Origin of the sequence: Methylobacterium sp. Leaf111 (assembly GCF_001423285.1) — a bacterium.
Taxonomy (GTDB): domain Bacteria; phylum Pseudomonadota; class Alphaproteobacteria; order Rhizobiales; family Beijerinckiaceae; genus Methylobacterium.
On sequence record NZ_LMNE01000005.1, the window covers coordinates 1 to 55,575 of the forward strand.

49 protein-coding genes, 2 tRNA genes, 1 other RNA gene and 5 pseudogenes (1 of these 57 only partly in view) are annotated in these 55,575 nt (G+C 67.6%); 33 read left to right on the plus strand and 24 right to left on the minus strand.

Features of this window, described 5'->3' with window-relative positions; translation table 11 throughout:
- Positions 1-57: 57 nt before the first annotated feature.
- From ASF41_RS06090 to ASF41_RS24655, 4 genes are all read right to left on the minus strand, one after another.
- Positions 58-1,199, minus strand: a protein-coding gene (locus ASF41_RS06090; protein ID WP_156653218.1) for an IS3 family transposase whose coding sequence is annotated in 2 segments (ribosomal slippage) — positions 58-932 and positions 932-1,199 — 1,143 coding nt in all. Because the reading frame shifts where the segments join, the coding sequence is not laid out codon by codon here.
- A 512-nt stretch (positions 1,200-1,711) separates the two neighbouring features.
- Complete coding sequence (locus ASF41_RS23560) at positions 1,712-2,728, minus strand: site-specific integrase (protein ID WP_082504100.1); 1,017 nt, start codon at positions 2,726-2,728, stop codon at positions 1,712-1,714.
- Positions 2,729-2,837: 109 nt separating this feature from the next.
- A tRNA-Arg gene (locus ASF41_RS06100) sits at positions 2,838-2,914 on the minus strand.
- 403 nt (positions 2,915-3,317) lie between these two features.
- Complete coding sequence (locus ASF41_RS24655; RefSeq protein ID WP_156653219.1) at positions 3,318-3,677, minus strand: hypothetical protein; 360 nt, start codon at positions 3,675-3,677, stop codon at positions 3,318-3,320.
- Between the two features lie 568 nt (positions 3,678-4,245).
- Between ASF41_RS24655 and ASF41_RS23565 the strand changes: the two are divergent.
- Together ASF41_RS23565 and ASF41_RS25950 are read left to right on the plus strand one after the other, a co-directional pair.
- Positions 4,246-5,226: pseudogene (locus ASF41_RS23565) on the plus strand (M10 family metallopeptidase); the annotation flags it as partial.
- Between the two features lie 284 nt (positions 5,227-5,510).
- Positions 5,511-6,602 carry a calcium-binding protein gene (locus ASF41_RS25950; protein WP_056491694.1) on the plus strand — a complete coding sequence of 364 codons (1,092 nt, stop codon included), beginning with the start codon at positions 5,511-5,513 and terminating at the stop codon, positions 6,600-6,602.
- Between the two features lie 359 nt (positions 6,603-6,961).
- Here the strand turns inward: ASF41_RS25950 and ASF41_RS06110 are convergent.
- Positions 6,962-7,046, minus strand: a tRNA-Leu gene (locus ASF41_RS06110).
- A 139-nt stretch (positions 7,047-7,185) separates the two neighbouring features.
- On the opposite strand from ASF41_RS06110, the gene ASF41_RS06115 reads away from it, so the two are divergent.
- Complete coding sequence (locus tag ASF41_RS06115; protein ID WP_056215313.1) at positions 7,186-7,767, plus strand: YqaA family protein; 582 nt, start codon at positions 7,186-7,188, stop codon at positions 7,765-7,767.
- A 20-nt stretch (positions 7,768-7,787) separates the two neighbouring features.
- Positions 7,788-8,276 (plus strand): disulfide bond formation protein B, encoded by a 489-nt coding sequence (locus ASF41_RS06120; protein ID WP_056352735.1) that lies wholly within the window; start codon positions 7,788-7,790, stop codon positions 8,274-8,276.
- Between the two features lie 3 nt (positions 8,277-8,279).
- Here the strand turns inward: ASF41_RS06120 and ASF41_RS06125 are convergent, their stop codons facing one another.
- The 4 genes from ASF41_RS06125 to cpdR form a co-directional block, all read right to left on the minus strand.
- The gene (locus ASF41_RS06125) at positions 8,280-8,771 is read right to left on the minus strand and encodes a DUF1178 family protein (RefSeq protein WP_056491697.1); all 492 of its coding nucleotides are present in this window, start codon (positions 8,769-8,771) and stop codon (positions 8,280-8,282) included.
- A gap of 36 nt (positions 8,772-8,807) precedes the next feature.
- Positions 8,808-9,656 carry a carbon-nitrogen hydrolase family protein gene (locus ASF41_RS06130; protein WP_056215303.1) on the minus strand — a complete coding sequence of 283 codons (849 nt, stop codon included), beginning with the start codon at positions 9,654-9,656 and terminating at the stop codon, positions 8,808-8,810.
- A complete protein-coding gene (gene grxC, locus ASF41_RS06135) occupies positions 9,653-9,910 on the minus strand; it encodes a glutaredoxin 3 (protein WP_056215299.1) in 258 nt (85 codons plus the stop codon). Before grxC ends, ASF41_RS06130 begins: the two co-directional genes overlap by 4 nt.
- 94 nt (positions 9,911-10,004) lie before the next feature.
- A complete protein-coding gene (gene cpdR, locus ASF41_RS06140; RefSeq protein WP_003603128.1) occupies positions 10,005-10,361 on the minus strand; it encodes a cell cycle two-component system response regulator CpdR in 357 nt (118 codons plus the stop codon).
- 208 nt (positions 10,362-10,569) lie between these two features.
- On the opposite strand from cpdR, the gene ASF41_RS06145 reads away from it, so the two are divergent.
- Positions 10,570-11,478 carry an N-formylglutamate amidohydrolase gene (locus ASF41_RS06145; RefSeq protein WP_056275644.1) on the plus strand — a complete coding sequence of 303 codons (909 nt, stop codon included), beginning with the start codon at positions 10,570-10,572 and terminating at the stop codon, positions 11,476-11,478.
- Between the two features lie 167 nt (positions 11,479-11,645).
- Positions 11,646-13,811, plus strand: coding sequence for a methylmalonyl-CoA mutase (gene scpA / locus ASF41_RS06150; RefSeq protein WP_056491700.1), 2,166 nt, complete (start codon positions 11,646-11,648; stop codon positions 13,809-13,811).
- A gap of 90 nt (positions 13,812-13,901) precedes the next feature.
- On the opposite strand, the pseudogene ASF41_RS23570 reads toward scpA, so the two are convergent.
- Positions 13,902-14,084 (minus strand): annotated as a pseudogene (locus ASF41_RS23570) (ATP-binding protein); the annotation flags it as partial.
- A gap of 24 nt (positions 14,085-14,108) precedes the next feature.
- Here ASF41_RS23570 and ASF41_RS06155 point away from each other — a divergent pair.
- The 3 genes from ASF41_RS06155 (at position 14,109) to ASF41_RS06165 (ending at position 21,092) form a co-directional block, all read left to right on the plus strand.
- The gene (locus ASF41_RS06155; protein WP_156653221.1) at positions 14,109-16,334 is read left to right on the plus strand and encodes an ATP-binding protein; all 2,226 of its coding nucleotides are present in this window, start codon (positions 14,109-14,111) and stop codon (positions 16,332-16,334) included.
- A gap of 70 nt (positions 16,335-16,404) precedes the next feature.
- Positions 16,405-18,120 (plus strand): sensor histidine kinase, encoded by a 1,716-nt coding sequence (locus ASF41_RS06160; RefSeq protein ID WP_056491703.1) that lies wholly within the window; start codon positions 16,405-16,407, stop codon positions 18,118-18,120.
- 332 nt (positions 18,121-18,452) lie between these two features.
- A complete protein-coding gene (locus ASF41_RS06165; protein ID WP_056491814.1) occupies positions 18,453-21,092 on the plus strand; it encodes a PAS domain S-box protein in 2,640 nt (879 codons plus the stop codon).
- A gap of 69 nt (positions 21,093-21,161) precedes the next feature.
- Here ASF41_RS06165 and ASF41_RS06170 read toward each other — a convergent pair whose 3' ends face one another.
- Positions 21,162-22,091, minus strand: a complete 930-nt coding sequence (locus tag ASF41_RS06170; RefSeq protein ID WP_056491706.1) for a LysR family transcriptional regulator — start codon at positions 22,089-22,091, stop codon at positions 21,162-21,164.
- Between the two features lie 109 nt (positions 22,092-22,200).
- On the opposite strand from ASF41_RS06170, the gene ASF41_RS06175 reads away from it, so the two are divergent.
- From ASF41_RS06175 to ASF41_RS06185, 3 genes are read left to right on the plus strand one after another with little or no spacing between them, the layout of a single operon-like run.
- Positions 22,201-22,959, plus strand: coding sequence for an SDR family oxidoreductase (locus tag ASF41_RS06175; protein WP_056491709.1), 759 nt, complete (start codon positions 22,201-22,203; stop codon positions 22,957-22,959).
- 32 nt (positions 22,960-22,991) lie between these two features.
- On the plus strand, positions 22,992-23,594 hold the full coding sequence (locus ASF41_RS06180; RefSeq protein ID WP_056491712.1) for an NADPH-dependent F420 reductase: 603 nt from the start codon (positions 22,992-22,994) through the stop codon (positions 23,592-23,594).
- Positions 23,595-23,627: 33 nt separating this feature from the next.
- Positions 23,628-24,029, plus strand: a complete 402-nt coding sequence (locus ASF41_RS06185) for a nuclear transport factor 2 family protein (RefSeq protein WP_056491715.1) — start codon at positions 23,628-23,630, stop codon at positions 24,027-24,029.
- Positions 24,030-24,433: 404 nt separating this feature from the next.
- On the opposite strand, the gene ASF41_RS06190 is transcribed toward ASF41_RS06185, so the two are convergent.
- From ASF41_RS06190 to ASF41_RS06200, 3 genes and pseudogenes are all read right to left on the minus strand, one after another.
- A complete protein-coding gene (locus ASF41_RS06190; protein WP_056491817.1) occupies positions 24,434-25,465 on the minus strand; it encodes a linear amide C-N hydrolase in 1,032 nt (343 codons plus the stop codon).
- Positions 25,466-25,603: 138 nt separating this feature from the next.
- Positions 25,604-25,813, minus strand: a complete 210-nt coding sequence (locus ASF41_RS24660) for a hypothetical protein (RefSeq protein ID WP_056491718.1) — start codon at positions 25,811-25,813, stop codon at positions 25,604-25,606.
- Positions 25,814-26,167: 354 nt separating this feature from the next.
- Positions 26,168-26,809 (minus strand): annotated as a pseudogene (locus ASF41_RS06200) (magnesium chelatase domain-containing protein); the annotation flags it as partial.
- 163 nt (positions 26,810-26,972) lie between these two features.
- Here ASF41_RS06200 and ASF41_RS06205 point away from each other — a divergent pair.
- The gene (locus tag ASF41_RS06205) at positions 26,973-27,236 is read left to right on the plus strand and encodes a PepSY domain-containing protein (RefSeq protein ID WP_156389713.1); all 264 of its coding nucleotides are present in this window, start codon (positions 26,973-26,975) and stop codon (positions 27,234-27,236) included.
- 47 nt (positions 27,237-27,283) lie between these two features.
- Here ASF41_RS06205 and ASF41_RS06210 read toward each other — a convergent pair whose 3' ends face one another.
- Complete coding sequence (locus ASF41_RS06210; RefSeq protein WP_156653222.1) at positions 27,284-27,751, minus strand: DUF5991 domain-containing protein; 468 nt, start codon at positions 27,749-27,751, stop codon at positions 27,284-27,286.
- A 235-nt stretch (positions 27,752-27,986) separates the two neighbouring features.
- Here ASF41_RS06210 and ffs point away from each other — a divergent pair.
- The 6 genes and pseudogenes from ffs to ASF41_RS06230 all read left to right on the plus strand — a co-directional run bounded on the left by ffs (position 27,987) and on the right by ASF41_RS06230 (position 32,935).
- Positions 27,987-28,083, plus strand: an RNA gene (gene ffs, locus ASF41_RS23580) — signal recognition particle sRNA small type.
- A gap of 68 nt (positions 28,084-28,151) precedes the next feature.
- A complete protein-coding gene (locus ASF41_RS06215; protein WP_056491724.1) occupies positions 28,152-30,038 on the plus strand; it encodes a DNA polymerase III subunit gamma/tau in 1,887 nt (628 codons plus the stop codon).
- Positions 30,039-30,105: 67 nt separating this feature from the next.
- Positions 30,106-30,426 (plus strand): YbaB/EbfC family nucleoid-associated protein, encoded by a 321-nt coding sequence (locus tag ASF41_RS06220; RefSeq protein WP_056215279.1) that lies wholly within the window; start codon positions 30,106-30,108, stop codon positions 30,424-30,426.
- Between the two features lie 347 nt (positions 30,427-30,773).
- Positions 30,774-31,094: pseudogene (locus ASF41_RS26525) on the plus strand (CHASE3 domain-containing protein); the annotation flags it as partial.
- Positions 31,095-31,316: 222 nt separating this feature from the next.
- Positions 31,317-32,447, plus strand: coding sequence for an ATP-binding protein (locus ASF41_RS26530; RefSeq protein WP_348271624.1), 1,131 nt, complete (start codon positions 31,317-31,319; stop codon positions 32,445-32,447).
- Between the two features lie 155 nt (positions 32,448-32,602).
- Positions 32,603-32,935, plus strand: coding sequence for a hypothetical protein (locus ASF41_RS06230; RefSeq protein ID WP_056215272.1), 333 nt, complete (start codon positions 32,603-32,605; stop codon positions 32,933-32,935).
- A gap of 58 nt (positions 32,936-32,993) precedes the next feature.
- Here ASF41_RS06230 and ASF41_RS06235 read toward each other — a convergent pair whose 3' ends face one another.
- Positions 32,994-34,610, minus strand: a complete 1,617-nt coding sequence (locus ASF41_RS06235; RefSeq protein ID WP_056491820.1) for a phosphoenolpyruvate carboxykinase — start codon at positions 34,608-34,610, stop codon at positions 32,994-32,996.
- Positions 34,611-35,036: 426 nt separating this feature from the next.
- On the opposite strand from ASF41_RS06235, the gene recR reads away from it, so the two are divergent.
- The 4 genes and pseudogenes from recR to truA form a co-directional block, all read left to right on the plus strand.
- Positions 35,037-35,642 carry a recombination mediator RecR gene (gene recR / locus ASF41_RS06240; RefSeq protein ID WP_056215269.1) on the plus strand — a complete coding sequence of 202 codons (606 nt, stop codon included), beginning with the start codon at positions 35,037-35,039 and terminating at the stop codon, positions 35,640-35,642.
- 106 nt (positions 35,643-35,748) lie between these two features.
- Positions 35,749-36,264, plus strand: a complete 516-nt coding sequence (locus tag ASF41_RS06245) for a peptide deformylase (protein WP_056491727.1) — start codon at positions 35,749-35,751, stop codon at positions 36,262-36,264.
- A 22-nt stretch (positions 36,265-36,286) separates the two neighbouring features.
- Entirely contained in the window at positions 36,287-37,216 is a 930-nt protein-coding gene (fmt, locus tag ASF41_RS06250; protein ID WP_056491730.1) for a methionyl-tRNA formyltransferase, read from the plus strand.
- Between the two features lie 19 nt (positions 37,217-37,235).
- Positions 37,236-37,982 (plus strand): annotated as a pseudogene (gene truA, locus ASF41_RS06255) (tRNA pseudouridine(38-40) synthase TruA); the annotation flags it as partial.
- Between the two features lie 32 nt (positions 37,983-38,014).
- Here truA and dapE read toward each other — a convergent pair.
- On the minus strand, positions 38,015-39,226 hold the full coding sequence (dapE, locus tag ASF41_RS06260; protein ID WP_056491733.1) for a succinyl-diaminopimelate desuccinylase: 1,212 nt from the start codon (positions 39,224-39,226) through the stop codon (positions 38,015-38,017).
- 112 nt (positions 39,227-39,338) lie between these two features.
- On the opposite strand from dapE, the gene moeB reads away from it, so the two are divergent.
- Positions 39,339-40,121 (plus strand): molybdopterin-synthase adenylyltransferase MoeB, encoded by a 783-nt coding sequence (moeB, locus tag ASF41_RS06265; RefSeq protein ID WP_056275725.1) that lies wholly within the window; start codon positions 39,339-39,341, stop codon positions 40,119-40,121.
- Between the two features lie 35 nt (positions 40,122-40,156).
- Here the strand turns inward: moeB and ASF41_RS06270 are convergent, their stop codons facing one another.
- Positions 40,157-42,004 carry an ABC transporter transmembrane domain-containing protein gene (locus ASF41_RS06270; RefSeq protein WP_056491735.1) on the minus strand — a complete coding sequence of 616 codons (1,848 nt, stop codon included), beginning with the start codon at positions 42,002-42,004 and terminating at the stop codon, positions 40,157-40,159.
- Positions 42,005-42,182: 178 nt separating this feature from the next.
- Here ASF41_RS06270 and rpmE point away from each other — a divergent pair, with 178 nt between their 5' ends.
- Positions 42,183-42,437, plus strand: a complete 255-nt coding sequence (gene rpmE, locus ASF41_RS06275) for a 50S ribosomal protein L31 (protein WP_055948879.1) — start codon at positions 42,183-42,185, stop codon at positions 42,435-42,437.
- Positions 42,438-42,570: 133 nt separating this feature from the next.
- On the opposite strand, the gene ASF41_RS06280 is transcribed toward rpmE, so the two are convergent.
- Entirely contained in the window at positions 42,571-43,101 is a 531-nt protein-coding gene (locus tag ASF41_RS06280) for a DUF1465 family protein (protein ID WP_056491738.1), read from the minus strand.
- Positions 43,102-43,696: 595 nt separating this feature from the next.
- On the opposite strand from ASF41_RS06280, the gene rpmH reads away from it, so the two are divergent.
- From rpmH to ASF41_RS06305, 5 genes are all read left to right on the plus strand, one after another.
- Positions 43,697-43,831 (plus strand): 50S ribosomal protein L34, encoded by a 135-nt coding sequence (gene rpmH, locus ASF41_RS06285; protein ID WP_055947927.1) that lies wholly within the window; start codon positions 43,697-43,699, stop codon positions 43,829-43,831.
- 85 nt (positions 43,832-43,916) lie between these two features.
- Complete coding sequence (gene rnpA, locus ASF41_RS06290) at positions 43,917-44,501, plus strand: ribonuclease P protein component (protein ID WP_056491741.1); 585 nt, start codon at positions 43,917-43,919, stop codon at positions 44,499-44,501.
- Positions 44,494-46,347, plus strand: a complete 1,854-nt coding sequence (gene yidC, locus ASF41_RS06295) for a membrane protein insertase YidC (protein ID WP_056491744.1) — start codon at positions 44,494-44,496, stop codon at positions 46,345-46,347. The genes rnpA and yidC overlap by 8 nt, the downstream gene beginning before the upstream one ends.
- Before the next feature lie 136 nt (positions 46,348-46,483).
- The gene (gene yihA, locus ASF41_RS06300) at positions 46,484-47,134 is read left to right on the plus strand and encodes a ribosome biogenesis GTP-binding protein YihA/YsxC (protein ID WP_056215233.1); all 651 of its coding nucleotides are present in this window, start codon (positions 46,484-46,486) and stop codon (positions 47,132-47,134) included.
- Positions 47,131-47,505: a DUF423 domain-containing protein gene (locus ASF41_RS06305; protein ID WP_056215230.1), complete on the plus strand. Its 375-nt coding sequence runs from the start codon at positions 47,131-47,133 to the stop codon at positions 47,503-47,505. The genes yihA and ASF41_RS06305 overlap by 4 nt, the downstream gene beginning before the upstream one ends.
- 129 nt (positions 47,506-47,634) lie before the next feature.
- Here the strand turns inward: ASF41_RS06305 and ASF41_RS06310 are convergent, their stop codons facing one another.
- Positions 47,635-48,258, minus strand: a complete 624-nt coding sequence (locus ASF41_RS06310; RefSeq protein ID WP_056352705.1) for a carboxymuconolactone decarboxylase family protein — start codon at positions 48,256-48,258, stop codon at positions 47,635-47,637.
- Positions 48,259-48,293: 35 nt separating this feature from the next.
- Positions 48,294-49,739 (minus strand): short-chain fatty acid transporter, encoded by a 1,446-nt coding sequence (locus ASF41_RS06315; protein WP_056215223.1) that lies wholly within the window; start codon positions 49,737-49,739, stop codon positions 48,294-48,296.
- Between the two features lie 162 nt (positions 49,740-49,901).
- Here ASF41_RS06315 and ASF41_RS06320 point away from each other — a divergent pair, with 162 nt between their 5' ends.
- Positions 49,902-50,285: a hypothetical protein gene (locus ASF41_RS06320; protein WP_056381424.1), complete on the plus strand. Its 384-nt coding sequence runs from the start codon at positions 49,902-49,904 to the stop codon at positions 50,283-50,285.
- A 72-nt stretch (positions 50,286-50,357) separates the two neighbouring features.
- Here ASF41_RS06320 and clpB read toward each other — a convergent pair whose 3' ends face one another.
- On the minus strand, positions 50,358-52,988 hold the full coding sequence (gene clpB / locus ASF41_RS06325) for an ATP-dependent chaperone ClpB (RefSeq protein ID WP_056491748.1): 2,631 nt from the start codon (positions 52,986-52,988) through the stop codon (positions 50,358-50,360).
- A 229-nt stretch (positions 52,989-53,217) separates the two neighbouring features.
- Here clpB and ASF41_RS06330 point away from each other — a divergent pair, with 229 nt between their 5' ends.
- Positions 53,218-53,994, plus strand: a complete 777-nt coding sequence (locus ASF41_RS06330) for an MOSC domain-containing protein (protein WP_056491751.1) — start codon at positions 53,218-53,220, stop codon at positions 53,992-53,994.
- On the opposite strand, the gene ASF41_RS06335 is transcribed toward ASF41_RS06330, so the two are convergent.
- A complete protein-coding gene (locus ASF41_RS06335) occupies positions 53,991-54,266 on the minus strand; it encodes a hypothetical protein (RefSeq protein ID WP_056215210.1) in 276 nt (91 codons plus the stop codon). The two genes, ASF41_RS06330 and ASF41_RS06335, sit on opposite strands and share 4 nt — an antisense overlap.
- A gap of 200 nt (positions 54,267-54,466) precedes the next feature.
- Entirely contained in the window at positions 54,467-54,676 is a 210-nt protein-coding gene (locus ASF41_RS06340) for a hypothetical protein (protein WP_056215206.1), read from the minus strand.
- A 262-nt stretch (positions 54,677-54,938) separates the two neighbouring features.
- Here ASF41_RS06340 and argB point away from each other — a divergent pair, with 262 nt between their 5' ends.
- Positions 54,939-55,575: the 5' portion of an acetylglutamate kinase gene (argB, locus tag ASF41_RS06345; protein WP_056491754.1), read on the plus strand. Its footprint extends 260 nt past the window's final position; the window shows 637 of its 897 coding nt (coding positions 1-637); the start codon lies at positions 54,939-54,941; the stop codon falls past the right edge of the window.

Below are 55,575 nucleotides of genomic sequence, written 5' to 3' on the forward strand. Positions count from 1 at the left end.
GAAGGTCGTTGGCTGGGGTTGACCTGACCGGTATTTTGGACCGAGCCGATTGAGAGGCTACTGCATGGTGGCGGCCATGGGTAGCCGGAAGGCCAGGTCCGGGACGGTGACCGGCGCGGGCGGCCGATAGCCCAAGGACGAATGCGGTCGAACGCGGTTGTAGGTATTCTGCCAGATCCCAATCACGGTCTGTGCCTCCTTGAGCGAGTAGAAGATCTCTTGGCGTAGGCACTCGTCCTTCAACTTGCCATTGAAGCTCTCACAATAGCCATTCTCCCACGGCGATCCTGGTGCAATGTACTGGATCTGCGGGCCGGTTTTGGCGACCCATTTCCGCAAAGCCTTCGCGATCATCTCCGGGCCGTTGTCGCAGCGGATGTTCTCCGGGATGCCATGCAGGCACATCGCGTCGGCCAGCGCCTCGATCACACCCAGACTGTTGATGCGCCTCGCGACCTTCAGCGCCAGGCAGGCGCGACTGTGCTCGTCGATCAGCSTCAGGATGCGCAGGCTTCGCCCGTCATGGGTCTGGCCCTGCACGAAGTCGAAGCTCCAAACGTGATTGCGATGGAGAGGCCGCAGCCGTACGCAGGAGCCATCGTTCAACCACAACCGGCTTCGCGGCCGATGCTTTTGCGGGACCTTGAGCCCCTCACGACGCCAGATCCGCTGAACTCGGTCCTTGCCCACCTGCCAGCCCGCTGCCTGCAGCAGCGCGGTGACACGGCGGTAGCCGTAGCGTCCGTACTCGGACGCCAAGGCGACGATGGCGCGGGTCAGCGCATCCTCGTCAGCCGGTACCGTGGGCACGTAGCGTTGCGTGCCCCGGTGCTGGCCAACGATCCGGCAGGCATGGCGTTCTGAGAGACCATACTTCTCTCTGATGCCGTCGACCGCCTGCCGGCGTCGCTCCGGGGCTATAAGTTTCCCGCGGCGACGTCCGCCAGCACCTGCTTCTCCAGGGACAGGTCCGCCACGAGCCGGCGCAATCGAGTGTTCTCGCGCTCCAGATCCTTCATCTTCCTGGCCTGATCGATCTGCAGGCCGCCGTACTCCTTGCGCCAGCGGTAATAGCTCTGCTCGGAGATCTCCGCCTCCTTGCACGCCAGCGCCAAACTCTTGCCTTGAGCTGTCTGCACCTCAATCTGGCGCAGCTTCAGCACGACCTGCTCCGCGTTTGTCTTCTGACCTCGCCGCATTTCCGACTCCTCCGATCCTGGCTGATCCTCTCAATCAGCCCGGTCCAAAGCCAGCCGGTCAGGTCATCGCGTAGGTCGCCGGGTCGTCGAGGGGCAGCGAGGCGAGATCCACGATGATGNCCGACCAGATCGCCCCGGCCAACGCCGCCTTCCCTCAATCTGGCGCAGCTTCAGCACGACCTGCTCCGCGTTTGTCTTCTGACCTCGCCGCATTTCCGACTCCTCCGATCCTGGCTGATCCTCTCAATCAGCCCGGTCCAAAGCCAGCCGGTCAGGTCAGTCGCGTGAAAACGATTCTTGAGATAGCTGTCAGGGAGAAACGATCAGTGGTCCGCTATCGAGCTTGATGTCGATAATGGTTCCAACGACCCATGCGACCCACGTCAACGCTCCCACGAAAGCCTGTGACGGCCTGCGTAGGAGCGACATTATCAGATAAGGGTTGTGAGGACCGCCTTAGGCGCAACCCGGTCAGTAGTCTCAAAAAACCATTGTTGGGCCGCGGCTGGCGTTCAACGCGATAACGGTTGTGCGGCTTCCTCTGCGATCCGTGCGAGCTTCCTACCGATATCCTCTGGCCGGATGTGCGTGTATCTCATCAGCATTTTCGTATCTCGATGACCACTGATGACGGCGACCTCGGGTATAGTCAGACCCATCTCAAAGAACCGGCTGAGAGCTTCGTGGCGAAGATCGTGAAAGCGTAGCCCTGGTAGATTAGCCTTTAGCCGAACCCGCTCCCACGTAAGCCTTGCGGCATTACCATAAATGGGCAGCACCTTCTTAGACACTCTTTCGATGTCAGAAAGCTCGTCGATTGCGCGGGTTGTCAACGGAACTGTCCGAGGCCGGCCGTTTTTAGTATCTCTTAGTCGTGCAGTCCGCTTCTGAAGGTCGACGTCCTTCCATTCGAGGGAAAGAAGTTCGCCTCTTCGCATTCCGGTTTCAATCGCAAGCACGATTAGGGATTTCGCGTGCTTGTTCCGAAGTGTGCCGATCACGCTGAGAATAGTTCGCGCAGATTCTTCCGTAAGACGTTCCTCGCGAGGAAGTCCGGGGGCTGGAAATCTGATGTCATGGAGAGGATTCTTCGCTATTGGGATATCCCACTCACGTCTTGCAATTTCGAAGCAATGACGAAGGAGTGAAAGCTCACGTCTAACAGTGTCTGGACCCACATCTTTAAGTCGAGCGTTGCGATATACGGCAAACTGTCCTGAAGTTAAATCCCGCAACGCAACTCCCGCAATCGGTCGGCAAACGATATTCCTGATCCGGCAGTTCTCGGAAACATGGCCCTTCTTCAGAGGGGTGATTTCGATTTGATACCGTAGCAGCAACGCCCCAACAGTCAGATCGTCCGTGTCGAAGCGTGTTGAGGGAGGCGCTGATCGTCGGGATTCGCGCTCTTGCGCCTTCGCCCACGATACGGCTTCACTCTTCGAGGGAAACGATTGTGTTGATGCAGGAATGCCCACGCGTCGCACCTGAACTTGCCAGGATCGACCGCGCTTACGGATGGTAGCCATGATTCGAGACCCGTCGCTTGTGACAGAAAGCGTGACAGGCCGATCAAAAACGCTCGTGGAAGCTTTATACGGAGGGCCGAATCAAGAGCCGTTACAATGACTTAATGATTGGCGCACCCGACACGATTCGAACGTGTGACCTTTGCCTTCGGAGGGCAACGCTCTATCCAGCTGAGCTACGGGTGCTGACCGTTCCGCCCTGGTAGCCCATACGAGGGCGCCGCGCAACGGGTTCGTGAAAGCGTTTCGGCCACGTGAAGGGCGGCAGCGCGCGGAGGGCGACGCTCACACGTTCGAAGCGGGACGGCTGTGCCCCGCACGAAAGGTGACAATCGGTTGTTCGCGACAATAGCCCAGCAGAAGCAGCCGGGTCCGGCCCGACGGCGGCCAACTCGGACCCGTTCGTTGATCTGCCGACGGAATTAGGGTGGGACTGCGGAACGGGACTTGGGTCGTGGACAAAAGCCCGGTGTGAGGCCGGTCTCCGTGTCCGCCAACGAAGGGCAATCCTCGTCACCGTAACGCCCGAACCGAACGGCCGGATCGCGTCACGATCGATCCGGGCCACCTCAATCCCGTGATCATACAGCTAGTCGAGCGGTGCTTGGGCCGGGTCGCCGACGATCTCGCCGTCAGTCAGGGCACTCGCTTCGAAGCGTTCGAGGCGCGGCTCGATGCCCCTCCGGGGCGGCGCGCAGCCATTGCAGACCGAAGACATGGCGCGGCGTGCACGCATCGCGATCCTTCGATCGAACGCATCCATCGCCGCCACGGATTTCGCATGCGCCTCCTCGAGATGGCCTCCGATCCTGGCAGGATCGGTATCGTCCGGGATCCCCGTAGCGCTCTGGAGCGGCAGATAGACACGACGAATCGATGGCCGGGCCGCCGCATTTGGAGGCGCGCCACAGAACAGTATGATCAGCAGTGAGACGACAACGCGGAGCAAATCGAGAAATCCTACACCGCTGCCGTATCGATCGACATCTGAGCCGAACCAAGACCGACCTGTGGCGCGGGGCCATGATTGAGCCGACACGTCTTCATCATCCCCCCGGTCGACGAACTCTGGCTTCGGGAGGAGGACAATCGAGAAGGAAAGGTCGTAGATAGAAAGGATCCCTCAACCCTTTTGAGAAAGCGATAATAGAGCACCGCTCGCTGCCCGCATTCGGGCTCCCGATACAGGGGCATCAAAGGCTGCTCTATGCTGCGGTGCCGCCAAGCCAGACCCCGGGCCAAGCCTGCACCCCCGATTGGGTGAAGCAAGGCTGCCACACCCCTTGGAATAAATACTTTAGCATAGTTTCCGTGGATACGATCCGGTGCAAACTTGCTTAGCGAGCCAAAGGACTTGAGCGCATTTTCGATTTAAATTTATGATTTTGATCGAAATTGAGCAGCCATAAAAACACTTGAAAATCTAAATCCGGCTTGGGTTGGAGGGTAAATTGACTAATACTTCCGCGTCTGTCTCCGCGAGCGGCAGTCAAGATGTTGATGGATTGCTGTCAGGCTTGCGCTGGGCGAACGCCCGGATCACGTTCAGTTTTCCGACAGATCCGGCTCAGTACGAATACAGCGGTGAGAAGAACAATACCTTCGATTCATTCAGCGTACGGCAGCAGGAGGCTGCCCGAAGCACCTTGAGCTCGATCGCGTCAATCACAAATATCTCTTTCACCGAGGTGGATGGAGGGGCCGGCGATTTGCGCTTTGCCATGTCGGATATGCCCCCAACCGCGTGGGCTTACTATCCGGGCAATACCCCCAAAGCCGGTGACAGTTGGTATGGAAATACGAATGGGTGGTACGATGATCCGGTCGTCGGCAATTATGCTCTTTATTCGATCTTCCATGAAATTGGGCATGCACTTGGCTTAAAGCACGGTCATGAGACCGATGTCTTCGGTGCCATGACTTACGAACATAATTCAAGCGAATTTTCTCTGATGACCTACAGTTCCTATGTAGGCTCAGATGGAGTGTATGCCTATAATGAGGCGAATGGCTTCCCTCAATCGCTGATGATGTATGATATTGCAGCACTACAATACATGTACGGAGCGAATTATGACATCAACGCAGGTAATAATCGGTACCAGTGGAACCCCGCGACTGGTCAGCTCTCAATCGATGGAAATGGATGCTCCATTCCATCGGAAAATCGCCTGTTCATGACGATCTGGGATGGGGGAGGAATTGATACATATGATTTCTCGAACTATGGGACGGATCTCAGTATCGATCTGTCTCCCGGAGAATGGACGGTGACCTCCCTTGGTCAGCTGGCCATGCTCGGAGAAGGTCGTCGAGCGGCTGGCAATATCGCCAATGCCCTCCTTTATGAAGACAATATCGCGTCGATCATCGAGAACGCCATCGGCGGATCGGGCAACGATACGATTGTCGGAAATACTGTTGACAATGTGCTGGCCGGTGGTTCGGGCAACGACACGCTGAACGGCGGGGCCGGAGCCGACCGGATGTACGGCGGGCTCGGCAACGACACCTTCGTGGTGGACAGCACCGGCGACACCGTCATCGAGTACACCAACCAGGGCACCGACACCGTCCGCGCCGCGATCTCCTACGCGCTCACCGCCAACGTCGAGAACCTGACGCTCACGGGCGCGGGCACCATCGACGCCACCGGCAACACGCTCGCCAACATCCTCACCGGCAACGAGGCCGCCAACACCCTGTCGGGGGGGCCGGCGATGATCGGCTCGTCGGTCTTGGGGGCAACGACATCCTCGACGGCGGCGTCGGCAACGACACCATGGTCGGCGGCAGCGGCGACGACACCTACGTCGTCAACGCGCGCGGTGACGGGGTCATCGAGGCCGCCAGGGAAGGCATCGACACCGTTCTGGCGTCGATCAGCTACGACCTCGGCGCCCATGTCGAGACCCTGACCTTGACCGGCACGGCCGATCTCAAGGGCACCGGCAACGACCTCGACAACATCCTCATCGGCAACACGGGCAACAACCAGCTCTACGGTGGTGCCGGCAACGACCGCCTCGACGGCGGCCTCGGCGCCGACACCATGGCGGGCGGCACCGGCAACGACACCTATGTCGTGGACAATGCCGGCGACTCCGTCATCGAACTGGCCAATCAGGGCACCGACACGGTCGAGGCCTCGATCTCGTACACCCTGGGCAGCGGGGTCGAGACCCTGATCCTGACCGGCTCGTCCGACATCGACGGCACCGGCAATGCTCTGGCCAACGTGCTGACCGGCAACGCGGGGGACAATCATCTCTCCGGCGGCGCCGGCAACGACACCCTCTCCGGCGGGGCCGGCAACGACACGCTCGATGGCGGCACCGGCAACGACACCCTCTCCGGCGGCACGGGCGACGACACCTACATCGTCGACAGCCAGACCGAACGGGTGATCGAACTGGCCGGGGAAGGCACCGACACGGTCCTGGCCTCCGTGACGTTCAAGCTGCAGGGCAACCTGGAGACCCTGACGCTGACGGGCACCGACGCCATCAACGGGACGGGCAACTTCCAGTCCAACATCCTGATCGGCAACAGCGCCGCCAACATCCTCGACGGCAGCGGCGGCAAGGACGTGCTCACCGGCGGCGGCGGCAACGACACCTTCGTGTTCCGCGCCGGCGAGACCCACGGCGACAAGGTCATGGACTTCACCGGCGCGGGTGCGGCGGCCGGCGACCACCTGGCATTCTACGGCTTCGGCACGGGCGCCACGCTGAGCCACATGACGGGCACGGACCTCTACACGATCACGGCGGATGCAGCCCATGGCGGGCTGAGCGAGACGTTCCAGCTCGCCGGCGTGACCGCCCTCGACCTCGTTGCGAGTCTGGGACGCGACGTGTTGCTCGTCGCCTGAAGACGACACCCGAAAGAAAGACAGACCTGCGGTGCACCCGCGCCGGAGGTCTGCTCCGGCCCACCGGCATCGAGATCCGAGCTCTGCGAGGCGCGTGTCGACCGCATTCGGTCGGATCGCCCTCGTATCACGGGTCCGCGAGCAGTCGGAGCCGACCGGACCATCCGTCTAGATTATACCAGGGGCTGGACTGGCTCTCGGCTGTCCTCGCAAGCTCAGGCAGGCCAGAGCAGGTTTCTGCCGAAAGTCGCCAGGGCGAGGTCGTCGATCGCGCGCTTTTCGGGGGCCGTCGGCCGAGGTGAGGCGGATCAAGGCGGCCTGGGCGCTTGGGCCGAATCGAGGCTGCTGAAGGCGCCGGGTGGTGCGGGCGGTCGGAATCGAACCGACACTCCTTGCGGAACCGGATTTTGAGTCCGGCGCGTCTACCAGTTCCACCACGCCCGCAGCGGTCGCGTCATCGCACACCTTCCCGGTTTCGGCCAGTGGTGTTTTCTTCGCAGTGCGGTCTGCGAGCGCTCGCCAGGGACGGCGCCGTATGGTCAAAGGGCGCCGCCCATCCCCTCCAGCCCTCTCGGACCCCTTTATGATCCGTCGCCTCTACGAGTGGATCCTCGCGCTCGCGGGCAAGCCCTCCGCACCCTATGCCCTCGGCGCGGTGGCCTTTGCCGAGAGCTCGTTCTTCCCGGTGCCGCCGGACGTGATGCTGGTGCCGATGGCAGTGAGCCGGCCGGATCGGGTCTGGTTCTACGCCCTCATCACCACCCTGGCTTCGGTGGCGGGCGGCCTCGTCGGGTACGCAATCGGCGCCCTGCTGTTCGATTCCATCGGCCAGTGGGTGTTCCGGGTCTACGGCCTGTCCGACAAGGCCGCCACCTTCCAGGCCTCCTACGCGGAATACGGACACTGGGTGATCCTGCTGAAGGGTCTGACGCCGATCCCCTTCAAGCTCGTAACCATCACCTCGGGCTTCGCCCATTACGACCTGTTCTGGTTCGTGGTGCTGTCGTTGCTGACGCGGGGCGCCCGGTTCTTCATCCTGGCGGGACTTCTGGGCCGCTACGGCGTTCAGATCCGGGGGGTGCTCGACCGCCACCTCAACGTGGTGGCGGCGATCTCCGTCGCCGTGATCATCCTCGGCTTCGTGCTGTTCAAGGTGTTGCTCTAGACCAAGGTGATCTTAGAGAGATGGATTACGCCTCGCTCCTGCGCCTGCGCCGCGCCGCCCTCCTCCTGCTCGTCGGATCCGTGCTGACGCTCGCGGGCGCCTGGTACTTTCAGTGGGGGCTCGGCTACGTGCCGTGCAAACTCTGCCTGCAGGAGCGGATTCCCTACTACGCGGCGATTCCGTTGGCGCTACTGGGCCTTGTCCTGCCCGCTCGGGCCACCCGCCTCGTCCTCGGCCTCGCCGCCCTGGGCCTTCTCTACGGGGCCGGGCTCAGCGTCTATCACGCCGGGGCGGAGTGGAGCCTCTGGGCCGGCCCTACCGATTGCGGGGGCGGCGCGGGCGCCAATCCGTCCGACGTCGGCGATTTCCTGAACGCGCTCCAGAGCACGCGCGTGGCCGACTGTTCCACGGCGGCCTGGCGCCTGGCCGGGATCTCTCTCGCGGGCTGGAACGCGCTCATCGCCTTCGCCCTGGCGTCGGTAGCCGGAACCGCCGCGCTGAAGCGCTGAGACTCAATGCCGGTCTTCGGAGGCCGGCGGCAGGGGCGCCACTGCGATGCCCTCGTCCACGAGGGCGCGCGCCTCGTCCAAACTGGCCTCGCCGTAGATCGCTCGGGTCTCGGTCTCCCCGTAGTGGATCCGCCGGGCCTCCTCCGGGAAGCGCGTTCCGACATCGTCGGCGTTCCGCGTCACCGCCTCGCGCATGGCCCACATCAGGGCGCGCAGGCGCTGCTCGGGTTCGGTGAGCGCCAGTTGCGGCGTCGTGTGCGGTGCCGCGGGGATCGAGCCCGCCTCCGAGGAGAGACCCACCGGGGCCGGCGGGGTGCGGGAACCGCGATCCGTTCGGGCGACCGAGGGCGCCATCATGCTCTTGCCGACCCGGACCGAGCCGCAGACCGGGCAGGAGACGAGTCCGCGCGCCGCCTGCGCATCGAAGGAATCGCTCGAGGGAAACCAGCTCTCGAAGCCGTGCTGGGCCTCGCAGACGAGGGTATAGCGGATCATCGGGTCACGGTTTTCGGAAGACGTGTGCGAGCGGCGTCAGGAAGGGCGCCCCACCCGCTGGATCGTGAAGGGGCGGGCATGCTGCAGGGTCGGAATGCGGGCGCGGGCATCGGCCACGCGGGCGAGGTCGATCTCGGCGAGGATCACCCCCGGCTCGGCCCCGTCGGCGTCGGCCAGGATCCGGCCCCAGGGATCGACGATGAGGGAATGGCCGTAGGTGTCGCGCCCGTCCTCATGGTGCCCCCCCTGGGCCGCCGAGATCATGAACGAACCGGTCTCGATGGCGCGGGCCCGATGCAGCACGTGCCAATGCGCCTCCCCCGTCTGCTTGGTGAAGCAGGCCGGCGCCGTCAGGACGGTGGCGCCCGCCTCCGCCAGGGCCCGGTACAGGGCCGGGAAGCGGATGTCGTAGCAGATGGCGAGGCCGATGGCCGCCCAGGGCGTGTCCGCGACGACGGCGCAGGCGCCCCCCGTATAGGTCGCGGATTCACGCCAGCGCTCGCCGTTGGGCAGGTCGACATCGTAGAGATGGAGCTTGTCGTAGGAGGCGGTGATCGCCCCCTCCGCATCGATCAGGAAGGCGCGGTTGGCGACCTTGTCGCCGTTGCGCACGGCGAGTGACCCGATCTGGATCACGATGCCGCGCGCGCGGGCGACGTCGCGCAGGGCCGCCAGCGTCGGGTCGTCGTCCTGGGCCGTGACCTTCTCGAACAGGCTCGCCTTGCTGCGCTCCACCAGGGAGGTCATCTCGGGGGTCTGGACGTAGTGCGCACCGGCATCCGCGGCCTCGCGGACCAGGGCCACCGCGGCGTCGCGGTTGGCGAGGGGCTCGCGGCCCGAGCGCATCTGCACGCAGGCGGCCGTGAATTTCGGCGCGTCGCTCATGCGGCCACCAGGGCGTCGAGCTTGCCGGCGCCATTCAGGGCATAGAGGTCGTCGCAGCCACCCACATGGGTGTCGCCGACGAAGATCTGCGGCACGCTCGTGCGGCCCCCGGCGCGCTGAACCATGGTGGTGCGCGAGCCGGATGTCCGCTCGACGTCGATCTCGGTGAACGCGATGCCCTTGTCGCGCAGCAGGCTCTTGGCCGCCGAGCAGTACGGGCACCACGCGGTTGTATAGATCGTGACCGGCTTCATCGTCGAAACGCCCCATCCCAATCCGTACAGCATATAGGCGAGCCGGCGGGCTCTTCCTACTGCCTCGATTCGGTGGGGGTGTCGGCGGTTACGCTCAGGCGGCCAGCAGCTTCTCGACCTCGTTGACGAGATCGCGCAGATGGAAGGGCTTCGACAGGACCTTGGCGTCCTTGGGGGCCTTCGAATCCGGGTTCAGAGCCACGGCGGCGAAGCCCGTGATGAACATCACCTTGATGTCCGGGTCCAGTTCGGTGGCGCGGCGCGCCAGCTCGATCCCATCCATCTCGGGCATCACGATGTCGGTGAGGAGCAGCTCGAAGGGCTCCTCGCGCAGGCGATTATAGGCCGACAGCCCATTGTCGAACGACAGCACGTCGTAGCCGGCGTTCTGCAGCGCCTTGGCCAGGAAGCGGCGCATGTCGTTGTCGTCTTCCGCCAGGAGGATCTTCATCGAGCAGCGTCCCGTACCTTTGATTCGATGTGTTCTTTCCACAAAGCACCGGCTTGGTAAACAGAACGTTGCCGGCCCGTCGGGGCGGGGGTGTCCAACGGCACGAGCGGCGGCCTTGCGGCACGCCCGTCCTGCTGGACAGGCGAGTCGGCAACCCGCAAAGTGGGGCGATGCGTTGTCCCGTCCGCACCGAGGCGCCCGCGCCGCGATGACAGAGCCGTTCCAGACCCCCGAAGCGTCCGGGGCGGCAGCCTTCGATCCGCCCTTCACGGTGGACGAGCCGACGGCGCATACCCTCCCCTTCGTCTTCAACACGCCGCATTCCGGCACGGTCTACCCGCCGGCCTTCCTGGCCGCCTCGCGCCTCGACGGGCTCGCGCTGCGGCGCTCGGAAGACGCGCACGTGGACCGGCTGTTCGCCCCGGTGGTCGATCTCGGGGCGCCCCTCATGCGGGCGCATTTCCCGCGGGCCTTCCTCGACGTGAACCGCGAGCCTTACGAACTCGACCCGCGCATGTTCGACGGACGCCTGCCAGCCTTCGCCAACACCCGCTCCATGCGGGTGGCGGGCGGCCTCGGCACCATCCCACGCCTGGTGGCCGACGGTCAGGAGATCTATCGCGGACGTCTGCCGGTGGCGGCCGCGGTCGAGCGGATCGAGGCCCTGTACAAGCCTTATCATCGCGCGCTCCGCAGCCTGATCCAGCGCACGGCGCGCCAGTTCGGGCACGCCATCCTGATCGACTGCCACTCGATGCCGTCGTCGAGCCTCGGGCGCGACGAAGCGGCGCGGGCCGACATCATCCTCGGCGACCGTTTCGGCACCGCCTGCGCGCCGATCCTGATCGACGCCTTCGAGCACCACCTGCGCGCCCGCGGCTACCGCGTTCTGCGCAACAAGCCCTACGCGGGCGGCTTCATCACCGAGCACTACGGCGAGCCGAACGTCGAGCGCCACGCGCTGCAGATCGAGATCAATCGGGGCCTCTACATGAACGAGGCGAGCCTCGCGATCACGCCGGGCTTCTCGGAATTGGTCTGGCACCTGCGCAGCGTCGTGGCGGCCGTCGCCGCCGAGGTTCGGGGTCTTGCCCCCTCACGGATGGCCGCCGAGTAGGGCCGTCCGACAAGAAAGTTTTGGCAGCGGCCCGAAAAGATTTGCCGGCCGCTTGCGCGAAAGTGACGGTTTTGCCGCCCCCATCCGGGCGAAGTCCGGTTAGGAGTAGCCCAGATTGCGCGCGTACCTATAATGCCGGGACGCCGCCGCCGCACGAGCCAGAGCCCATGACGTCTCGCATCCCAGACTTCGCGACCGTTCCCTACGCGGCCGATGCCGTGCCGGCTCCGGTGCCGCCTACGGGCGAGCCCTGGATGACGCCCGAGGGCATTCCGGTGAAGGGCGTCTACGGCCCCGAGGATCGCGAAGGTATCGAGTTCCTCGACACCTATCCGGGCGTGGCGCCCTACCTCCGCGGCCCCTACCCGACGATGTACGTGACCCAGCCCTGGACGATCCGGCAATATGCCGGCTTCTCCACGGCCGAGGATTCGAACGCGTTCTACCGGCGCAACCTTGCCGCCGGGCAGAAGGGCCTGTCGGTGGCCTTCGACCTCGCAACCCACCGGGGCTACGATTCCGACCATCCGCGCGTCTCGGGCGATGTGGGCATGGCCGGTGTGGCGATCGATTCGATCTACGACATGCGGACGCTGTTCTCAGGCATCCCGCTCGACGAGATGACCGTCTCGATGACGATGAACGGCGCGGTGCTGCCGATCCTGGCCCTCTACATCGTCGCGGCCGAGGAGCAGGGCGTCCCGCCGGAAAAGCTCGCCGGCACGATCCAGAACGACATCCTCAAGGAGTTCATGGTCCGCAACACCTACATCTACCCGCCGGCGGGTTCGATGCGGATCATCGGCGACATCTTCGCCTACACCTCGAAGAATATGCCGAAGTTCAACTCCATCTCGATTTCCGGCTATCACATGCAGGAGGCCGGGGCGACGAACGACCTCGAGCTCGCCTACACGCTGGCCGATGGTGTCGAGTACATCAAGGCGGGCCTCGCCGCCGGGCTGACCATCGACCAGTTCGCTCCGCGTCTGTCGTTCTTCTGGGCGATCTCGACGAACTTCTTCATGGAGATCGCCAAGATGCGGGCCGCGCGCCTGATCTGGGCCAAGCTCGTCAAGGAGTTCGAGCCGCAGAGCGACAAGTCGCTGCCCCTGCGCACCCACAGCCAGACCTCGGGCTGGTCGCTGACCGCGCAGGACGTCTTCAACAACGTCACCCGCACCTGCATCGAGGCGATGGCGGCGACGCAGGGCGGCACCCAGTCCCTGCACACCAACGCGCTGGACGAGGCGCTGGCCCTGCCCACCGACTTCTCGGCCCGCATCGCCCGCAACACCCAGCTCTTCCTGCAGCAGGAGAGTGGCACGACACGCATCGTCGATCCGTGGGGCGGCTCCTACTACGTCGAGAAGCTGACCCAGGACATCGTCGCCCGCGCGTGGGAGCACCTGCGCGAGGTCGACGAACTGGGCGGCATGGCCAAGGCCATCGAGGCCGGCATCCCGAAGCTGCGCATCGAGGAGGCGGCCGCCCGGGCCCAGGCCCGGATCGATTCCGGCCGCCAGACCATCGTGGGCGTGAACAAGTTCAAGCCCGACGACGACCGCGCCATCGAGTTGATGCGCGTCGACAACGGCAATGTCCGCACCCTGCAGATCGACAAGCTCAAGCGCCTGCGCGCCGAGCGCAGCCAGTCCGATGTCGACGCCGCCCTGGCGGCGCTGACGGCGGCGGCGCAGGGGACGGGCAACCTCCTGGAACTCGCCGTGAACGCGGCGCGGGCCAAGGCCACTGTGGGCGAGATCTCGGACGCCCTGGAGAAGGCCTGGGGCCGTCACCGGGCCGAGATCCGCTCGATCTCGGGCGTCTACAAGCGGGAGGTGGGTGGCATGTCACCGGTGGTCGAGACCGTTCGCAAGCTCGTGGAGACTTTCGAGGAGAATGACGGGCGCCGCCCGCGCATCCTCGTCGCCAAGATGGGCCAGGACGGGCACGACCGCGGCCAGAAGGTCATCGCCTCCGCCTTCGCCGATCTCGGATTCGACGTGGATATCGGACCGCTCTTCGCGACCCCGGCCGAGGCCGCCCGGCAGGCGGTCGAGAACGACGTCCACATCGTCGGCGTGTCGTCGCTGGCCGCCGGCCACCTGACCCTGGTGCCGGAGTTGAAGGCCGCTCTCACCGAGCAGGGCCGCGGCGACGTGATGATCGTCATCGGCGGCGTGATCCCGCCCGGCGACTACGACGCCCTCTACGCCGCCGGCGCCTCGGCGATCTTTCCGCCCGGCACCGTCATCGCGGAGGCCGCCGTGAAGCTGATCGAGGAATTGAACGGGCGCCTCGGCTACGCCGCGCGCCAAGCCGCCGAATAAGGCATCGGGTCGAGCGCACCACCGCCGCCCGGCGCCTGCGCCCAGGCCTCCGGGGGCTCGACCGCGACCGGACAGGGGCTCCGGGCGCCGTCATGCCGCTGCTGGCTGGTCCGATCGTCCGCGATAGGACAGGGCCTCGGCGAGGTGGATGCGGCGGACCCGGGCCTCACCGTCGAGGTCGGCCAGGGTGCGGGCCACGCGCAGGGTCCTATGGAAGCCGCGCGCTGAGAGCCGCATGGTCTCGGCGGCCGAACGGATCAAAGCGGCCCCCTCCAGGCCGGCCAGCCGGACAAGGAAATGGCCTGCGCCCGCGCCGACGGTCGGTCCCCGGACGTCCGCTGGCATGCGCGCAAGGACGGCGGCCACGTCTACCTCAACGGCTCGCTGCGGGCGCTGCGCGACGCCGACGGACGGGAACTCGGCTTCCTCAAGATCGCCCGCGACGAGACAGAGCGTCGGCGGGTCGAGGAGGCGATGCGGCAGGGCGAGGAGCGCTTCCGGACGATTCTCGACACGGTCCAGGCGGCCTTCGCCATCGTGCAGGTCAAGTTCGACCCCGACGACGTCCCGGTGGACTACCTGTTCGTCGAGGCCAATCCCGCCTTCGAGCGCGAGGCCGGCGTCAACCTGCGCGGCAAGTGGGTGACTGAGTTCGCCCCGGACCTGGAGCGCTTCTGGTTCGAGACCTACGGGCGCGTCGCCAGGACCCGGCAGCCCGAGAACTTCGAGAGCTATGCCAAGGCGTTCGGGCGCTGGTTCGACGTCCGGGCCGTCCCGGTCGGGGATGCGGCCGACCGGCAGATCGCCATCATCTTCAATGACGTCACCGAGCGGCGGGATGCGGAGGAGCGCCTCCGAGCCAGCGAGGCGCTGGCGCGTGAGAACGCGGAGAGGGTGCAACTCGCCCTGGCCGCCGGCGCGATCATCGGCACCTGGCATTGGGACCTGCCTTCCGACCGGTTCACGGTCGACGAGGCGTTCGCTCGTGCCTTCGGGCTCGACCCGGCCCTGGGTCGGGAAGGCATCCCGCTCGCCCGGATCGTCGAGACCGTGCATCCGGACGACCAGGCGGGCCTGTCCGAGGCGATCCGCGAGGTCATCGCCCGGGGTGGCTCCTATGCCCACCAGTACCGCACCCGGCGCGCCGACGGGAACTACTACTGGCTAGAGGCGAACGGCCGTGTCGACCACGCAACGGACGGCACGCCGCTGACCTTCCCCGGCGTCCTCCTGGACGTCAATGAGCGCCGTGCCGTCGAGGCGGAGCGCGACCGAGCGGCGGCCGACTTGCGGGCGCTGAACGAGACGCTGGAACAGCGCGTCTCGGAGCGCACCGCCGAGTTGATGACGGCGGAGGAGGCGCTGCGCCAGAGCCAGAAGATGGAGGCCGTGGGGCAACTCACCGGCGGCGTGGCGCATGACTTCAACAACCTGCTGACCATCATCCGCTCGTCGGTCGACTTCCTGCGTCGACCCGACCTGCCGGACGCACGCAAGCAACGTTACCTAGACGCCGTCTCCGACACGGTCGACCGCGCCGCCAAGCTGACCGGGCAGCTGCTTGCCTTCGCCCGGCGCCAGGCCCTGAAGCCGGAGGTATTCGACGTCGGCGCCAAGGTGCGCGGCGTGAGCGACATGCTCGACACGGTGACGGGCGCGCGCATCCAGGTCGCGACCGTCGTACCGGATTGTCTTTGTTTCATCCGTGCGGACCTCAGCCAGTTCGAGACGGCCCTGGTCAACATGGCGGTGAACGCCCGCGATGCCATGGACGGCGTCGGTAGGCTGACGCTGCGGCTTGCCTGCAACGTCCCCATGCCTCCGATCCGGGGCCACGCCGGGTCGCTGAGCCGCTTCGCGGCGGTGTCGGTCACCGACGAGGGCACCGGAATCGCGCCGGACCAGCTTCCGAAGATCTTCGAGCCGTTCTTCACCACGAAGGAGGTTGGCAAGGGCACCGGCCTCGGTCTGTCCCAGGTGTTCGGCTTCGCCAAACAGTCGGGCGGCGACGTCGACGTCGAGAGCGAGTTTGGCCGAGGGACGACCTTCACGCTCTACCTGCCCGAGGTCGAGGTCGAGCACTCCGGGACGCAGCCGGTCGATCCGGACAGCCTGCTGGCCCCTGTCGGAGCGGGGCAACGCGTGCTGGTGGTCGAGGACAACATCGAGGTCGGCCGGTTCTGCACGCAGATCCTCGATGACCTCGGCTACGTCACGACATTGGCGAGCAACGCCGAGGAGGCGTTGGAGATGATCGGCCCGGACGGGGGCGGGTTCGACGCGGTGTTCTCGGACGTGGTGATGCCGGGCATGGGCGGCGTCGCGCTTGCCGGCATCCTGCGCGACAGGCTTCCGGAGCTGCCGGTGGTGCTGGCGTCGGGCTACAGCCACGTCCTTGCCAGCGCGGACGACCATGGCTTCGAGCTGCTCCACAAGCCGTACTCGGCCGAGCAGCTCGCCCGCGTGCTGCGCCGCGTTACCGTCCAGCCGGGCATGCCGCAAATTCAGGAGGCGGACGCTTGAACTCGTTTCCGGACGTGGGCTCGGCGAACGCGATTATTCGTTCCTGGGTCGGAAGCGGTATGTGCCACCCATGTCGCTGACGACCCGTATCCTTCTTCTAGTGCTGCTCGCGCTTGCGCCCGCCCTCGCCATCCAGGGCTACAACGAGTACGCCCTGCGCACCTCGCGCGATGACGCAGTGCAGGCGGATACGATGGCCACCGCCCGGACCGTCGCCGAGGACCTTTCGCAGGTCGCCGAGACGGTGCGCCAGGCCCTGAACTTCGTCGCGCAGGACCCGAGCGTCCGGGCCATGGAGCCTACCGGCTGCACCGAGTACCTGCGCCGGGCCGTAACCGACAACACGCATCTCGCGATCCTCGGCCTGACCAGGCCGGACGGGACCATCGTCTGCAACAGCGCCGGATCGGCCGCCGGTTCCTACGCGGTGCCCGACCGCGCTTACCACCGCCGGGCGGTAGCCGAGGACACGTTCGTGATGGGCACCTACGCCCGCGGCAATGCCTCACGACGGGATACCCTGCATTTCGCGCGGACGCTCCACGACCCCGAGGGACGAACGGTCGGCGTGCTCTCCGCTGCGGTCGACCTCGATTGGCTGGCCAAGTACCTGAGGCGCAACCTTCGGATGCCCAGCACCTCGGTCACGGTGGCGGACGCGGACAAGACCATCCTAGTGCGCTACCCGGACGGGGACGGCTGGATCGGCAAGCCGATCCCCCCGGAACGGCAGCGCATCCTGACGGACCGCGGCGAGGGCGTCCGCGTCGACTTCGGCATCGATGGACGCGAGCGCGTCCTCGCCAACATCCAGCCCGAAGGTCCCGCCTCCAGTGCCTGGGTGACGGTCGGCCGCGACCGGGACATCGCATTCGCCGACGTCGACGCAGCCACTCGCCGCGGCCTTGTGCTGATCGCGCTCGGGGCCGCGCTTGCCGTCGCGGCGGCCCTGGTTGCAGGGCGCATGTTCATCACCCGCCCGTTCGACCGCCTGCTCCGCACGGCGTCCCGGTGGCAGGCCGGCGACCTTGCCGCACGCAACGGCATGGACGGAGGCGACGAGTTCGGCCGGCTCGGGCGCAAGCTCGACGCCATGGCCGGAACCCTCCAGCGGAACGAGGCGGAACTCAAGGATGAGATCCGCAACGGGCGCGCCATGCAGGACCGTCAGGTCACGATGCTGCACGAGCTCAATCACCGCGTAAAGAACACCCTCGCCACGGTCCAGGCCCTGGCACGGCAATCGACGCGGGGAGGCGACGCCCCTGGCGAGCGGCTTGAGGCGCGCATTCTTGCCCTGTCGAAGACCCATGACCTGCTGACGCGGGACGACTGGTCGGGCGCCCCGTTGCGCGCGGTGCTGGAGAACGAGATCGACCCCTATCGCGACGGCGACGCCCGTTTCGTCCTGGATGGCCCCGACATCGACCTTCCGCCACGTCACGTCCTGTCGCTCGGCATGACCCTGCACGAGCTCGTCACCAACGCCGCCAAGTACGGCGCGCTTTCCGTGCCGGGCGGCGAGGTTCACGTCACCTGGGCGGTCGTTGGGGAAAAAGGCGGCGAGCGTCGATTGCAACTCGATTGGACGGAGGCAAACGGCCCTCCGGCCGTTTCCCCCGAGCGCCGTGGTTTCGGCACGCGCCTGATCACGGTGAGCGTCGAGCGAGAGCTCGATGGGAAGGTGACCCTCGATTTCGCGGCGGCCGGCCTCCGCGTCGGCGTTGATGTTCCGCTGACCAAACCCGGCGCGGCCCACCTAAGCCCGCTGGCCACCGCCCACTGACCGATACGTTCGGTCCAAGGATGTCTTCCATACGCTGAGAGGGCTAGGAACAGGGTGCGCGAAACCAGGATCCATCCAGGCAGTCGCCACCGACGATGCGGGGCACGCCCCGTCGTGGGCGCCAGCGGAGCGGACCCTCGCGTCCTTGCCGGACGACGTGTTTTCGAGGGGCTTGCCGCCGAGGCGCGCGACATTCCGAGAGACCGATTTCAGCCGCCATCCCTCAGGGCTGGACATGGGTCCATGGATGCGATTGGCTCCGATCTTGGAATCCTCGCCCATAGGAACCAATCCGACCGTCCGAGCCTACCCCCTTCATGGATCGCGTCACGATGAGCGACGAGGAGGTCGAACGCCTTCGAGCACTCGACCGCTACCGACTGCTGGATACGCCTCGCGAGCAGGACTTCGACGAGATCGCCGAAGCCGCCGCCGATCTCTGCGAGACGCCCATCGCGGTGGTCAACCTCGTCGGTGACGGACGCCAGTTCTTCAAGGCCGAGGTCGGCCTGGGCGTGCGCGAGACCCCGCTGGAGAGCTCCTTCTGCCGGCAGGCGATCCTTCAGGATGACTTTCTTTGCGTCCCCGACGCGAGCCGCGATCCGCGCTTCGAGGGAAATCCGCTGGTCACCGGCGATCCGGGCCTGCGCTTCTATGCGGGCGCCGTGCTGAAGACGGCCGACGGCCATCCCGTCGGCACCGTCTGCGTGCTCGACACGAAGCCGCATGACCTGACCGAACGGCAGCACAAGGGCCTGATGCGGCTCGCCCGTCAGGCCATGGGCCAGATGGAGCTGCGTCGTTCGCTCCGCGAACAGGCCGGACAGCGCCTTCTCAACGAACGCATCCTCGACGGCGCTACCGACTACGCCATCGTCGCGACCGACCCGGAAGGACGCGTCACCCGCTGGAACGCCGGCGCCGAACGCATCCTGGGTTGGAGCGAGGCGGAGATGCTCGGGCGGCCAGCCGACGTGTTCTTCACGCCGGAGGATCGCGCCTCCGGGATTCCGCGGGAGGAGATGCGGCTCGCCCTAAGGACCGGGACGGGACCCAACGAGCGTTGGCACGTACGCAAGGACGGAAGCCGGTTCTGGGCCTCGGGCGAGGTGAAGCCACTGAGGTCTGAAGACGGTGAGGTCCTCGGTTTCCTCAAGATCCTGCGGGACCGTACCGGGGAGCGCGAGGCCGGCGCCGCCCTGCAGGCCAGCGAGCTACGCTATCGCTCGCTCGTCGAGGTCAGCCCCCAGGTGGTCTGGTTCGCCGACGCGGACGGGGCGGTCTCCTACTGCAACGCCTATTGGTACGAGTACACCGGGCTGCCCGCCGGCGAGACCGGCGAGGCCAGCTGGATGGGCGTGATCCATCCAGACCACCGCGAGGCGACCCGTGCGGCATGGCTCTCGGCGGCGGCGGGTGGCCAGCCCTACGAGGTCGAGTTCCCGCTGCGCCGTGCGGACGGCGAGTACCGCTGGTTCCTGTCCCGGGCCCGCCCCGTGCACGATGTCGACGGAACCCTTCGCAGCTGGATCGGAACCACCCTCGACATCCACGATCGCAGGCAGACCGAGGAGGAACTGAACGGGACGAGGGAACAGCTGCGCCTCGCCGTCGAAGCCACTGAAACCGGCATTTTCGACTACGACCTGATCGCGGATGTGCTCAATTGGGACGTCCGCACCCGCGCCTTCTTCGGCCTCGGGCCGGACGATGCGGTCAACCTGGAGGTCTACCTTTCCCGCCTGCACCCGGACGACCGCGAACGGTGCGACCATGCTGTCGCCGCCGCACTCGATCCGGGCGGCAGCCGCACATACGACATTACGTACCGCACCATCGATCCGGCGAACGGCATCGAGCGCTGGGTGTCTGCCAGGGGCCAGACCCTGTTCGAGGGCGACCGACCGGTGCGCCTCATCGGCACGGCACGCGACGTCACCGAGAACCGGAAGGCAGAGCAGGTCCTGCGGGAGACCGAGGAGCGCTACCGCCTCGCCGCGCGCGCCACCAACGACGCGATCTGGGATTGGGACCTAACCACCAACCATGTCCTTTGGAACGAGGCCCTTCACACCGCCCACGGACACCGGCCCGAGACCGTGGAGCCGACCGGCGATTGGTGGATCGAACATATCCATCCCGACGACCGGACCCGCATCGACGCCTCCATCCACGTGGTCATCGACCGGATCGGCACGACCTGGACCGACGAGTACCGCTTCCGCCGGGCCGACGGCTCCTTCGCCGATATACTCGACCGCGGGTACGTCATCCGGGACGAACAGGGCCGCGCCGTGCGGATGATAGGCGCGATGTTCGACATCAGCGAACGCAAGCGCGCGGAGGAACATCAGCGCCTGCTGACGGGCGAGCTCCATCACCGCGTGAAGAACACCCTCGCCTTGGTCCAGGCCATCGCCAGCCAGACCTTTCGCGACGCCGCCGACCTGGAAGGCGCCCGCGAGGCGTTCTCGGCGCGCCTGATCTCGCTCGGAAGGGCGCATGACATCTTGACCCAATCGAGTTGGACCCAGGCTCCCATCGGGGAGGTCGTGGACGGCGCCCTGGCGGTCCACCGTGGCGAGGTGGCGTCCCGCATCCGTGCGAGCGGTCCTAACGTGCCGCTCGCAGCCAAGGCGGCCCTCGCCCTGGCGCTGGCACTGCACGAGCTTGGGACCAACGCGGCCAAGTACGGCGCGCTCTCCAACGAGGCCGGGACCGTCGACCTCCGCTGGCACGTGGTCCACGAGGGTGACGCCCCCCGCTTCTGTCTGACCTGGTCCGAGCAGGGTGGCCCGCCGATCCTGGCACAGCCGTCGCGGCGCGGCTTTGGATCGCGGTTGATCGAGCGCAGCTTCGCGGCCGAGGTCGGCGGCGAGGTGCGCATGACCTATGCGCCGACCGGCCTAACATGCCGCCTGGAAGCGTCGCTGGCCTCCATGCAGGAAGCGAGCGACGAGGCGGCGGCCTGACCTCAAGGGGCGCGCCTTGCTCCAGCATGTTATGGCCTATTACGCGGGACGCTAATCAAGCAGTTCGGCCTACCCTATGCTGCCGGCAAATCGCTCCGCCAAACGCCCCGCCTTGAACGCTTCGGCCATCCAGTCGACGAACGCTCGGGTCTTCGCGGGCAAATGCGTTCGCGAGGAATAGTAGAGGGAGATCGTACCGGCATCGGCGTACCAGCGCGGCAGCAGGCGCACGAGGTCTCCCCGGTCCAGGTCGGTGCACACGTCGGGCATCGCGACGAGCGTGACGCCCAGGTCAAGAAGCGCGGCCTGGCGCATGGCGCTGGGGTCGTTGACGATCACGCTTTCCTGCAAGGGGGCACCCTCTTCGCGGCCGACGCCGTCGCGCATCGTCCAGTGCCGGATGCGACCAGTTTGGAGAGACCGCATGACGATGCCGTCGAACGCCTGAAGCCCCCCCGGGTCGGAGGGCGGCACCCGGTTACGCATGTAAGCCGGCGACGCCACCGCGATAATGTGGGCAGGTGCGAGGGTGCGGGCCACGATGCCGGGGGACAACTCGAAGCCGCCTCCGATGGCGGCGTCATATCCTTCGGCGACGAGATCGACCTGGCGGTTCTCGAAGTGCCATTCCGGTCGAACGTGCGGATAGCGGGACAGGAAGCCCGGGAGAACCGGCAGGACATAGCCGAGCCCGAAGGTCGGCGGCAGGCTGACCTTGAGCGTGCCAGCCGGCTCGCTGCCGTCCGAAGAGACGTCGGCAATCGCTGCTTGCAGGCCTTCCAAATTACCAGCGACCGCTTGGCGGAAGCCCTCACCCGCTTCGGTCAGGGTGAGCTTGCGCGTCGAGCGGTGGAACAGCCGCACCCCGAGGTTCCGCTCCAGTATGGCCACGTTGCGGCTGACCGCAGCCGGCGTCAGCGACAGTCGTCGAGCAGCCTCGGAGAAGCTGCCGCACTCGGCGCTGCGCACGAAGGCTTCGAGGTTGGCCAAGGTTTCCATACCGCAACTTTCAACAATCCATTGAAAGCGTAACAACCTACTCAGGGCTAAACCAGGGGGAGTTCCAGAGCCATCCTCATTCCCATCGAACACGCGATGGAGCGATGACATGACCCAGGTATCCCACCCCCTCACCGGCAAGGTGTCGCTCGTGACCGGCGGATCGCGCGGCATCGGGGCGGCCATCGTCCGCCGCCTCGCCCGCGACGGCGCCGACGTCGCCTTCAGCTATTCCGCCTCGCAGGAGCGGGCTGAGGACATAGTCCGCGAGGTCGAGGCGCTCGGCCGGCGGGCGGTCGCGATCAAGGCGGACCAAGCCAGCGCCGACGAGGTCGAGTCGCTCGTGCGAAAGGCACATGCCGAGCTCGGACGCCTCGACATCCTGATCAATTCCGCGGGCGTGTTCGTCACCGGTAGGGTCGACGACCCCAACGTCGACCGCGCTGCCTTCGACCGGCAGCTTGACGTCAACGTCAAGGGCGTGGCCGCGGTGGTCCGCGCCGCAGTGCCGGTGATGACGGACGGCGGACGCATCGTGTCCATCGGCACCACCGGCGCGGTCCACATCCCGTTCGCGGGAGCCGCCGACTACGTCGCAACCAAGGCTGCGGTGGCGGCATACACCCGTGGCTGGGCACGCGACCTCGGTCCGCGCAACATAACGGTCAACGTGGTCCAGCCCGGCGCGATCAACACCGACATGAACCCGCAGGACGGTCCCTTCGCCGAGACGCTGAAGGGCCTCGCCGCCCTCGGCCGCTACGGCCAGCCGGAGGACATCGCCGCGGCGGTGGCTTTCCTGGCCGGGCCTGATGCCGGCTACATCACCGGCGCTACGCTGAACGTCGACGGCGGCCAAACCGCCTGACCCCTCGATCCGGGTTGAAGGGAGACAGAACCATGACCTCCATCGGCATCATTGGCGCCGGCCAGATCGGACGCGCCATCGCGACGGCGCTCGCCCGCCATGCCATTCCCGCGACGCTCGCGAACAGCCGCGGGCCTGAGAGCCTTGCGGAGACCGTCGCCACGCTCGGCGAGGACATCACGGCAGGCACCCGCGAGGAAGCCGCCTCGAAGGACATCGTCTTCGTCGCCGTGAACTGGTCGAAGCTGGAGACGGCCCTCGCCGGGCTGCCGGACTTCGCCGGTCGCATCGTCGTCGATGCGAACAACCCCATCGAGGCACCGCTGTTCAAGCCATTTGACCTGGGCGCGCGCTCGTCGAGCGAGGTCCTGGCGGGCTTGGTTCCCGGAGCTCGGGTGGTGAAGGCGTTCAACCATCTGCGGCCGGGCCTCGTCTCCGGCGACCCGGCCGAACGCGGCGGCCGGCGCGTGCTGTTCTACTCCGGCGAAGACGCACGGGCGAAGGCGCAAGTCGGGGCGCTGATCGACCGGCTCGGCTTCTTCGGCATCGACCTGGGGACGCTTGCCGTCGGCAGCCGCCTCGTCCAATTCCCGGGCGGCCCCCTGCCCGCGCTCGATCTCGTCAAGTTTGACTGATCGCCTGACAAGGTCTTCCCGAGGAGACATCCCATGTCCGACACCATATCGACCGCCGTGGAAGCGGCGGATACTGACTACGACACGCTACTTCGCGCCAACCTGGAGCGCGTCTTCAACGAGCGCGACGCAGGACGGCGCGCCGCGGCGCTCGCCGAACTCTTCGTTGAGGAGCCGGTGATGTACGAGCCGGCCAACGTGGTGCGGGGACGCGACGCCATTTCGGCGGTCGCCGGGGCCCTCTTGGACCAGTTCGGCCCGACGTTCCGGTTCATGCCGGCTGGCGTCGCGGTTGGCCATCACGGCCTAGGTTCCCTGCGGTGGCAAGCGGGTCCCGACAATGGTCCAGTCGCGGTCACGGGCTCGGACGTGGCGGAAATCGTAGATGGCAGGATTTCGCGCCTGTGGGTGCTACTCAACCCGCCGGAAGCCTGAGACCGTCTTTGCGGAGGGCGCAGTTGGAGCAAGTTATGGCCCATTAAACCGCCGGCAGAACCCCTTCGAACAGGTCACGGCATTGCATGTCCTCCGGCAGCAGACCGACTTAAGAGAAGCGCGGCCGAAGCATTGGGTAGAACCATAAAGGCCCTAGATGCGGCAGCGGGCATCGGGTTTGAGCGAGCAGCATCTAAGTTAGCCCAACCGGACATGCGGCGCTGGCCAGATCGTGTCCATAGAACCGGTGCGATGCTAGCAGTATAACCGACATGGGTCGGGACCCGTCCGTCCGCTAAACGACCGGGTTGGGTGGATTTGAGCCGGTCTCCCTTCAGCGGCAAAGCCATTGAAGCGGACGTTGTTGTCCCAACCGCTCCCTATTTTAAGGGCGTTGGAGATCGCTACTCGGGCAACCCTAGGAACGGGAAAGGCTTGGTCTCCCTGAACATCGCCGTCGCGTCGCCCGAGAACGTGTGATCCTGGTTAGGGCCGAGATCGAGCTTCTTGGTCGTCCCCGTGACTGCGTCGAAGTCGATGGCCTTCAGATCGACCCAAAAGGTGTTGGGCGTCAGGGCCGACTCGAAGAAGTAAAGCTTCCGCTTGTGGTCCACGACCGTGCGCCAGCGCGTGGAGGAGATGTTGGGTTCGTTCGGTGTGGTGATGCCATAGGGGACCGAGGCGTTCCGGATCACGCTGAAGACACTCGCTACCGCGAGGTTCGGGTTCTCGAACTGTGGGATCGCCTTGATGTAGAACGAAGCGCGCGCGAAGCGGTCGGCCGCCCGATTGGTGCCCGGCAGCATGATGGTCCCTCCGATCTCCTTCCAGTAGCTATCCAGGGCGAGCTGCTGGTCGAACACGGGCGAGTTCGTCATCACTTGATAGGCACGGTCGTGGTGGATCACGAGCCGTCCGCCGATATACTCGAAAATGGCACTGTCACCCGTGGCGTCCGATAGCGACAGGTGCACGGTCGCGAGCCTATCTTCCCCTGGAACCTTGTCGGTGACGATGGTGAAGGGCTCCGTTCGGAGCGCTTCGACCGCTTCGCGGACGGTTGCGAAGCTGTCGAGGACGTACTGTGCCCAGGCCGCGACGCTCAGGCCGGGCTTGTCCTTGTTCAGTTTCGGGTATTCGGACTCGACCAGCCACAGCAGGTTGGCAGCCAGCCCCGCCTCGTTGACGCCGTCCGTGGTCGAGACTTCATAGCCCGAGGCGATGACGCTGCCGTACCGCGACATCCATCGCAGCGAGTTCGCACCGGCCACGCCGGACCGGTCCATACCGCGCGGGAAAATCCAAAGGTTGGTGGCGATGTCGTTACGCCAGTCCATCGTGCGGGCCGTGATCACCTGCCCGTTCGCGCCGAGGTAGACGGCACGGGTACAAGCCTGGGAAGAGCCGTGCAGGCCGCAAAGCGCCACGACGAGCAGGGTCCGACAGGCACCAAGAAACGCTGTCAATCTCAGCACGGCATCACCCCCGGTCGTCGCTGGTTCGTTCCCTGGAGGGCTCGTGCCTTCCCATAAGGCCGGACACGTCCAGCAGGGCAGCGCATCGCTGTCGTCGTGTCAATCGATACGGCTACGCCCTGCCTGGAGGTCGGTACGGATGCGATCAAGTGCGCTGAGAATTTCCCCTACGGCCATGCCTGTCACCCCCAACCAGAGCTGCGGCCCGAAGAATGCGGTCAGGTTGAGAAACCATCCGATGATAACGCCTGCTACGATGACGCTTCCGATGCCTGCCCAGGCGAGCCCATGCCCTTTGTCCAAGGTCATCTGAAAAATCCTTTAGTACCGTTGCCTCTGCAATCATTGCACGAGGAAACGGGGTAGGCGCATCAGCGCCCGTCAGGCGGTCCGCCCGATCGCCCAGAACCAAGATAGCAGACCGCCTGCGTAACACCCCTGGCCCACGTACCCAGACGGCCGTCGATTGGCCGCTTTCGGCAAGCGCCCATGGCGACCCGACCGGCCGGGTTGGGTCGAGTTCTGAAGGTCTGCTTACGGCCGGCCGTGGATAGAAGCCGACGTCACTCTCACGCCTCAGGTGATCCAGTTCAAGCTTGGAGCCTGACCACTTACGGGTGCCCGTATGGTCCGTGGCAGACGCCATACGGGCGACCATCAAGTCAGGAGGTTGTGGCCGCCGGCCGCCGCGATCTCCAAGGCGCGCTTGGCGCCCTCCTGACCCTTGATGTCACGCAGATCCGGCAGGGCGGCGCCCGGCGCGGCCACCGCCGGCTGGGGCCTGGCCATGACCTGGGTACCCTTGAAGTGGTTGGCGAGCTGGATGAGCGAGCGCGGCGCCAGCACGTCGAGGTCGCAGCCGGCCCAGGCGGCCTCCGGCCCCGTCGCGGCCGGGCAGATCAGGCCGAGGCCGAGGGCGCTGGCGGCCATGGCGGCGGGCAGCACACCGGACACCGCCGTGATCGTGCCGTCGAGGGCGAGTTCGCCGAGAACGCAGTAGCCCGCGAGCGCATCCGCCGGCAGGGCGCCGATGGCGCCCATCACCGCCAGGGCAATCGGCAGGTCGTAGTGCGAGCCCTCCTTCGGCAAGTCGGCCGGGGCGAGATTGACGGTGATGCGCTTGGCCGGAAGGGCGAGGCCGGAGGCGATCAGGGCCGACCGCACGCGTTCCCGGGATTCCGCCACCGCCTTGTCGGCGAGGCCCACCACCGTGAAGGCGACGATGCCGGGGGCGATCTGAACCTGGACATCGACGGCCCGCGCCTCGATGCCCTCGAACGCCACGGTGGCGACGCGCGTGACCATGCTGGATCGACCTTAGGGGCGGAAAGATCCGGCGACCCTAGGGGGCGGCGCCCCTGGATACAACCTCTGGGCGCAGCCATCGCGCGACGTCGAGAGGAACCTCATCCGGGCTGAATGGTTCGATGGAGGTCAGAAACATTCCTCGACACAGCAGGGAGACACCATGTCGATCAAGCTCACGGGCCTCGCCGCCCTCGCCCTCGGCCTCGCCTTCACCGGCTCCGCCTTCGCCGACCGGAAGCCGACCCCGGAGGAGCAGACCAAGATCGAGGCCGTTCTGAAGCAGGAAGGCTTCACCAAGTGGAAGAAGATCGAGGTCGAGGACGACGAGATCGAGGTCGACGACGCCATCGACGCCAACGGAAAGCAGTTCGACCTAGAGCTCGACCCCAAGACCTTCGCCATCGTGAAGCGCAAGGCCGAATAGTCCCGCGCACTCCGCAGTGACCTTTCGCCGGAGCATTGCTCCGGCGTTCAGCCCTTGCGGGTGAAGTAGGTGCCGGCCGGCGCGGCCGAGCCGGCACCGCTCGGATTGAGCGCCCGCCACTGCGTCAGGACGGCATCGCCGCCCCGGCGCATCTCGAAAAGGTTCGTTCCGACCTCGTAGAGCCGCGTGCCGTAGGCGTTGACCGTCCGTCCATCGCCGAAGGTGTGGAAGGCGACGGACAAGCGCTCGTCCGTACCGCTCGCCTTGCAGACGATGGTCTCATCGGTCTGGAAGCCCTCGATCCGCAGCAGACAGTCCCGGTTGCCGCGTCCCGGAGCGATGTCGAGGTCGTAGGTGACGACGATCGGCGACCCACCGACGGTGCGCCCGCCATCGTGCTCGTAGAGATAGCGCCCGGCCCAAGCTCCCGGCACCTCGGGCGCGGCGGATGCCGCCATCAGGCCCGCCACGAGGCCGGTGCACACCATCAGTCTCAAGCCGAACCGCCGCGTCATCGGCATCTCCCTCATCATCGATCAGGACAGGACGCGGAAGTTGGCGCAGGGATCGGGCGATTTGCGGGCACACCGCGGCCACCTTCCCCGCCCTGCCCGCACCGGCCTGTCGGGAGTCGCCCTCCGAGGCGCGAAGTCCGCTTGGATACCCAGAGTTCGCTTGGAATACCCGGAGGCCGCTTGGAATACCCGAAGTCCGCTTGCATCCGTCGCGCACGGCGGCCATATAGCCCTCGGGAGGTTGGCGAGGGACGTTTCACTCGCCAACCGGGTCAGGTCCGGAAGGAAGCAGCCCTAACGAGACCGAGCGGGTCTTCGTCCAGCCTCCCACCTCTATCGATGCCTCGGGCTCGCGTGGCGGCACCCTCCGACCGGAGCCGCACCAACCCAGCAAGGCGGCATGGACGCGACCTCCGGTCCTCTGAGCGATGCCGGGCTCCTGCCCGGCCTTCCCGAGCCGACCCCGGCCGCCACGCCTTATCGGGTGCTGGCGCGCAAATACCGGCCCCAGAACTTCGACGACCTGATCGGCCAGGGCGCCATGGTGCGGACTCTGGCCAATGCCTTCGCGGCCAACCGCATCCCCCAGGCCTGGATGCTCACCGGCGTGCGCGGCGTCGGCAAGACCACCACCGCCCGAATCCTCGCCCGCGGCCTGAACTACGTCCGCGACGGCCATCCCGATACCGGCCCCACCATCGCGATGCCGGAGCTCGGCCGGCACTGCCAGGCCATCATGGAATCCCGGCACATGGACGTGCTGGAGATGGATGCCGCCTCGCATACCGGCATCGACGACGTGCGCGGCATCATCGACGGCATTCGCTATTCGCCGGTCTCGGCCCGCTACAAGGTCTACATCGTCGACGAGGTCCACATGCTTTCGGAGAAGGCGTTCAACGCCTTCCTGAAGACCCTGGAGGAGCCACCGCCGCACGCCAAGTTCGTCTTCGCCACCACCGAGATCCGCAAGGTGCCGGTGACCATCCTGTCCCGGTGCCAGCGCTTCGACCTGCGCCGCGTCGAGGCCGAAACCCTGGTCGGGCACCTCGCCCGGATCTGCGCCGCCGAATCCGTCGAGGCCGACGCGGAGGCGCTGGCGGCGATCACCCGGGCGGCCGAGGGCTCCGTGCGCGACGCGCTCTCGCTCCTCGACCAGGCGATCGCCCACGGGGCCGGCCTCGTCAGCGCCCAGAGCGTGCGCGACATGCTGGGGCTGGCCGATCGCGGCCGCATCGTCGACCTGTTCGAGGCGGTGATGCGCGGCGACATTCCGGCCTCCTTCGCGGAGGTGCGCGGGCAGTACGAGGCCGGCGCAGACCCAGCCGTGATCCTGTCCGACCTCGCGAGCTTCACCCACCTCGTCACCCGCCTGAAGCTGGTGCCGGACGAGGCTGCCGCCGATCCGACCCTGAGCGAAGCGGAGCGGTCGCGTGGGAGCGCGTTCGCGAAGACACTCTCGGTCCGCGTGCTGTCGCGGGCCTGGCAGATCCTCCTGAAAGCGATCCCCGAGGTGCAGACGGCGACCCGCCCGCTGGCGGCGGCCGAGATGGCCCTGGTGCGCCTCGCCTACGCGGCCGACCTGCCAACCCCGGACGAGGCCCTGCGCCAGATGAAGGCCCAGGCGCTGACGGGCCCCGCGGCAGCCTCCGGTGCTGCGGCCCAGCCCCTCGCCCAATCCCCGTCGCCGTCGCCGGCCCCCGCGATGGCCGAGAGCCGCCCGGCCCTGCCACCGATCCCGACCTTTTCCGGGGAGGCGCCGCCGCCGCGCCCCGCCCTGACCATGGCGGCCAATGGCGGCGGGTCGCGCCCCGCCCTCGCGAGCCCGGCTCCCGCGCCGCAGCCCGAAGGGCCGCGCCTCCTCCGGTTCACCGACGTCGTCGCCCTGGCCGATGCCAAGCGCGACATCGGCCTGAAGATGGCCCTGGAGCGCGAGGTCCACCTCGTGCGCTTCGAGGAGGGGCGCATCGAGTTCCGCCTCGCCGACGGGGGGCGCCAGAGCATCGCCAACGACCTCGCCCGCGCCCTGGACGCCTGGACCGGCCGGCGCTGGATCGTCGCCCTGTCGAAGGAGGCCGGCGAGCCGACCCTCGACGCCACCGCGCGCGCCGCCACCGAGACCCGCCACCAGAACGCCGCCGCCCATCCCCTGGTCCGCGAGGTCCTGGCCCGGTTTCCCGGAGCGCAGATCGTCGACGTGCGCGACAAGGCGCCCGAGGGATCGCCGGCGATCGAGGCCGCGCCTACCGGCGAGGCCGAGACCGACGAGCCCGACGACGAGACATAGCCTCCGGGGCCGTGGCGCCCCAGATGTGATCCATCCCGGTTCCGGAACGACAGAGAGGGCAGACCCGATGCGCGACCTCATGGGCATCATGAAGCAGGCCCAGGCGATGCAGGAGAAAATGGCCTCCCTGCAGGACGAACTCGACACCGTCGAGGTGTCGGGTGCGTCGGGCGGGGGCGCCGTCCGCGTGACGATGACGGCCAAAGGCCTCGTGAAGGGTGTACAGATCGACCCCGCCATGCTCGTGGCCGACGAGCGCGAGATCCTGGAGGACCTCATCGTTGCGGCGGTCAACGATGCCCGCGGCAAGGCCGAACAGGTTGCAGCCGAGCGGATGGCCGAACTCACCAAGGGCCTGCCGATCCCCCCGGGCATGAAGTTGTTCTGAGACCGTCAACCCGGCAATTCGGCAACATCGATCACAATTTGGTCGCCGAAGCGTTGCCATAGGCTGGTCGGAGTGGAACGTTGGGGCTCCAACGTTCTCCCGCCGGCTGGATCACGAACTTTGATGCGCATCTTCCTCGGGCTACGCCGATACAGCCCAAGGCTGTACCTAGACGCTTCAGGGACATTGCGCCTCTCATCATCGGATTTCTACTTCTGATCGCGACAGCTGCTGCGACAGCCAATCTGGTTGCGGAGCAGGATGCGAACCGAGCCGAACTGCGCCGCAGCGTCCGCATCCGGGACGCCATCTTCACCCTGTATTCCGGCCTCTAGGATGCGGAATCGGGACAGCGCGGGTTTCTCCTCTCGGGCGACGAGACCTACCTCAAGCTCTACGAGGAAGCCGGCGCGAGGACGCCCGGCCGCCTGTCCACCATCGCGGAAGCCGTTGCGCGCAATTCGGGCATGGCGGCGATCATCGCCCGGCTCAGCCGCGCCGCCGAGGCCAAGCTCGGGGAGATGCGCGAGACCGTCGCCCTGCGCCGCACCGGCCAGGTGGAAGCGGCCCTGGCGCGCATGCGCTCCGGCGAGGGCAAGCACCTCATGGACGAGATCCGCTCGCTCTTCGGTGAGGCGCAGGCCGACAATTATCGCCGCCTGATCAGTCGACAGGAACAGGCGGGCGAGGCTGCCCGCCAGGTGCAGCTCGCCGTCGCGGCGGCCGTGGTCCTGATCGTCCTCCTCGGCGCGTACGTGGTGATCGACGCGAGCCGGCGCCATCAGCGGACCCTTCGCGCCCACGCGGCCCTGCAGGAGGCGAACGCGTCCCTGATCGAGGCCGCCGCCACCCGCGACATGCTGGAGGATCGGCTGCGCCAATCCCAGAAGATGGAAGCCCTCGGGCAGCTCACCGGCGGCCTCGCGCACGACTTCAACAACATGCTGGCGATCGTCATCGGCAATCTCAGCCTCCTCAAGCGACGCCTGGAACGCGGAGAGCGGGCGGTGGAGCGCTACGCCGAGCAGGCCCTCAAGGCCGCAGACCGGGCAGCGACCCTCACGCATCGGCTGCTCGCCTTCGCCCGCAAGCAGCCCCTCGCCCCGGAGGCCATCGCCTGCAACCGCCTCATTGCCGCGATGTCCGACCTGCTGCGCCGCAGCCTGGGCGAATCCATCCGGATCGAGACCGTGGCGGCCCCCGACCTCTGGACCACGAAGGCCGATGCCAACCAGTTGGAGAACGCGATTCTCAACCTCGCGGTGAACGCCCGCGACGCGATGCCGAAGGGTGGCCGACTCGTCATCGAGACCGACAACGTCCATCTCGACGAGGTCTATGCCGCCCGGAATCCCGGCGTTCCGGCCGGCCCATACGTCCTTGTCGCCCTCACCGACAGCGGCGGCGGCATGCCGCCCGACGTCGCTGCCAAGGCGTTCGATCCGTTCTTCACGACGAAACCCGTCGGACAGGGCACCGGGCTCGGTCTCAGCCAGGTCTACGGCTTCGTCCGCCAGTCCGGCGGCCACGTGGCGATCTATTCCGAACCCGGGCGGGGAACGACGGTCCGGCTCTACCTGCCGCGCCATCTCGGCGACGCCGCCGAGATGGCGCGGGTCACGCCGACGATGCTCCCGGAGGGCTCGGCCCGGGAGGCGATCCTGGTCGTCGAGGACGAGGACGGGGTGCGCGACCTCGCCGTCGCGGCCCTGCGCGACCTGCGTTACACCGTGATCCATGCGGAGGGTGCCAAGGACGCCCTGCAGAAGCTCGACACGCATCCCGAGATCGCGCTGCTCTTCACCGACGTGGTCATGCCGGAGGTCAACGGCCGCGAGCTCGCCCAGGCCGTCCACGAGCGCCGGCCCGACCTGCCGGTGCTCTTCACGACCGGCTATACCCGCAACGCCATCGTGCATAACGGGCTGGTCGACGCCGACGTACAGTTGCTGGCCAAGCCCTATACCCTGGAGCAGCTGGCCCTCAAGGTGCGCCAGGCGATGGTGCGCGAGGCGGCCTGAGCCATCCCGCGCGGGCCCCGTCCGGCACTCCGGCGCGCCGAATCCGTGGTTCGAGACACGATCTGCTCCGCCATCAACCGGTCTACGGCCGATAGCCCCGCTTTTCACCGATCGGAGTCGGGCTGTCTTAACGGATGCCCGTGTCTGTTGCAGGCATGGATGAGCATCGCAACGCCGTTCGGGCCCTGACGCATCTGTCCGGTCGTGTTGCCCTCGACGGGGCATCGGCCGAGACGACGCCCTGCCTCGTGCGAAACCTGTCGCCCATCGGGGCCCGCGTCGCCTTCTGCACGGAGGTCGAGGTCCCGGACAGCTTCGACCTCTTCCTCGACCCGGGCGACACCGCCTACCGGGCGCAGACGATCTGGTCCAGCGGGAACGAAGTCGGCGTCCTCTTTCGCGAAGCGCGGGAGAATGCCCCCGAGGTCCTGTGCGACGATGTCCTGTGCGACGAGGATCCCGCGCGCGGAGCGACCCCGAAACCGTAGCGCCCCCATCGGACCCCGTGCCGGGACGCGGACGCGCCGCGCCCCAGATGGCCGGCGCTCAGGCGGCCGCGGAGAGCACCGGCTCGGCGGCGCGGACCTCCGCGTCCACGTGGGCGGCGAAGCGCTTGAAGTTCTCCTGGAACATCGTGACGAGGCGCGTCGCGGTCTCGTGGAAGGCCGCCTTGTTGGTCCAGGTCTCGATCGGAGACAGCACCTCCGTCTCGACGCCCGGTACCGCGACGGGAACCCGGAAGCCGAAATAGGGATCGCGCCGGAACTCGACATGCGCCAGGGAGCCGTCCAGGGCGGCCGTGAGCAGGCGGCGGGTGACCCGGATCGGCATGCGGCGCCCGGTGCCGACGCCGCCCCCGGTCCAGCCTGTGTTCACGAGCCAGCAATCGACCTCGTGATGGGCGATGAGGTCCCGCAGCAGGTTGCCGTAGACGCTGGGGTGGCGGGGCATGAACGGCGCGCCGAAGCAGGTCGAGAACGTCGCCTCCGGTGCGGTCAGCCCGCGCTCCGTGCCGGCGACCTTGGCGGTGTAGCCGGAGAGGAAGTGGTACATCGCCTCGGCGCCGGTCAGCCGAGCGATCGGCGGCATCACGCCGAAGGCATCGCAGGTGAGCATAACGATGTTCTTGGGGTGCGCGGCGCGTCCCGTCGCGCTCGCATTGGCGATGAAGTCGAGCGGGTAGGCGCAGCGGGTGTTCTCGGTGAGCGAGGCGTCGTCGAAATCCGGGACCCGGGTCTCCGGGTCGATCACCACGTTCTCCATCACCGTGCCGAAGCGCTCGGTGGTGGCGTAGATCTCCGGCTCGGCGTTGCGCGAGAGACGGATAGTCTTGGCGTAGCAGCCGCCTTCGAAGTTGAAGATGCCGTCCTGGCTCCAGCCGTGCTCGTCGTCGCCCAGGAGCTGGCGGGAGGAATCGTTCGAGAGGGTGGTCTTGCCGGTGCCCGACAGGCCGAAGAACAGGGCCGAGTCGCCGGCTTCGTCGAGGGCCGCGTTGGCCGAGCAGTGCATCGGCATCACGCCAGCGCCGGGGAGCACATAATTGAGATACGTGAAGACCGATTTCTTCATCTCGCCGGCATAGGCCGAGCCGCCGATGAGGACGAGCTTGCGCGCGAAGTTGATGGCGATCACCGTCTTCGAGCGGCAGCCGTGCCGGTGCGGCTCGGCCTGAAAGCTCGGCAGGTCGATGATCGTCAACTCGGGGACGTAGTCCGCAAGGGACGCGCGATCCGGCCGGATCAGCAGGTTGCGGATGAAGAGGGAGTGCCAGGCGAGCTCCGTGTACACCCGCGCATTGACGCCGTGCGACGGGTCGGCCCCGCCGCGCAGGTCCTGCGCGAACAGCTCACGGCCCTCCGCATGGGCGAGGAAATCGGCGTACAGGGTCTCGAACTGCTCGGGCGTGATCGCGCCGTTGTTGTCCCACCAGATCTGGTTCTCCGTGGCGGCGTCGCGCACCACGAACTTGTCCTTGGGCGAGCGGCCGGTGTGGGACCCGGTGGTGGCCACGAAGGCGCCGCCGCGGGCGAGCTGTCCCTCGCCGCGGGCCAGGGCCTCCTCGTAGAGGCGGGGAACCTCAAGGTTCCAGTGGACCGCCTTCAGGTTGCGCAGCCCGATGGCTTCGGAACCCTGCGCTGCATTGAATTCGCCGATATTGGTCACGCTCATCTCTCCTCGGGCACCTGATCGCGTCGCCACCCATTACCGGGAGCCGTCGGCTCTCCGACGTCGTTCGGCTTTCGAGCGTCCGCGTGGTTGGTCAGGTCCACCGCGCGCAGGTTCACCGCTCGAAAGCCGCGCCCTTCCTGCATAGAGACGGACGATTTGCCGTCAATCCGCTTGTTGACCAACAAAAAGACTTACATGAAACGGCGGAACGACGAAGTCTCCTTGGAAGCAGGCCGGTGCGGCAGGTTCTTTCGCCGCGTTTTCGCGACGCCGGGGGGCGAAATTTCGGGCCGGAAACCCTATTTCGGACGAGGCTGAAGAGCCGGTCGCACCCGTTCGGCACCGCCGTACCGTCCCATCCGCCCGCCTGCTCCGTAATCTGCCGCGTGGGTGTCCCAACCGTCACGAGAATTTGCGTCCATGGCACAAGCCGTCGCCGGTCCCGAGATCGAGCGCCTGATCCAGCTTCTGGCCCGTATGCCGGGTCTGGGACCTCGCTCCGCCCGCCGCGCCGCCCTGCAGCTCATCAAGAAGCGCGAGACGCTCCTGGCGCCGCTGGCGGACGCGATGCGGGTGGCCTCGGAGCGGATCGTCGTGTGCCAAGCGTGTGGCAACGTCGATACGCGCGACCCCTGCACGATCTGCTGCGACGAGAGCCGCGACCCGGCCACCCTGGTGGTGGTGGAGGACGTTTCGGACCTCTGGGCCCTGGAGCGCTCGGGGGCGGTGACGGCCCGCTACCACGTCCTCGGCGGCGTGCTCTCGGCCCTCGACGGCGTACGGCCCGAGCATCTCAACCTCGACAGCCTCGTGGCCCGCGCCGCCGACCCGGCCATGCGGGAGATCATCCTGGCCCTCAACGCCACCGTCGACGGGCAGACGACCGCCCATTACGTCACGGAATCCCTGAAGGCGCACGGGCTCAAGGTGACCCGCCTCGCCCATGGCGTCCCGGTCGGGGGCGAACTCGACTACCTCGACGAGGGCACCCTCACCGCCGCGATCCGCAGCCGCACCCCGTTCTGACTCCGGACCACGCGGAGCCGGTATTTGACCGGACTCCGGCGCGCCCGTATCTGCGGGGGCTCAGGGCCGCCGCCCGCCCCGCACCCGTTGCAAGTCCGATCGCCCCATGACCATCCGCCCCCTCGTGATCCTGCCCGACGCGCGCCTGCGCCTTGCCTCCGAGCCAGTCGGCCTGGTGACCGACGAGATCCGCACGCTCGCCGCCGACATGCTGGAGACCATGTACGACGCTCCCGGCGTGGGCCTCGCGGCGATCCAGATCGGCGTACCGAAGCGCATCGTCACCATCGACACCTCGAAGGACGAGAACGACCGCCAGCCGCAGGTCTTCCTCAATCCCGAGATCGTCTGGGCCTCGGAGGAGAAGCGGATCTACGACGAGGGATGCCTGTCGATCCCCGAATTCTACGGGGAGGTCGAGCGGCCCGACCGCGTGCGCGTCCGTTTCCGCAACCTCGACGGCACGGAACAGGAGATCGAGGCCGACGGCCTGCTGGCCACCTGCATCCAGCACGAGATCGACCACCTCGACGGGGTGCTGTTCATCGACCACCTGTCGAAGCTGAAGCGCGACCGGGTAGTGAAGAAGTTCGCCAAGGCGGCCAAGCGCGGCGACGTTTGAGACCGGGTGCGGGGGTAGAGCCATGCGCGTCGTCTTCATGGGCACGCCGGATTTCGCGGTGCCGACCCTGGCGCGCCTCGCCGCCGACGGCCACGCCATCGCGGCGGTCTACACCCGTGCGCCGGCCAAGGCCGGACGCGGCATGGCGCTCAAGCCCTCCCCCGTGCAGGCGATGGCCGAGAGCCTCGGCGCGCCGGTGCTGACACCCGCGAGCCTGAAGGGACCTGAGGCTGCCGCGACCTTCGCCGGCCACGGGGCCGATGTCGCCGTGGTGGTCGCCTACGGCCTGCTTCTCCCCCAGGCGATCCTCGACCTGCCGCGCCACGGCTGCCTCAACCTGCACGGCTCGCTCCTGCCCCGCTGGCGCGGCGCCGCCCCGATCCAGCGTGCCGTGATGGCCGGCGATGCGCAGAGCGGCGTCGGCATCATGCGGATGGAGGCCGGCCTCGATACCGGCCCCGTGGCGCTGGAGGCGCGGATTCCCATCACCCCCGGCATGACGGCGGGGCAACTCCACGACGCGCTGATGCCGCTCGGCGCCGACCTCATGGCCCGCGCGCTCCGGAATCTGGAGCGGGGCACGCTCGCCTTCACGCCCCAGGCCCAGGACGGCGTGGTCTACGCCCACAAGATCACCAACGAGGAGGCCCGCATCGACTGGACCCGCCCGGCCCACGCGGTCGCCGACCACGTCAACGGCCTGTCGCCCTTTCCCGGCGCCTTCTTCGAGGCGGATTTCGGCAAGGGCCCGGAGCGGGTGAAGGTGCTCTCGGCCGAGGCCGTGCCGGGCTCCGGCGCTCCGGGCACGCTCCTCGACACGGACGGCACGGTTGCCTGCGGCGAGGGCGCCGTGCACCTGTGCGCGCTGCGCCGCGCCGGAAAGGGGGGCGTCAGCAGCGGGGCCGAGTTTATGCGCGGCACCCACCGGACGCCGGGCACGCGGCTGGCATGACGGAACCGGGCCGCACCTGATGCCGCGCTACAAGCTCGTGATCGAGTACGACGGGAGCCCGTTCTGCGGCTGGCAGCGCCAGACCGCGCAGCCCTCCGTCCAGGGGGCGATCGAGTCGGCGGTCAAGCGCTTCTCCGGCGAAGTCGCGGGCCTGACCTGCGCCGGCCGCACCGATACCGGCGTCCACGCCACGCACCAGGTAGCGCATCTCGACCTCGCGCGGGACTGGCGCACCGACGTGGTACGCGACGCGCTTAACGCACACCTGCGCCCGAACCCGGTGGCGATCCTCAGCGCCGAGATCGTCGGCGCCGACTTCAACGCGCGCCACTCCGCCACCCGCCGGCACTACCGCTACCGCATCCTCAACCGGCGCAGCCCTCCCGTGCTCAACCGCGCCCATGTCTGGCAGGTGCCCTGGGCCCTCGATGTCGGACTGATGCAGGCCGCAGCCCCTCGCCTCCTCGGGCTGCACGACTTCACCGCCTTCCGGGCCGCCGAGTGCCAGGCGAAAAGCCCGATCCGAACTCTCGATCAACTCGATGTCGCCGTCGTGCCGATGGGCCTGCACGACGAGATCGTGGTGGCGACCTCCGCCCGCGCGTTCCTGCATCATCAGGTCCGCTCGATGGTCGGCACCCTGATGCTGGCCGGCAGCGGTCGCATCAGCGCCGACGACGTGAGCGACATCCTGTCGAGCCGGGACCGCCGCCGTTGCGGACCGTTGGCGCCGGCCTGCGGGCTGACCCTGGTCGGCGTCGACTACGGCGATCGCACACACCCGGGTTCGCGCGAGAGCTATGGGCTGGAGGGTGACGTCGAGCAGTCGGCCTGCCGCCCAGCGAAATACGCCGCCAGCACCCGGGTGTAGATCGCCGTCAGCCGGTTCAGGTCGGCGACCGGCACGCACTCGTCGGTCTGGTGCATGGTCTGGCCGACGAGGCCGAACTCGAGGACCGGGCAGGCGTCCTTGATGAAGCGCGCATCGGAAGTGCCGCCCGTGGTCGAGAGCACCGGGCGGCGGCCGGTCTCGGTGGCGATGGCGCCGGCGACCAGTTCGGTGAAGGCGTCGGGCTCGGTGAGGAAGGCCGGTGAGTTCGAAGGCAGGAGGTCGAGACTGTAGCGCACGCTCCGGCCCGCGGCGGCGTCGAGGCGGCTCCGGATCTCGGCACCCAGGGTCTCGGCAGTCCAGCGGTCGTTGAACCGGACGTTGAAGGTGCCGTGCGCCTCGCCCGGGATGACGTTGGTCGCCGTGTTGCCGACGTCGAGGGTGGTGAATTCGAGATTCGAGGCGCCGAAATGCTGGGTTCCGGCGTCGAGCGGCGCGGCCAGCAGCGCGGAGGCGAGGCGCAGCAGGCCGGGAATCGGATTCTCGGCGAGGTCAGGATAGGCGACGTGGCCCTGGCGCCCGTGCACCGTCAGCCGACCGGTGAGCGAGCCGCGTCGGCCGATCTTGATCATGTCGCCGAGAACGTCCGGGTTGGTCGGCTCGCCCAGGAGGCAGTGGTCGAAGCGCTCGCCCCGGGCCCGGGCCCATTCGAGGAGCTTCACCGTGCCGTTGATCGCCGGCCCCTCCTCGTCACCGGTGATGAGGAAGCCGATCGAGCCCGGAACGTCCGGCCCGGCCACGTCGAGGTAGTCGAGAGCGGCGGCCAGCATGCAGGCGATGCCGCCCTTCATGTCGACGGCCCCGCGCCCGTACAGCACCCCGTTCTCCACGGTCCCGGCGAAGGGGCCGTGGCGCCAGCGGGCGACGTCGCCGGGGGGCACCACGTCGGTGTGGCCGGCGAACAGCAGGAAGGGCGCGCGCGTGCCAATGCGGGCGTAGAGATTGTCGATGTCGGGCGTGCCGGGTTCCGAGAAGCGCGGGCGCTCCACGCTGAACCCCGCCCCTTCGAGAATGCCGGCGAGCCAGGCGAGCGCCCCCCCCTCCTCCGGGGTCACCGAGGGACAGCGGATCAGGCTCTGGGCGAGGGCGAGGGGGGAGCGATCGAGGGACGCGTTCGGCACGGGCGGGACTCTCGCGTGATGTCCGGGTGCGGAGGGCCATAAGCGCGAGCGCGCGGGGGTGCAATTCGCGGCCGGCCTTTCGCCGCGCGGCGGGGGGGCTTATCTGCAGGGCATGGCCCTCTCCCCCGACGAAGTCGAACGCTATGCCCGCCACCTCGTCCTGCCGGAGGTCGGCGGCCCGGGCCAGGCCCGGCTGAAGGCCGCCCGCGTCCTCGTCGTCGGGGCCGGCGGTCTCGGCGCCCCGCTGATCCAGTACCTCGCCGCCGCCGGGATCGGGGCCATCGGCATCGTCGACGACGACACCGTTTCCCTGTCGAACCTGCAGCGGCAGGTCATCCACGCGACTCCCGATATCGGCCGGCGCAAGGTCGAGAGTGCGGCCCAGGCGGTGTCGCGTCTGAACCCGCACGTCGCCGTGGAGGCGCACGCGCTGCGGCTGACCCCGGAGAACGCCCCGGACCTCATCGGCGCCTACGACGTGGTGGCCGACGGGTCCGACAACTTCGCCACGCGCTACGCGGTCTCGGATGCCTGCTTCCACGCGCGGCGCCCGCTGGTGACGGCGGCGCTCGGGCGCTTCGACGGTTCGCTGACCACGCTACGACCCTACGAGACCGATGCACGCGGGCGCCCGAACCCGACCTATCGCTGCCTGTTCCCGAACCCGCCGCCGCCCGGCAGCGTCGCCCCCTGTGCCGAGGCCGGCGTGCTCGGCGCGCTTGCCGGTATCATGGGCTCGCTGATGGCCCTGGAGGTGATCCGCACGGTGACGGATTTCGGCGAGCCCCTCGTGGGCCGCCTTCTCATGGTCGACACCCGCGCGATGCGCTTCGAGACCCTCGGCTACGCCTGGGACGAGGCCAACCCGCTCAACGGAACCGGCACGGAGGGCTGATCCCCCCGCGACCGGGCGCGGTCGCTCGTCCGGCCCTACTCCGCCGGCAGCGCGTCGAGGAGGGGTCGGGCTTCCCGGGCACGCGGGCCGTCGTCATGGGCATCGGTGAACTGCAGCGCCGCGAGCTGCGCGTACAGCGCGCCCTGCGCCAGCAGGCTCTCGTGGGTGCCGCTCTCGACGATCCGGCCGCCGTCGAGGACCAGGATGCGGTCCGCCTTGCGGATCGTCGCCAGGCGGTGCGCGATGACTAGGGTGGTGCGACCGCGCATCAGGGTATCGAGGGCGGTCTGCACCGCGCGCTCGCTCTCGGCGTCGAGGGCCGAGGTCGCCTCGTCGAGAAGGAGGATCGGTGCGTCCTTGAGGATGGCGCGGGCGATCGCCACCCGCTGGCGCTGGCCGCCGGAAAGGGTGACGCCGCGCTCGCCCACCGTCGTGGCGTAGCCCTGCGGCAGGGCCTGGATGAAGCCGTCCGCATGGGCGAGTTCGGCCGCGCGCTGGACCTGGGCCTCGGTGGCCTCGGGCCGGCCGTACCGGATGTTCTCGAGCACCGAGCCGGAAAACACCGTCGGGTCCTGCGGTACCAGGGCGAGGCGCTCGCGCAGCTGCTCCGGGTCGACCTGGGCAATGTCGACGCCATCGACCCGGATGAGGCCGGATTGCGGGTCGTAGAAGCGCAGCAGCAATTGCAGCACCGTGGTCTTGCCGGCGCCCGACGGACCGACGAGGGCCACCCGCTCGCCCGGCGCGATCGTGAAGCGGATGCCGTCGAGCGCGGGATGGTCGGGCCGGGCCGGGTACAGGAAGCGCACGGCTTCGAAGGCCACGGCGCCCTTGGCGGGCACCGGCAGGGCCAGCGGCTCGGCCGGTGTGCGGATCGTCGATTCGGCCGCCAGGATCTCGCCGAGGCGCTCGGCGGCGCCGGCCGCCTGGGCGAGTTCACCATAGACCTCCGAGAGCTGCCCGAGGGCGCTCGCGCCGAACACCGCGTAGAGGACGAACTGCGAGAGCTGACCCGCCGTCATGGTCCCGGCCAGGACCCCTTGCGCGCCGTACCACATGACGCCGACGACGCTGGCGGAGATGAGGAAGATGGCGACGCCGGTGAGGAGCGCCCGCGCCTGGATCGAATCCCGCGCGGCCGCATAGGCGTTCTCGGCGGCCGCGGCGAAGCGGCTCGCGGTGGTCCGGCCCATGCCGAAGGCCTGCATGGTGCGGATCGCGTTCACGGCCTCGGCGGCATAGGCCGAGGCGTCGGCGAGGCGGTCCTGCGCCGCCCGGGACCGGCGCCGCACGCCGCGCCCGGAGAGGATCAGCGGGAAGACGATGAGGGGAATCGCCGCCAGGACGAGGACCGACAGCTTCGGGCTCGTGATGACCATCATCACCACCGCGCCCGTGAAGAGAAAGGCGTTGCGCAGCAGGATCGAGATCGAGACGCCGAAGACGGCCTTCACCTGCGTGGCATCCGCGGTGAGGCGCGAGATGATCTCGCCCGAGAGCGAGCGGTCGAAGAAGGCGGGATCGAGCTGGGTCAGGCGCCGGAACACGGCGGTGCGCAGATCCGCCACCACGCGTTCACCCAGCGTCGCGACCGTGTAGTAGCGCGCCCCGCTGGAGAGGGCGAGCACCGCCACGACACCGATCAGGGCGGCGAAGTAGGTGTCGATCACCCCCTGGCCCTCGGGCGAGAAGCCGTGGTCGATGACCCGGCGCAGGGCGATCGGGACCACGAGGGTCGCGCCCGAAGCGGCCAGGAGGGCCAGGAACGCCGCGAGCATCCGGCCGCGATAGACCATCGCGAACGGAATCAGCGGGCGGAGCGAACCGAGCGGTGCCTTCGGCCGGGCCTCCCCGGGAATTTTCTTGTCACGGCCGCGAGCCATGGTGCCTCGTCATCGTTGGTCTTCCAGGAAAAGCGACCGTCCGGCGGTCTCTTCGGGCGGCGCACGCTTGTCGGGCGAAGGTGCGTGAGGTATAGGCGCGCCTTCATCCGATTGCGCGTGATCTATGGCCGCGGGCCGCCAGACGGGCCGGTCGGCTTGGCTATTCAAGGATTTCGTCATGGCAAAGAGCGCGGCCGACAAGGCCAAGGGTACCGAGCATCCCGACTACCACTTCATCAAGGTCGTGATGACCGACGGGTCCGAGTACATGACCCGGTCGACCTACGGCAAGGAGGGCGACACCCTCAACCTCGACATCGACCCGAACACCCATCCGGCCTGGACCGGCGGCGAGCAGAAGATGCTCGATCGCGGTGGCCGCGTCTCGCGCTTCAACTCGCGCTTCGGCGCCCTCTCCTTCGGCAAGAAGTAAGGCCATCTTGGTCCGCCGCCGTGCCGACGCGGCGGCGGACCCCTTACAACGCAGAACGGGCGGCTCCCCCCCGGAGCCGCCCGTTCTGCGTTTCCAATCCCCTCCCCGGCCCGAGGCCGGGGCGACGTCCGCGTCAGGCGGAGGCGGCTCCGAAGGCCGAGCGCAGCAGGCTCAGTTGGGCAACGACGGGGCTCTCCTGCGGCAGCGGGCTGGAACGCTCGTCGGCGATCAGGCCATCGAGATGCAGGATCCGGCTGTGCAGGCGGCGCGACCGAACGATGAGGTCCTGCAGGGTCGGGGGCAGAACGCCGAACACCTCGCTGCGGAAGGTCTCGGGTGTGGTCAAGCGCACCCGGGTCTTCTCCTGCATCGCCTCGGCCGGCGTCAGCTCGCCCTCGGATACGGCGCGCTGCACCAGGAGCCAGGAGGCGATCTGCATCAACCGCGTGGTGAGGCGCATGCTCTCGCTGGCATAGCTCAGCGTCCCGTCGCGGGACATCAACCGAGATTCCTCGCGGCCGGTCCCGTCGAGATAGGCCGCCGCTTCCTCGACCAGGGTCATGCCCTCGCGGAAGAGCACCTTGAAAGCCTCCGAGGTGACGTAGGTGTCACCGAAATTCACCCAGTCGCGCTCGTCCCGGAACATGACGTCGAACCCGCTCATGGTGCCTCCTGTGCCGCGGCCGGACCGATTGCGTCCCGAGATGGGACGAAGGCGGCGCGTTTGCACCTGTCTGCGCAACTCTAGCGCCGAACGTCCCGGCCCGCGGCCTTTACCCGATGTTAACGTTAACGGAGGCGATCGGTGCCGGGCTTCCCGCTGCCGCTGCCGCTGCGAAGACACCGGGCAGAACATCCGGACGTGGGAAGGACCCCAGGCGGGAAGGACCCGGGACGAAAAAAAGGCCGCCCGTCGCGGGCGGCCTGACTAGCGAGTTTCGGGAGCAGTCCAAGCGAGCGAATCGGAAGATCCGCGCGATGTCCGGAAGAACCGAACAGGATCACAGGATGGCGCGGATCGGTTAACGGACGGTTCACGGGATGGCGTCGGGGCGCCAGATCGCGATCCCCGGATTTCGCCGTTTCGGCAGGCTCCGGAATTGACTCGCGCGGGACCTTGCCCCATAAGCCGCGCCATCGCGACGCGGCGCCCTTGAGGGGCGCTGTTCGCGCTTGCAGACACATTTCAGGGCGAGTGAATATCCGGTGCGGCCTTCGGTGCGGCCCGGATCGATCCTCGGCCATTCGGAGATCGCGCCATGAAGAGAACCTATCAGCCCAGCAAGCTCGTGCGTAAGCGTCGTCACGGCTTCCGCGCCCGCATGGCCACTGCCGGCGGCCGCAAGGTCATCGCGGCCCGTCGCGCGCACGGCCGCAAGAAGCTCTCCGCCTGAGAGATCCGCGGCGCCGTCACGGGCGGCGCGCCTCATCATGAGCCTGGCCAGGGGCCACAGGACCCGCTGCGAGATCGGATCGGGCATGTCATCGGCCCCATCCGCGATCGGGCGGCTGACGCGACGCTCCGAGTTCCTGGCCGCGGCCGGCGGACGTCGCTTCCACAACGAACGCTTGTCGGCGCAGGGCCTCGTCCGCGCCGTTGAAGCGTCCACGGAGGGCGTCCCCGGCGATCCGGCGGGTGGCGGACTCCGAATCGGATTTACCATCACCAAGCGGGTCGGCCACGCCACGGAGCGCAATCGCATCCGGCGACGGTTGCGCGCGGCCGTGGCCCAGGTGGCCGGCGATCTGCCGGTGCGTCCGGCCGACGTGGTGCTGGTGGCCCGGCGCCCGGCCCTGCACGCTCCTTTCGAGACTCTCATCGACGACCTGCGCCGTGCCGTCGCCGTGGTGACGAAGCCGCAGGATCGGAAATCTGCGACGTCCGATCCGCGGCCCGCTCGGCGCGGACGCGGCAAAGGCGCGCCCGCGTCTGGCGCATCGGCGGCGGCTCCGCTATTGGCCTCGGGCGCGACGGGCTCCGCCGTGCCGGCCGGTCCCGGTCCGGCGCGCGCGAACGCGCCCTCCCCTCCTCCCAAAGCATGCGACGGACCGACCGATGGGTAATGACAAGACGAACATGATCGTCGCGATCGCCTTGTCGCTGGCGGTCCTGCTCGGCTGGAACTATTTCATCGCCGCTCCCCGCGTGGAGCAGCAGCGTCAGGCCGCCCTTCAGAATAAGGCGGCCACCCAGCCAGCCGGTCCCGACGGCGTACCGAGCGCCAGCCCGAAGGAAGGCGGTCCGGCCAATCCCGTCCCCGGAACCCTGCCGGGCACCTCAGGTGCCGGCGGCGGTGTGGTGCCGCGCGAGACGGCGATCGCGCGCTCCCCGCGCGTCACCATCGATACCCCGGCGCTCGCCGGCTCCATCGCCCTGAAGGGCGGCCGCATCGATGACGTCTCACTCAAGAATTACCACGAGACCGTCGACGACAAGAGCCCGAACATCGTCCTGCTCTCGCCCACCGGCACCGAGAATCCCTACTACGCCGAGTTCGGCTGGGTCGGCCAGAACGCTGGTCCCCTGCCCAACGGCGACACCGTCTGGACCGCCGATGCCACCTCCCTGGCGCCGGGCAAGCCCGTGACGCTGAGCTACGACAACGGCGCGGGCCTGCTGTTCAAGCGGACCATTGCGGTGGACGAAAAGTTCCTGTTCACCGTTCGCGACGAGGTCGAGAACAAGGGCGGCAACGCGGTTTCCCTCTATCCCTACAGCCTCGTCTCGCGCTGGGGTAAGCCGCACACCCAGGGTTACTACGTGCTGCACGAGGGCCTGATCGGCGTCCTCGGCGCCGACGGGCTGCAGGAATACACCTACGACCACCTCGCCAAGGAGCCGGCGCTCGGCAATGCCAGCACCAAGGGCAAGACCTGGCCGGGCGTGACCGGCGGCTTCGTCGGCATCACCGACAAGTACTGGGCCGCCGCCGCCATTCCGGATCAGGCGACCCCCTACACGGGCAGCTTCACCGAGCGGACCGACGGCGCCACCAAGGTCTATCAGGCCAACGTGCTCGGCAACGTGCAGGTGATCCAGCCCGGTGCCTCGGCCGCCGCGACCCAGCAGCTCTTCGCCGGCGCCAAGGAAGTGAACACCGTCAACGCCTACCAGGCGAACCAGAACATCAAGCAGTTCGACCTGCTGATCGACTGGGGTTGGTTCCACTTCATCACCAAGCCGATGTTTCGGGCGCTGGACTTCTTCTTCCACCTGTTCGGCAACTTCGGCGTGTCGATCCTCGTGGTGACTTTCTGCCTGAAACTGCTCTTCCTGCCGATCGCCAACAAGTCCTACCAGTCCATGGCCAAGATGAAGGCCGTGCAGCCTGAGATGACGTCGATCCGCGAGCGCTATGCTGACGACAAGATGAAGCAGCAGCAGGCGATGATGGAGCTGTACAAAAAGGAGAAGATCAATCCGGTCGCTGGCTGCTGGCCGGTGCTGATCCAGATTCCGGTCTTCTTCGCGCTGTACAAGGTCCTGTTCATCACCATCGAGATGCGGCATGCGCCGTTCTTCGGCTGGATTCAGGATCTGGCCGCGCCGGATCCGACGAACATCCTCAACCTGTTCGGCCTGCTGCCCTTCGCGGCGCCCGACTTCATCCACCTCGGCATCTGGCCTATCATCATGGGCATCACGATGTTCATCCAGATGAAGATGAACCCCGCGCCGCCGGACCCGGTCCAGGCGCAGATCTTCACCTTCATGCCGATCGTGTTCACCTTCATGCTCGGCTCGTTCCCGGCCGGCTTGGTGATCTACTGGGCCTGGAACAACACCCTGTCGGTGATCCAGCAATACGTCATCATGCGCCGCAACGGGGTGAAGGTGGAGCTTTGGGACAACCTGCGGGGGATGTTCCGACGCAAGACTGCCGACAAGAACGCCGTCGCCAAGAGCTGATCGCTCCGTCCACAAGGACCGCGACGCTTGTCCCAACCCGGTCCTCTCCGTTTCACGACGGGGAGGACTTCCTGTTTCCGGCGTGTCGGCTCGCGAGAGTGATGGGCACGCCCTCTCCTCCGCCCGGAGCCGCTCGATGTCCCAAGCCGAAGACGATGCCGCCCTGCTGGAGGCCGGCCGCCTGCTGTTCGCGGGCGCGGCCGACTTCATCGCCTCGGCCCCCAACGTGCCCGCCCTTCCGCCGATGAAGGGCGTGGAGATCGCCTTCGCAGGCCGTTCCAACGTGGGCAAATCGAGCCTCGTCAACGCACTTACCGGGCGCAACACCCTGGCGCGGACCTCGCACACCCCGGGGCGCACGCAGCAGCTGAACTTCTTCGATATCGGCGGCCGCCTGACCCTGGTCGACATGCCGGGCTACGGCTACGCGGCGGTGGAGAAGACCAAGGTCGAGGCCTGGACCGACCTGATCCACGACTACCTGAAGGGCCGCTCGAACCTGGCCCGGGTGTTCATGCTGATCGACTCGCGTCACGGCCTGAAGAGTATCGACACCGACGTCCTCGACGGCCTCGACAAGGCCGCCGTGAGCTACCAGATCGTGCTGACCAAGGGCGATGCCCTGAAGAAGTCCGAGATGGACGCCCGCATCGCCGGGGTGCAGGCCGCCATCGCCCGGCGGCCGGCCGCCTACCCGGAGATCCTGCTTACATCGAGCCGCGACGACCGGGGCGTACCCGAACTTCGGGCCAGTGTCGCCCGCCTGCTGCAGGAGCGCGGCGCGTGAACGGCCTCGATCGCGTTCTCCTGGCGCTTGGCGCCCTCGCGGGTCTCCTCGGCGTCGCCGCGAGCGCCGCGGCGGCCCATCTCAGCGGGGCTGACAGCCTGAGGACCGCCGCCCAGTTCCTGCTGTTCCACGCCCCAGCGATCCTCGGGCTCGTGGCGTTGGCCGCCAACGGCACGACGCACCGGCCGGTCACCCGCCTCGCAGCCGCCGCCCTGGTGGTCGGCCTCGCACTGTTCTCGGGCGACCTTGCGCTTCGGGCGCTCCATGGCACACCGCTCTTTCCCATGGCGGCCCCGACCGGTGGCTTCGTCCTGATGGCCGGCTGGCTACTCGTGGCCGCGGCAGCCTTCGTTCCGGCACGTCGGTCCTGAGGTATGAGCCGGCGGCTGGGCGTCGGATAAGCATCGCGTCACCGCGCGGGCGACGCCGCGTCCTCGGCCCTGAAGCCGTGCGCCCTCGGACGCCCTCGACGGCCGCGCAGAGCCGCTGAAGCCCGTCGCTTAACGGATCAGCGGCGGCAGTTGCGGCGCGGCGCCGTCCGGCAGCGCGGTCTGGGCCATATTCATGCTCATGGCGAGCAGCGTGTAATAGCCGTTGATGCCCGCCATCTCGATGGCGCCCTGCTCGCCGAAGGTTTGGACCGCCCGGGCGTAGGTGGTGTCGCTCACCGCCTTGTTGTGATGCAGCTCCGTCGAGAACGCGTAGACCAGCGTCTCCTCCGGCCCCATCGCGTCCGGCCGCCGGCCTTCCCGGATCGCGGCGACGATCGCCGGATCGAGGCCGGCCTTCAGGGCGATCGGCGCATGGATGTGCCACTCCAGCTGCTGCGTCCATTCCCGGGCGGTGATCAGGATGATGAACTCGCTCAGCCGCAGGGGCAGTACGCTGCGGTAGCGCAGGTGCAGCCCCATATTGCTCGCGTTGGTCATCAGCTCGGGACTGCGCAGGAGCGGCACGAACGGACCGAAGACCGGGGTCTTGCGCGCCGCGAGAAAAGCCTCGGAGGCTGCCTTCTGCTCCGGGCTGAGGGCGTCGGCCGGAATCGGCGGCAGGCGGTCTTGGGCCAAGGCGGACAGGCTCCCGAAGAGAAGGATCGACAGGACCGGCAGGACGGCGACACGCATGGGTTTACTCCTTCGGTCCGGATTCCGGCCGCAACCTACGGCATCACCGGCGGGTGGTAGGTCAGCGTGAAGGCTAGGGCCCAGAGCAGGAACAGCACCACCGGCAGGTGGATGAGGAGCTGTAGGAAACTGAACCCGACGATGTCGCGCGCCTTCAGGCCGAGGATGCCGAGGAGTGGCAGCATCCAGAACGGGTTGATCAGGTTCGGCAGCGCCTCGGCCGCGTTGTAGACCATCACCGCCCAGCCGAGATGGACCTGCAGCTCGTTGGCCGCCTGCATCACATAGGGCGCCTCGAGCAGCCATTTGCCGCCGCCCGACGGCACGAAGAAGCCGAGCACCGCCGAGTAGACGCCCATCGAGATCGGGAAGCTGCCCGTGGTGTTCAGGCTGACGAAGGCGTGGGTGATCACCTCGGAGACCGAGATCCCGGCGGCGTTCTTCGGCCCGGTCAGCATCGCGCTGATGGCGGCGTAGAGCGGGAACTGGATGAGGATGCCGGCAGTCGCCGGAACGGCCTTGGCCACCGCCACGAGGAAACGCTTCGGGCGCCAATGCAGCAGCAGCCCGAGGGTGATGAACAGAAGGTTGTAGGTGTTCAGGTTCGAGATCGCGGTGATCCAGGATTGCCGCGCGAACTCCTGGTAGATCCAGGCGCCGGCGATCACCACGAGGAGGATCGTGAGGATCGGGGAGTGCTCCAGCCATTCACCGGGTTGCTCGGGCCGGCCGAGATCGGCTTCTTCGCGCGCGACGCTCACGCCGAGATCCTCGGCCGTCACCGCAGTGCTCGGGCGCGGCGCGGAGGCATAGGCGATGATCACCGACATCACGAACAGGATCGCGGCGATCAGCATCGACTGCCAGAGGAAGATGGTTTCGCTGAAGGGAATCACGCCGGTGATCGGCAGGAGCGCCTTCGGCAGGCTCGCCGGGTTCGCCTGGAGTTGGGCCGCAGAGGAGCTGAGGCCCATGGCCCAGGTGGCGCCGAGCCCGAGATAGGCGGCGGCCCCGGCGGCGCGGTAATCCATGCGGAGTTCCGTGCGACGGGCGAGCGCGCGGGCGAGAAGGCCACCGAAGATCAGGCTCAGGCCCCAGCTCAGGAACGAGGACAGCATGGTCGCCGCGGCCACGAACCCGACGGCGCCGCGGCCGGTTTTCGGGATTGCGGCGAGGCGATCGATCAGCGCCTGGACCGGGGGTGCCGTCGCCACCACGTAGCCACCGATCGTCACGAAGGCCATCTGCATGGTAAAGGGGATCAGGCTCCAGAAGCCGTCGCCGAAGCTCTTGGCGATGGCGGGCGCCGGGGCACCGTTGGCCAGCGCGCCGAGGGCAACGATGACCACCGCGATGGCGACGAAGATGAAGGCATCGGGAAACCACTTCTCGGCCCAGGCGGTGAAGCGGATGCCGGCCCGCGACAGGGCGCTGTCCAGCGCGGCGGAGTCGGCGCGACGCTCCGGCGTGGGTGTCGACATCGGAAAGTCCTGGGAACGAGGGAATGGCCTTGGGAGGCGCATTGTCCGCAATTGCCGATCCGGCTCAAGACGGAATCCCGCCGGTACACAGGCTTGGCTGTGATGATCGGGTGAGACTGTCAGGGTCGCCGCTTCAGGCTTCCTTGAGGGTTCGCCTCTACGATGCGCCCTGTTCTCGCGTGGGAGATCCTGTTCGTGGCCGAAATCTCGAAGCTCCGAGACCTCGATGCGAGAATGGCCGAACGGCGTCAGGCCAGCACCATGGTGCGGGATCTGGCCCGTCAGGAGCGGGACAGGACGGACTTCGAGAAGCCCTTCCTGTCGCCCCTTGGGTGGATGATCGCGGTCATCCTGAACTTCGCCCTGGTGCTGGTCGTGGGCCTCGGCACCGTGCTGGTCCCGCCCCTGATGGCCTGCCGCGAGCAGAGTGCGCGCGGTTTCTTCGCCGGCGACTCCTTCCAGGCCTGCGCCGGCCGGGGCATCTCGGCCAGCTTCCAGGACTTCGACCGTCGCATCCGCCGCCTCGTCCTGCGTTCGGGACAGTGAACGGCCGGCCTGACGAGGCCCGCAACGGCGGCTGCCGTCGCGGGCCCCGGGATGTCGGGATGACGCCCGGCCTCAGTTGAGGGTGACGCTCTCCGGCCGGCGCTCGGTGCTGAGGCCGGATTTGCCGACCTTCAGCCCGAGGGGACCGACCTCCACCGGCACCACTTCCCCATCGTGGATCAGCCCGGACAGGAGCTGCTCCGCCAGCCGATCCTGCACTGCCTTCTGGATCACCCGCTTCAGGGGACGCGCCCCGTAGGCCGGGTCGTAGCCCTTGTCCGCGAGCCAGTCGCGGGCCTTCGGATCGACGTCGAGGGTGATCTTGCGCTCGTCGAGGAGCTTCTGCAGGCGCTTCAGCTGGATCTCGACGATCGCACCCATCTCCGACCGCTTGAGACGGTGGAACAGGATGATCTCGTCGATCCGGTTGAGGAATTCCGGCCGGAAGTGGCTGCGCACCACACCCATCACCTCCTCGCGCACGACATCGGTGTCGTCGCCCTCACTCTGGTTGACGAGGTATTCCGAACCGAGGTTCGAGGTCATGATCAGGAGCGTGTTGCGGAAGTCCACCGTCCGACCCTGTCCATCGGTCAGCCGGCCGTCGTCGAGCACTTGGAGCAGGACGTTGAACACGTCCGGATGCGCCTTCTCGACCTCATCGAACAGCACGACCTGGTAGGGCCGGCGCCGAACCGCCTCGGTGAGTGATCCACCCTCCTCGTAGCCGACATAGCCCGGAGGCGCACCGATCAGCCGGGCCACGGAGTGCTTCTCCATGTATTCCGACATGTCGAGACGCACGAGTGCCGTGTCGTCGTCGAAGAGGAAGCCGGCCAGGGCCTTGGTCAGCTCGGTCTTGCCGACACCGGTGGGCCCGAGGAAGATGAACGAGCCGATCGGCCGGTTCGGATCCTGGAGACCGGCGCGGGCCCGGCGGACGGCGGTCGCCACCGCCTCCACCGCCTCGCGCTGCCCGACGACGCGCTCGCCCAGCACCGTCTCCATGGCCAAGAGCTTGTCGCGCTCGCCCTCCAGCATCTTGTCGACGGGAACCCCGGTCCAGCGCGAGACGACACCCGCGATGTGGGCCGGCGTCACCGCCTCTTCGACCATGCCGTCGCGGACCACGGCGCTCTCGGCCTGGGCCTCGATCTCGGCGAGCTGGCGCTCCAGCCCCGGGATCACGCCGTAGGCGAGCTCGCCCGCGCGCTGGTACTGCCCCTGTCGCTGGGCCGAGGCCAATTCGTTGCGCGCCTCGTCGAGCTTGCGCTTGAGTTCGGCGGCAGCACCGAGCTTGTCCTTCTCGGCCTTCCAGCGCGAGGTGATCGCGGCGGACTGCTCCTCGAGGTCGGCCAACTCCTTCTCCAACCGCACGAGGCGGTCGCGGGAGGCGGAATCGGGCTCCTTCTTGAGGGCCTCGCCCTCGATCTTCAGGCGCACGATCTCGCGGTCGAGGTTGTCGAGCTCCTCGGGCTTCGAATCGACCTGCATGCGCAGGCGCGACCCGGCCTCGTCCATCAGGTCGATGGCCTTGTCCGGCAAGAAGCGATCGGTGATGTAGCGGTTCGACAGGGTCGCGGCCGCCACCAGCGCCGCATCCTGGATGCGCACGCCGTGGTGCTGCTCGTACTTCTCCTTGATCCCGCGCAGGATCGAGACCGTGTCCTCGACGGTGGGCTCGGACACGAAGACGGGCTGGAAGCGCCGGGCCAGGGCCGCGTCCTTCTCCACGTGCTTGCGGTACTCGTCGAGGGTGGTGGCCCCGACGCAGTGCAGCTCGCCGCGGGCCAGCGCGGGCTTCAGCAGGTTGGAGGCGTCCATCGCCCCATCCGCCTTGCCGGCCCCGACGAGGGTATGCATCTCGTCGATGAACAGGATGATCCCGCCTTCGGCCGCCGTGACCTCGGAGAGCACGCCCTTCAGCCGCTCCTCGAATTCTCCGCGGTATTTGGCACCGGCGATCAGCGATCCCATGTCGAGGGCGAGCAGGCTCTTGTCGCGCAGGGATTCCGGCACGTCGCCGTCGACGATGCGCAGGGCGAGACCCTCGACGATGGCGGTCTTGCCGACGCCGGGCTCGCCGATCAGGACGGGGTTGTTCTTGGTGCGCCGCGACAGGACCTGGATCGTGCGACGGATCTCCTCGTCACGGCCGATCACCGGGTCGAGCTTGCCCTCGCGCGCCGCTTCCGTGAGGTCGCGGGCGTATTTCTTCAGCGCATCGTAGGCGTTCTCGGCCGTGGCGTTGTCGGCGGTCCGGCCCTTGCGCAGGGCGTTGATCGCGCCGTTGAGCGAGGCCGGCGTGACGCCGGCCGCCGCCAGCGCGCGACCGGCCTCGGTGTCCTTCTCGACCGCGAGGGCGAGCAGCAGGCGCTCGACCGTGACGTAGCTGTCGCCCGCCTTCTCGGCCGCCTTCTCGGCGGTGTCGAACAGGCGCACGAGCTCGCGCGTCGCGTGCGGCTGGGACGCGTTGCCGGACACCTTCGGCTGCTTGGCGAGCCAGGCCTCGGTCTGCGCGAGGGCGACCCGCGACTGACCACCCGCCCGATCGATCAGACCGGCGCAGAGGCCCTCGGGATCGTCGAGCAGGACCTTCAGGATGTGGCCCGGCTGGAATTGCGGATGGCCCTCGCGCATCGCGAGGTTCTGCGCGGCCTGGACGAAGCCGCGGGCGCGCTCGGTATAGATCTCGAAATTCATCTGTGTCCCACCTCCCCGTGTCGGCACGACCCGCCGCCCGCTCCTCGCGGCACGACCGATCGCCGAGACGTCGCCCCCACGGCCGATGCCGCTGGAGACCCCGGCGCCACCTGGCCGCCGGTCTTCGAGATGTAGTGTTGCAAATCGGCACCACAAGGGTGTGGAGCGCGATGGCAGGCGGCCGGCCGCGGGCTTGCGCCCGGATGCCTTTCAGGGCCACGCTCGGCGCATGACGGACACGCCCAGCCTGCGCCTCGACGCCCTCCATCGCTACCCCGTCAAGGGGCTCTCGCCGGAGCCGATGGACCATGCGACCTTGACGGCGGGTGACTACTTTCCGGGCGACCGCCTGTTCGCGGTGGAGAACGGCCCATCAGGCTTCGACCCGGCTGCCCCGGTGCACCAGCCCAAGATCAAGTTCCTGATGCTGATGCGCGACGAGGCGCTGGCGCAGCTCGACACGCTCTACGATCCCGAGGACGGGACGCTGACGATCCGCCAGGGTGGCGCGATCGCGGCCCGTGGCGACCTCGCCCAGCCGGAGGGACGGGCCGCCATCGAAGACTTCCTCACCCGCACCATGCCCGGATCCCTGCGAGGCCCAGCCCGCATGTTATCGGCACCGGCCGGTTATCGCTTCACGGATTCCCCGCGCGGGTTCGTCTCGCTTCTCAACCTCGCCAGCGTCGCGGCACTCGAGACCATGACCGGCGCGGCGGTGGACCCCCTTCGCTTCCGGGCGAACCTCCACGTCACGGGCCTCACCCCCTGGGCCGAGCTCGATCTCGTCGACCGCACGCTGACGACGGAGGGCGGCGTGCGCCTGCGCATCCACAAGCGCACTCAGCGCTGCGCGGCGACCAATGTCGACCCGGTCACGGGCCAGCGCGATCTCGCAATCCCCCGCACGCTCGCGCAGCATCTCGGCCACACGGATTGCGGTGTCTACGCGGAGGTGCTGGAGGGCGGCGTGCTGACGGTGGGCGAGGCTCTCACCCTGGGCTAGATGGCGTCGCGGTGCACGAGGACGATGGCGGCGGCGTACCCGGCCCGGCGCAGATGGCGCAGGTCCGCGTGACGGCGCTCGCAGGTGACCTTGAGGTAGCGACTCTCGCCTGCGGTCAGGCCCGTGGCGGCCGCGGCGGTCTGCCCGTGCATCAGGCACTCCATGGGGGTGCGGGCAGGGGCGACCATGACGTCGAGGGCGGTGTCTCGGGAGCAATCCTTGGCGAGGAGCGTCGCGGCACAGACGAGGGCGACGGAGAGCAGTTCAGACATGACGGACCCCTTGTTCGAGATGGCGAATAAGGTCCGCGGTGTGGCTCCGGCGTGTGAGCGGCCGCGTGATCGTTGCCTTGGTGTTCCCCGTATCGTTGTTGTTGTTGGAGAGGGCGAAGCACGGCGTGTGCCAGCGTCGTGTCCCAGGAGGCGCGGATCACCGTCCTACGAGGATGGGGCCGCCGTTGGCGCGACCTCGGTCAGCGGCGAATCTGCAACCAATGCGGCTCGGGCTCGGATCGCGGCAGGACGGCCGCGACGGCGTCGAGATCGACGGTGAATTGTTCGGTCAGGAGGCGCCAGACCTCGGATGGGGAGGCCGCCTGCGGGTTGAGCTGGTCGACCGCGCTGGCGATGTGGTGCGGGCTCAATAGGGTGGGACGCGGATGGTACGGATCGGCATTCAGCATGGTGCAGGATCCCCGGCGACTTTCCGATCATGGTTCGTCAACCTTAAGGAACCCTTACCGGTGAGCGGTTGCAACCCCGTTATCGATGCCTCCGCGAAATGGTTCCACGCGCTCCGGCAGCGCCGTCACGCGATGGGGGCCGACAATACCCGGCATCGCCGCGTGAAATTCATTTCCCCGCTGCTTCGCACCGTCGCGATGCTGCGCTAGAAGCCCGGCGTCGCGCGCGGTGCCCGACGCGCCATCGAGGACGAGCCCCACGATGAAAGAACCGCTGCCCAACGTCCATGTGCGCGCCGAGGTCTTGGTCCAGGCCCTGCCGCACATGCAGCGCTACGACCAGGAGATCGTGGTCATCAAGTATGGCGGCCACGCCATGGGAGACCGGGCGGCGGCGGAGGATTTCGCCGAGGACATCGTGCTCCTGGAGCAGTCCGGTCTGAAGCCGATCGTGGTCCATGGCGGCGGCCCGCAGATCGGGCGGATGCTCGGCCGACTCGGCATCGAATCGGAATTCCGCGGGGGGCTGCGCGTCACCGACGAGGCCACCGTCGAGGTGGTCGAGATGGTCCTGGCCGGCTCGATCAACAAGCAGATCGTCGGCTGGATCTCGGCCGAGGGCGGTCGCGCCATCGGCCTCTGCGGCAAGGACGGCAACATGGTGCGGGCCCGCAAGGCCACCCGGACCATCATCGATCCCGAGAGCCAGACCGAGCAGGAGGTCGATCTCGGCCTCGTGGGCGAGCCCGAGCACGTCGAGCGCGGCGTTCTAGACGCGGTGCTGAAGGCCGAGCTGATCCCGGTCCTGGCTCCCGTGGCCTTCGGGGCGGACGGCCAGACCTACAACGTCAATGCCGACACCTTCGCGGGCGCGATCGCGGGGGCGCTACGGGCCAAGC

What these genes read in the sequence shown, in the direction of transcription:
- ASF41_RS23560 (WP_082504100.1), bottom strand. Translation starts at nt 2,728, where the DNA reads ATGGCTACCATCCGTAAGCGCGGTCGATCCTGGCAAGTTCAGGTGCGA.
- ASF41_RS25950 (WP_056491694.1), top strand. Translation starts at nt 5,511, where the DNA reads ATGGTCGGCGGCAGCGGCGACGACACCTACGTCGTCAACGCGCGCGGT.
- ASF41_RS06115 (WP_056215313.1), top strand. Translation starts at nt 7,186, where the DNA reads ATGATCCGTCGCCTCTACGAGTGGATCCTCGCGCTCGCGGGCAAGCCC.
- ASF41_RS06120 (WP_056352735.1), top strand. Translation starts at nt 7,788, where the DNA reads ATGGATTACGCCTCGCTCCTGCGCCTGCGCCGCGCCGCCCTCCTCCTG.
- ASF41_RS06125 (WP_056491697.1), bottom strand. Translation starts at nt 8,771, where the DNA reads ATGATCCGCTATACCCTCGTCTGCGAGGCCCAGCACGGCTTCGAGAGC.
- ASF41_RS06130 (WP_056215303.1), bottom strand. Translation starts at nt 9,656, where the DNA reads ATGAGCGACGCGCCGAAATTCACGGCCGCCTGCGTGCAGATGCGCTCG.
- grxC (WP_056215299.1), bottom strand. Translation starts at nt 9,910, where the DNA reads ATGAAGCCGGTCACGATCTATACAACCGCGTGGTGCCCGTACTGCTCG.
- cpdR (WP_003603128.1), bottom strand. Translation starts at nt 10,361, where the DNA reads ATGAAGATCCTCCTGGCGGAAGACGACAACGACATGCGCCGCTTCCTG.
- ASF41_RS06145 (WP_056275644.1), top strand. Translation starts at nt 10,570, where the DNA reads ATGACAGAGCCGTTCCAGACCCCCGAAGCGTCCGGGGCGGCAGCCTTC.
- scpA (WP_056491700.1), top strand. Translation starts at nt 11,646, where the DNA reads ATGACGTCTCGCATCCCAGACTTCGCGACCGTTCCCTACGCGGCCGAT.
- ASF41_RS06155 (WP_156653221.1), top strand. Translation starts at nt 14,109, where the DNA reads ATGGCCTGCGCCCGCGCCGACGGTCGGTCCCCGGACGTCCGCTGGCAT.
- ASF41_RS06160 (WP_056491703.1), top strand. Translation starts at nt 16,405, where the DNA reads ATGTCGCTGACGACCCGTATCCTTCTTCTAGTGCTGCTCGCGCTTGCG.
- ASF41_RS06165 (WP_056491814.1), top strand. Translation starts at nt 18,453, where the DNA reads ATGAGCGACGAGGAGGTCGAACGCCTTCGAGCACTCGACCGCTACCGA.
- ASF41_RS06170 (WP_056491706.1), bottom strand. Translation starts at nt 22,091, where the DNA reads ATGGAAACCTTGGCCAACCTCGAAGCCTTCGTGCGCAGCGCCGAGTGC.
- ASF41_RS06175 (WP_056491709.1), top strand. Translation starts at nt 22,201, where the DNA reads ATGACCCAGGTATCCCACCCCCTCACCGGCAAGGTGTCGCTCGTGACC.
- ASF41_RS06180 (WP_056491712.1), top strand. Translation starts at nt 22,992, where the DNA reads ATGACCTCCATCGGCATCATTGGCGCCGGCCAGATCGGACGCGCCATC.
- ASF41_RS06185 (WP_056491715.1), top strand. Translation starts at nt 23,628, where the DNA reads ATGTCCGACACCATATCGACCGCCGTGGAAGCGGCGGATACTGACTAC.
- ASF41_RS24660 (WP_056491718.1), bottom strand. Translation starts at nt 25,813, where the DNA reads ATGACCTTGGACAAAGGGCATGGGCTCGCCTGGGCAGGCATCGGAAGC.
- ASF41_RS06205 (WP_156389713.1), top strand. Translation starts at nt 26,973, where the DNA reads ATGTCGATCAAGCTCACGGGCCTCGCCGCCCTCGCCCTCGGCCTCGCC.
- ASF41_RS06210 (WP_156653222.1), bottom strand. Translation starts at nt 27,751, where the DNA reads ATGACGCGGCGGTTCGGCTTGAGACTGATGGTGTGCACCGGCCTCGTG.
- ASF41_RS06215 (WP_056491724.1), top strand. Translation starts at nt 28,152, where the DNA reads ATGGACGCGACCTCCGGTCCTCTGAGCGATGCCGGGCTCCTGCCCGGC.
- ASF41_RS06220 (WP_056215279.1), top strand. Translation starts at nt 30,106, where the DNA reads ATGCGCGACCTCATGGGCATCATGAAGCAGGCCCAGGCGATGCAGGAG.
- ASF41_RS26530 (WP_348271624.1), top strand. Translation starts at nt 31,317, where the DNA reads ATGGAAGCCCTCGGGCAGCTCACCGGCGGCCTCGCGCACGACTTCAAC.
- ASF41_RS06230 (WP_056215272.1), top strand. Translation starts at nt 32,603, where the DNA reads ATGGATGAGCATCGCAACGCCGTTCGGGCCCTGACGCATCTGTCCGGT.
- recR (WP_056215269.1), top strand. Translation starts at nt 35,037, where the DNA reads ATGGCACAAGCCGTCGCCGGTCCCGAGATCGAGCGCCTGATCCAGCTT.
- ASF41_RS06245 (WP_056491727.1), top strand. Translation starts at nt 35,749, where the DNA reads ATGACCATCCGCCCCCTCGTGATCCTGCCCGACGCGCGCCTGCGCCTT.
- fmt (WP_056491730.1), top strand. Translation starts at nt 36,287, where the DNA reads ATGCGCGTCGTCTTCATGGGCACGCCGGATTTCGCGGTGCCGACCCTG.
- moeB (WP_056275725.1), top strand. Translation starts at nt 39,339, where the DNA reads ATGGCCCTCTCCCCCGACGAAGTCGAACGCTATGCCCGCCACCTCGTC.
- ASF41_RS06270 (WP_056491735.1), bottom strand. Translation starts at nt 42,004, where the DNA reads ATGGCTCGCGGCCGTGACAAGAAAATTCCCGGGGAGGCCCGGCCGAAG.
- rpmE (WP_055948879.1), top strand. Translation starts at nt 42,183, where the DNA reads ATGGCAAAGAGCGCGGCCGACAAGGCCAAGGGTACCGAGCATCCCGAC.
- ASF41_RS06280 (WP_056491738.1), bottom strand. Translation starts at nt 43,101, where the DNA reads ATGAGCGGGTTCGACGTCATGTTCCGGGACGAGCGCGACTGGGTGAAT.
- rpmH (WP_055947927.1), top strand. Translation starts at nt 43,697, where the DNA reads ATGAAGAGAACCTATCAGCCCAGCAAGCTCGTGCGTAAGCGTCGTCAC.
- rnpA (WP_056491741.1), top strand. Translation starts at nt 43,917, where the DNA reads ATGTCATCGGCCCCATCCGCGATCGGGCGGCTGACGCGACGCTCCGAG.
- yidC (WP_056491744.1), top strand. Translation starts at nt 44,494, where the DNA reads ATGGGTAATGACAAGACGAACATGATCGTCGCGATCGCCTTGTCGCTG.
- yihA (WP_056215233.1), top strand. Translation starts at nt 46,484, where the DNA reads ATGTCCCAAGCCGAAGACGATGCCGCCCTGCTGGAGGCCGGCCGCCTG.
- ASF41_RS06310 (WP_056352705.1), bottom strand. Translation starts at nt 48,258, where the DNA reads ATGCGTGTCGCCGTCCTGCCGGTCCTGTCGATCCTTCTCTTCGGGAGC.
- ASF41_RS06315 (WP_056215223.1), bottom strand. Translation starts at nt 49,739, where the DNA reads ATGTCGACACCCACGCCGGAGCGTCGCGCCGACTCCGCCGCGCTGGAC.
- ASF41_RS06320 (WP_056381424.1), top strand. Translation starts at nt 49,902, where the DNA reads ATGCGCCCTGTTCTCGCGTGGGAGATCCTGTTCGTGGCCGAAATCTCG.
- clpB (WP_056491748.1), bottom strand. Translation starts at nt 52,988, where the DNA reads ATGAATTTCGAGATCTATACCGAGCGCGCCCGCGGCTTCGTCCAGGCC.
- ASF41_RS06330 (WP_056491751.1), top strand. Translation starts at nt 53,218, where the DNA reads ATGACGGACACGCCCAGCCTGCGCCTCGACGCCCTCCATCGCTACCCC.
- ASF41_RS06335 (WP_056215210.1), bottom strand. Translation starts at nt 54,266, where the DNA reads ATGTCTGAACTGCTCTCCGTCGCCCTCGTCTGTGCCGCGACGCTCCTC.
- ASF41_RS06340 (WP_056215206.1), bottom strand. Translation starts at nt 54,676, where the DNA reads ATGCTGAATGCCGATCCGTACCATCCGCGTCCCACCCTATTGAGCCCG.